Genomic DNA, 57,298 nt, shown 5'->3' with positions numbered 1-57,298 from the left:
GAGATGACGCGCGGATTGGGCGTCAGGCCGTCCAGCTCGCGATCGACCACCGCCTGGGGCACGCCGGCGGCGACCGCGCGCGGCTTGAAGTCGGCCAGCCAGGCGTTGAAGGCGGCGACCTGGCCGCCGGTCTCGACCGCCGTGACGGCGCTCGGCTGGGTCGGGGCGGCGGGCGTGGAAACCTTCGGCGGCGGGGCGACCGGGGTCGACGGCGCCAGCGGCGCGTTGACGGTCGTGTCGGCGCAGCCGGCCAGCAGCAGAACGAGGAATACGCGTTTATCCATGCGGGCAGGCTACCGGGGTTCGTGCGAAAGCTTCAATCACAAGGACGCCAGGACGCGGTGAGTTCCCGCCTTCGCATCGCCAGCGGCGAAGCTTTGTTCTAAGGGCTTGGGCGAATTGGGAGTGCTCGCACGTGCATTTGCTGAAGGGCCGGATCAACCGCGCCACCTACTGGGTCATCGTCGGCGTGGCGATCGCCGCGGCCCTGATCTCGGGCGTCGTGTTCAAGCGGCCGATGCCGGCCGCCCAGGCGGTGCTGCTGATGGCGGCCGTGCCGCGCCTGCACGACCTGGGACGCACCGGCTGGTGGGCCGGCGGCTTCTTCATCGCCGAGATGGCGCTGATCTTCGGCGGCGGCTTCGTCTTGTCGCCCCAGCCCTATCAGAGCGCCCTGGGCGTGGCCGTGCTGCTGCTGGCGGGCCTGCTGATCGCGCTGGGCGCCCTGCCCGGCAAGAACGCCGACAACCGCTTCGGACCGCCCCCGCCCAAGGGCCTGTCCTTCAAACCAGCTCCGGCGGGACCCAAGACGGAGGCCTGAGAGCCACAGCGCGCAAACGCCGCGCGCGAAAGGGCCCAGGTCGATTGACTCTCGCCCAGGTCTTGCCTATACGCACGCCCTCCGAAACATCCGGATGTTCCGGCGAGCCACGTGGCGCGTCCGAACCTCTCCGCTGACAACAGAGACGGTCATGAAGGTTCGCAGCTCGCTGAAGTCGCTGAAGGGTCGCCACCGCGACTGCAAGATGGTGCGCCGCAAGGGCGTCATCTACATCATCAACAAGACCGACCCGCGCTTCAAGGCCAAGCAGGGCTGATGACGGCTGCCGTCCCTCCCAGGGCCATGCTCTGGGACGTCGGCAATGTCATCGTGCGCTGGAACCCGCGCACGCTTTACGCGAAGATCTTCAAGGAACCGGCCGATCTCGACCGGTTCCTTTCGCATGTCGGGACCCTGGACTGGCACAGCGAAACCGACCGGGGCCTGACCTTCGGCGAGAACATCGCCCTGCGCGCCGCCCAGTTCCCCGAGCACGCGCAAGCCCTGGCCGCCTGGTGGGACCGCTGGGACGAGATGTTCTCCGGCGCGATTCCCGAGACCGAATCCCTGATCGAGGACCTGGCCGCCGCCGGCGTGCCCCAGTACGCCCTGACCAACATGTCGAGCGAATCCTGGCCCGGCGTGCAGGCCATGAGCCCGGTCTTCCGCCACTTCCGCGACGCCGTCGTCTCGGCCGAGGAAGGCGCCATCAAGCCCGAGCGCCGGATCTATGAGATCGCGCTGGAGCGCACCGGCCTGTCGCCCACGGATCTGCTTTTCGTCGACGACAGCGCGGCCAATATCGAGGCGGCGCGGGCGATGGGCTTCCACGTCCACCACTTCACCGACCCGGCCGCCCTGCGTCCGGCGATTCAAGCCCACGGCCTGCTCTGAATCGGCTTTCCCTCGGGCGCGTCCCGAACTAGTTTCCGCGCCTCCAGTTTCCAGCCCTTTTCGCGAGAGATCTCCATGGCCGACGACGCCATCCCGCACGCCGACGTTCTGAACTCCACCGCCCAGGGCCAGCTGAAGTCGATCATCGAGCGCGTCGAGCGCCTCGAGGTCGAGAAGGCCGAGATCATGGAGCAGATCAAGGAAGTCTACCTCGAAGCCAAGGGCAACGGCTTCGACGTCAAGGTGCTCAAGAAGGTGGTTCGCCTGCGCAAGACCGACCGCGCCAAGCGCCAGGAAGAGGACGCCATCCTCGACCTCTACCTCTCGGCCATCGGCGAGATCTAAGATCTCCGAGACCTGAGTTTTTAAGGGCCCTCTTCCCTGGAAGGGGGCCTTTTTCACGTCTAGGCTCGCCCCATGCGCGCCAAGCCGCCCGATCCTCGCACCCAGGCCAAGAAGGCGGCGCTGAACGCCCTGAAGAAGGCCAGGCGGATGGCCGACAAGGGCGGGATCGAGCTCTCCGACTGGGAGGGCGAATTCCTGGGCTCGGTCGCCCAGCGCATCGAGACCTACGGCCGGGCCTTCGGCGACCCCGAAAAGGGCGGCGCCGGCCAGGCCCTGTCGGTCAACCAGACCATCAAGCTCAAGGAAATCACCGCCAAGGCCAAGGGCGAGCGCAAGCCGATGCAGCGCGGCAAGGGCTTTGCCCGCCGCGGCCGCCAGCCTGAGCCCGAGACGGCGGAAGAGGCCGAGGACTGAGCGCGGGATGGAAACGCCGATCCACCACTACCCGATCGCGGTCTTCGAGGACCGCTACGGCGGAATCTACAGCCAGGGGCGATGGCTTGCCGTCTCCCAGGCCGACACGCCGGTCGGCCGCATCAACCGCGCCGGCTGGCTGCTCGACAACGGTCCGTTCGGCGGCGACGTCGAAGCCATGGAATTCTGGGACGCCCCGCCCGCCTGGATCGCCGTGGGCGATACGCCCGAGCAGGCGATCGCGCGGCTGCTGGAAAGCTCGAAGCCGGACGCCGACGGCGCCTGACGCCCCGATTGCCGAACGCCGTTCGTCGCAATAGCCTCGCCGCCGGGAACGGGGAGGAACCGTCCAATGACCACCGACAGCCGCGCCGCCGGCGCGCGTCCGCTCGTGCTCGTCGTCGCGGTGGCGATGCTGGTCGCCGGCACGCTCGACATCACCGACGCCTTCACCTTCTGGGCCGTGACCAAGGGCGTGCCGCCCGAGCGGATCCTGCAGTCGATCGCCAGCGGCCTGCTGGGCAAGGCCGCGTTCCAAGGGGGAACGGCGACGGCGGCCCTGGGCCTCGTCCTGCACTATTTCATCATGTCGGTGATGGCGGGGCTCTACGTCGCCGCCGCGCGCTGGCTGCCGGTGCTGGTCCGCCGGCCGCTGCTGATGGGCCTGGCCTACGGGGCGGCGACCTATGTCGTGATGAACTACGTGGTGCTGCCGCTCAGCGCCGTGGCCCCGCCGTCCGCCTTCGTCTGGCCGCGCTTCATCAACAACCTCGGCGCCCACCTGGTGCTGGTGGGCATCCCGATCGCGCTCGTGGTGCGGTGGGGCGCAAAGCCAAACCGCGTGTAGACCTCAATCACCGAAACCGGTTGATGGTGATGTAGCAGTAACCGAGCGTCGACGGCGTTTCGGAGGCGTCGGTCTCGACCCGCCCCTCACACCATGCCTGCACAATGCAATCGGCATGAGGCTCGGGGCTCGGGACTCGCCGAACAATTTAAGCGCGCATAGCGTGCCGGTATGGTGGAGCTTGAAGAGGGAGGGGGCTATGCATGACGCGATCGTGAGGATCGGGGCAGGAATGGCGATGTGCCTGCTCTTGGGCGCGGGTATGGCGCCGGAAACTCAGCAAACGTCGAATGACGCCAAAGCCGTCACGGAAATCGCTGCGGCCGCTCGCGCCTACACCGAAGCTCAGGTCAAGCCACCGGCCGAGCCAGAGACAAGAAAGATCGCTCGCGAGAAGCAAGACCTCGATGCACAACTGCGCATGGCCGACGCTGCCGACAAGATGCTAGCACTGACGAGGCTACAGATTTTTCTCGGGATCGTGGGGACGATAGGTCTGGCTGGCACGCTATTCTTCGCTTGGCGATCGGCGGAGCATGCCAGAACAGCAGCTCAAGCCGCAGTTCGCTCTACGGACATCTCTCTTCGCACCGTCGAGATCAGCGAGAACGCCGCCAAGGTCCAACTCCGCCCCTATCTGTCGATCGAAGAAGTCAGCCTAGTACCGTACACTCCTCGAACAGCTATGCTCTGCAACATCGTAATATTTAATCGAGGAGCAACACCGGCAGTAAACTATAAATGTCGGACTTACTTTTCTCTAACGACCGACCCTGGCTTTCTTCCCTACGAGCCTCATACCTTTTTCGACGAAATGGGGGGCACTACCCTTGGGGTCGGTCAGCCATCCAGGATGAGAAATCCGACTGGTCGCGCCATTACCCCCAGCGAATACAATGATGTCCTACTCGGAACGCGATACTTTCGACTTCAGGTATACATTTATTACGAAGACGCCTTCGGTGACGTTCAAATTCTCCGCGCGAGCTATATCTCGATCAGCAGCGGAACTTTGGTGGAGATGCAGCCTCATGTAGCAGCACCAACTAGCCCAGCCGATCCCGCGCCAACCTGAACTCCTCCACCAACATGACAGGCTGCCGACCTGGTCGGTCTTGAGGGCGTCGCATAGGCGTTTGGAGCGTCGCCCAAAAGACCTTGGCCGTCAGTCGAAAGCCCATCCGCCTGCGGTGTTCTGGCGGCCCGAAGGCCGCCGGCTGTCGCTTACGAGGCTTCCTTCACGTCCACGTCGATGCCCTGCTCGCGGACCTTGCGATAGAGGGTCGAGCGGCCGATGCCGAGGCGGCGGGCCACCTCGCTCATGTGGCCGGCATAGACCTCGATGGCGTGCTGGATGAGGTCGCGCTCGATGTCTTCCAGGGTCCGCAGGTGGCCGTGGCCGTCGAGGATGCGCACAGGCGCCTCGCCGACCGGACCGACCTCGACGCCGTAGGCGGCGGCCTGGATCATCTCCGGTAGGGCCTCGGTGGGCGAGGCCTCCAGCGGCGGGGCCATGACGCCCGAGATGGCCGGGAAGTCGTAAGGCTGCAGGTAGGGCGCGTCGGCCAGGACGATGGCGCGATAGACCGCGTTCTCCAGCTGGCGCACGTTGCCGGGCCAGTCGAAGGCGCAGAGGATCTGCAGGGTCTCGGGCGAGGCCCCGACCACGCGCTTGCCTTCCTCGACGTTGAAGCGGCGCACGAAGGCCTCGACCAGGGCCGGGATGTCCTCGCGGCGCTCGCGCAAGCTGGGCGCCTCCACCGGGAAGACGTTCAGGCGGTAATAGAGGTCCTCGCGGAACAGGCCCTGCTTCACGGCGGCCGACAGGTCGCGGTTGGTGGCCGAGACGATGCGGACATCGACCTTGACCGAGCGCTTGGAGCCGATCGGATCGATCTCGCCTTCCTGCAGCGCGCGCAGCAGCTTGACCTGGACGTCGAGCGGCAGCTCGCCGACCTCGTCGAGGAACAGGGTACCGCCGTCGGCTTCCTTGAACTTGCCCGAGTGCTTGTCGGAGGCGCCGGTGAACGAGCCCTTCTCGTGGCCGAACAGGATCGACTCGACGAGGTTTTCCGGGATGGCGCCGCAGTTGACGGCCACGAACGGCTTGCCGGCGCGATCGGACGAGCCGTGCACGGCGCGGGCGATCAGCTCCTTGCCGACCCCGCTCTCGCCGGTGATCAGCACGGGGATCGAGCTCTTGGCGGCGCGCTCGCCGATGCGCTTGACCATGGTCATGGCCGGCGAGGAACCGATCAGGTCGGCGAAGGTGGTGCGGCCCGAGACGCGCTTGTTGAGGCGGTCGACCTCGCCCTTCAGGTCGCCCATGGAAAGGGCGTTGCGGATCGACACGGTGATCCGCTCAGGGCTGGCCGGCTTGATGAAGAAGTCGGTGGCGCCGGCCTGCATGGCTTTCACCACGGTGTCCACGCCGCCGCTGGCGGTCAGCACGATCACCGGCTGGGCGTAGCCGCGCGCGCGCATCTCCTTCAGCGCCTCCTGGCCAGGCAGGCCGGGCATCACGAGGTCGAGCAGGATCACGTCGGCCGGCGCGCCGGCCGCCAGATGGGCCATGGCCGCGTCGCCGCTTTCGGCGTGGGAGACGGCGAATCCCTCGCGCTCCAGAACCGCCTGGATCAGTCGACGTTGGGTCGGATCGTCGTCGACGACGAGCACCGTCTTGGTCATTGAAGGCCATCCACCAGAACCGGCCGCGCCCGACATGGAGCGAGGCTCTTGTTGGTTCAGAGTGGTACAGCACGGGGGTAAACACCGGCTTTCGGAGAGGTGTCGCAGACCTTAACAGCGAGCCTTAACAACGGTTTACGGTGTTTGGCAAAACCTGCTCCTCCCCCGCCTGCAGGGGAGGGGGACCGCGAAGCGGTGGAGGGGGCGAGACTGGGCTGGGCAGTGGCGGTCGCCCCCTCCGTCACGCTGCGTATCCGCAGCGCGCCACCTCCCCCGTTGCACGCGGAAGGAGTTGGGCGCTTCATCGGTCCATGGTCGACGCCGATACCCTTCGCGCCCTGGCCACGGCCCTGCCCGAGGTCGTGGAAGCCTCCAACGGCGAGCAGGTCGCCTACGAGGTGGCCGGCAAGGGCCTGGCCTGGGGCTATCTCGCCCGGCCCGCGCCCAAGGCCAAGCGGGTGCTCGTGCCCGGCGTTATCGCCGTGCGCTGCCTGATCGAGACCAAGCAGATGCTGATCGAAGCCGCCCCCGAGCGCTTCTTCGACGACGCCCACTATCGCGGCTATCCGGCGGTGCTGGTGCGGCTTGCGGCGATCGACGCGGATGAGCTGGCGGGCCTGCTGCGCACGGCCTGGACGCTGGTGGCGCCGAAGGGGTTGGTGAAGCGGCATTCCTGATCCTTCTCCCCTTGCGGGAGAAGGTGTCGGCGCAAGCCGACGGATGAGGGGTCTTTCAGACCTGAACCATCGCGCCGGCTGACACGTTTCCGCAGCGGCCCCGATCTTCAACCCCTCACCCGACCTCCTTCGGAGGCCACCCCTCTCCCGCAAGGGGAGAGGGGATTTGCGCCCTTCCCGATTGCCTCAGCCCCGCCAGACGCCATATCCCTTCACGCCATGAACGCGCCTTTCAAGCCCGACGCCCTTCCCGAGTGGAACCTCGCCGACCTCTATGCCGGCCGCGAGGATCCGAAGATCGAAACCGACCTGGCCGCCGCCAAGGCCGCCAATGACGAACTGGCCTCGCTGGAGGGCATGTTCCTCGAAGCCCGTGGCGAGCCTGAGCGGCTGGGAAAGCTGCTCGATCGCGGGATCCGGCTCTACGAGGAGGCCGTCAACGGCCTGTGGGGCGTGGGCGCCTATGCGGGTCTGGCCGCCTCGACCGCCCGCGACGACCCGGCCTGGGCCAAGTTCGAGGCCGATCTTCGCGCCCGCTCCTCGCAGATCGCCGCCGACAGCCTGTTCTTCTCGCTGGAGCTGAACCAGCTGGAGGACGCCGAACTGAACGCGGCGCTGGACGCCCACGAGCCGGCCCGCCGCTGGACGCCGTGGCTGCGCCGACTGCGCCTGTCGCGCCCGCACGAGCTGTCGGCCGAGCTGGAGCGCTACATCGTCGATCGCGGCCCGGCCGTGGCCAACTGGGTGCGGCTCTATGACGAGACCCTGGCCAAACTCAGCGCCAAGGTCGGCAAGGAAGAGCTGACACTGCCCGAGGCGCTGAACCGCCTGTCCGACCCCGACGTGCGCCGCCGCAAGGCCGCCGCCGACGGCCTGGCCCACGCCCTGCACGAACGCGCCTCCACCCAGGCCCTGGTGATGAACACCCTGGCCTTCGAAAAGCAGGTCGAGGACCGCTGGCGGCGCTATGACGACCCGGCCCACTCGCGCCACCTGGCCAACGAGGTCGACGCCGACGCGGTGGACGCCCTGGAGGCCGCCGTGGTCGAGGCCTATCCGCGCCTGTCGCACCGCTATTATGCGCTGAAGGCCAAGGCCATGGGCCGCAAGTCGTTGGACTACTGGGACCGCAACGCCCCGCTCGACGCCGCCCAGCCGCGCACCTATCCCTGGGCCGAGGCCAAGGACGTGGTGCTGGAAAGCTTCCAGGCCCTGGCCCCGAAGTTCGCCGACACCGCCGAGACCTTCTTCACCCAGCCCTGGATCGACGCGAGGCCCCGGGCCGGCAAGCAGTCGGGCGCCTATTCGCACCCGGTGACCGCCGACCGCCATCCGTACGTCTTCATGAACTACATGGGCGAGCGGCGCGACGTGCTGACCCTGGCCCACGAGCTGGGCCACGCCGTGCACCAGACCCTGTGCGCGCCGCTGGGCACCCTGCTGGCCGACACGCCCCTGACCCTGGCCGAGACGGCCTCGATCTTCGGCGAGGGCCTGGTGTTCGACCGCCTGCTGGCGGAAGCCACGCCCGCCGACCGCAAGGGCCTGCTGGCCGGCAAGATCGAGGACGGCCTCAACACGGTGGTCCGCCAGATCGCCTTCCACCGCTTCGAGCGCAGGTTCCACGCCGCCCGCCAGGACGGCGAGCTGTCGCCCGACCAGATCGGCGCGCTTTGGATGGAGACGATGGCCGAGAGCCTGGGCCCCGCCGTGACACTGAACGAGGGCTACGAGCACTACTGGGCCTATGTCAGCCACTTCGTGCACGCGCCGTTCTACGTCTACGCCTACGCGTTCGGCGACCTCCTGGTGCGCGGCCTGATGGAGAAGCGCCGCGAGGACCCGGCGACCTTCGCGCCCCTCTACGAGGACCTGCTGGCCGCCGGCGGCACCCGCACCTATGTCGAGGCGCTGAAGCCCTTCGGTCTCAACCCTCGCGACAAGGCGTTCTGGGCGGCGGGCTGCAAGCAGCTGGAGCGGCTGGTGGACGAGTTCGAGGCGTTGGTGTGAGGATCGCCTTCAAGGAACCTCCCCCCATGGGGGAGGCGGCCGAAGGCCGGTGGGGGGCCGTTTTCAGCTTTCTAGGCGGCGGAAAGCTCGCACTCACTCCCCCCACCGATCGCTACGCGATCGCCTCACCCATAGGGGGAGGTTCCTGATGGTCGACGACCCCGAACGCGACCGCCTGTCCGGCCGTTTGGCCCGCTTCGCCAAGGTCGGGGCGGGGCTCTCCGGCGCCGCCGTCAGCTACGGCGCCAACCGCGTCTTCGCCGGCGACGACGCCAGCGCCCGCAACGCCAAGGCCCTGAAGGCCGCCCTGGGGAACCTAAAGGGTCCGCTGATGAAGGCGGCCCAGATGTTCGCCACGGTGCCCGACCTCTTGCCGCCGGAGTTCGCCAAGGAACTGGCCGAGCTGCAGACCAACGCCCCGGCCATGGGCTGGCCGTTCGTGCGCCGGCGCATGGCCGCCGAGCTGGGCGCCGACTGGGCGAGCAAATTCACGAGCTTCGAGCACGAGGCCGCTGCGGCCGCGTCGCTCGGCCAGGTGCATCGCGCCACGGCGCCCGACGGCCGCAAGCTGGCGGTGAAGCTGCAATATCCGGACATGCAGAGCGCCGTCGAAAGCGACCTTGGCCAGTTGCGCGCCCTGATCGCCCTGCTCAAGCGGATGGACGGCTCGATCGACCCGACCGAGATGATCGAGGAGATCGGCGACCGCCTGCGCGAGGAGCTCGACTACGAGCGCGAGGCCAGGATGATGGCCGTCTATGGCGGCTTCTTCGCGGGCCGCGACGACATCCGCACGCCCCTGCCCGTGCCGGAACTTTCGACCAAGCGGCTTCTGTCCATGACCTGGCTCGACGGCCAGGGGCTGATGGCCTTCAAGGCCGCGCCTCAGGAGACCCGCGACCGCATCGCGGCCCTGTTGTTCGAGGCCTGGTGGGGACCGATGACCCACATCGGCGTCATCCACGGCGACCCGCACCTGGGCAACTACACCTTCGGCGGCGGCGAGGATGGCGCGGCGCACCTCAACCTGCTCGACTTCGGCTGCATACGGGTGTTCCCGCCGCGGTTCGTGGCCGGGGTGGTGCGGCTCTACCGCGCCCTCTCCGAAGACGACCGCGCCGGCCAGATGGAGGCCTATCGCAGCTGGGGCTTCGCCAACCTGACCGACGAGCTGGTCGACGTGCTGAACGTCTGGGCCAGGTTCATCTACGGCCCGCTGCTGGACGACCGCGTGCGCACGGTGGCCGACGACGTGCCGCCCGGCGAGTACGGCCGCCGCGAGGCCTTCAAGGTGCGCCAGGCGCTGAAATCGGTAGGCGGCGTCGTCATCCCGCGCGAGTTCGTGTTCATGGACCGCGCCGCCATCGGCCTTGGCGCGGCCTTCCTGCATCTCGGCGCCCGCCACAACTGGCGCGCCCTGTTCGAGGCCTCGCTGGAGGGGTTCTCGGAAGAGGGGCTGGCGGAGCGGCAGAAGGCGGTGCTGGGGGCGGCTGGGATTTCCCCTCCCGCATAACCCCTGCTCGCCTCCCTGGGCCTTGTGCCCAGGGCCCATCGTTCAGCCGCCCAGATCGTCGCGAACCGGCCAAGGTCTGAGCGGTCGCCAGCATGGGTCCTCGCCACGAGGGCGAGGAAGGCGATGAAGAGAAGCACGTGAAGGCGTAAGGAGCTTCCCATGACCCGCACCATCGCCCGCCTGCACGGCGCCTATCGCGACGACATCGGCGACCTGACCACCCGTCGCCCCCTGCCCGGCCCGGCCATCGACCAGCTGGACCCGTTCCTGTTTCTCAACCACCACGGCCCGCAGACCTACCGCCCCGGCAATCGAGGCCTGCCGTTCGGGCCGCATCCGCATCGCGGCTTCGAGACCGTGACCTTCATCCTCGAAGGCCAGCTATCGCACCTGGACAGCGGCGGGCACGAAAGCATCATCGATGCGGGCGGCGTGCAGTGGATGACGGCCGGCAGCGGCCTGGTGCACGCCGAGCTGTCGCCCGAAACCTTCAAGCGCAGCGGCGGGCCGCTGGAGATCCTACAGCTGTGGGTCAACCTGCCCAGCCGCCTGAAGATGACCACGCCGCAGTATGTCGGCCTGCAAGCGCCGGACATCCCGAAGGTCCGCAAGGACGGCGCGACGATCGAGCTGATCTCGGGCGAAATCGACGGCGTGACGGGTCCCATCCAGTCGCTGACCGGCGTGGCGATGAGCGTCGTGCGGCTGGACGCGGGCGCTGACCTGTCGCTGCCGATCCCGGCCGGGCGGGCGGTGTTCCTCTATGTCGTGCGCGGCTCGATCACCGTGAGCGACCGGACGGCGGGCGCGGCGAATCTCGTCGAACTGACCGACGGCGAGGGGCTGGACCTGGCCTCGACCGACGGCGCGGTGCTGCTGCTGGGCCACGCCGACCCGATCCGCGAACCGGTCGTCTCGCACGGGCCTTTCGTGATGACGACGCGCGAAGAGATCATCCAGGCGATCCAGGACTATCAGGCGGGGAAGTTCGGCGAGGTTCGGGCGTAGGGAAGACCCCCTCAGTCGCTCCGCGACAGCTCCCCCAGAGGGAGAGCATCTAGAAGAGCGAGCCCGTCCAACAAGATCCTCCCCCTATGGGGGAGGTGGCCCGAAGGGCCGGAGGGGGGACGTTTTCAACCGCTGAGAAGCTGGCCGATTTCGCACCACTCCCCTCTCCGTCGGCTACGCCGACACCTCTCCCACGGGGAGAGGGCCTTGCGGGCGCATTCAAACGACCGTTAGACTTCTCCCATGTCCGACGACCTGACCGAGGCCCAGAGCGCCGCCATCCCGCCCGGCTACGCCCAGCTGAACTGGACGCGGGGCTTTGGCCGACAGATCGGCCCGCTCTACGAGCGCGCAGACGGTCCGGGCGAGGCCACGCTGGGCTTCCGGGTCGAGGAGCATCACACCAACGGCCTGGGCAATTGCCACGGCGGCATGCTGATGAGCTTCGCCGACATGGCCTGGGGCCGGATCATCTCGCTGCAGAAGTCCTATTCGTGGGTGACGGTGCGGCTGATGACCGACTTTTTGTCAGGTGCCCAGCTGGGCGAGTTCGTGGAGGGCCGGGGCGAGCTGCTGGCCGAGGAGGACCTCGTCTTCACCGTACGCGGCCGCATCTGGACCGGCGAGCGCACCCTGATGACCGGCACGGGGATCTTCAAGGCGCTCTCCCCCCGCAAGCCCCGCCCCGGCGAAGTCGCCTTCCGCGAGGAGGCCTGAGCCATGGCCGACGACCACGCCCCCGCCTCGCTGCTCGCGCCCTTCCACGGCGCGCCGCCGCCCACCCCCGCCTGGTTCGACGCGGCGATCGCCGTCGCGCCCGAGCGCTCGACCATCGACGTCCTGGGAACGCCCATCGAACTGCTGACCTGGGGCGAGATCGGCAAGCCCGGCCTGCTCTTTTTGCACGGCAACGGCGCCCACGCCGACTGGTGGAGCTTCATCGCGCCTTCCTTCGCCAAGGACTGGCGGATCGCAGCGATCTCGTGGGCCGGCATGGGAAGCAGCGGCTGGCGCGAGGCCTACAGCGCCGAGACCTTCGCGGCCGAAGCCTTCGCCGCCGTCGAGGCCGCCCAGCTGGAGGCCGGCGGAGTGAAACCGATCTTCGTCGGCCACTCGTTCGGCGGCTTTCCCACCCTCTATTGCGCCGCCCGCCATCCCGAGCGCCTGCGCGGGGCGATCCTGGTCGACACCAGCATCCAACCGCCGGAAAAGCGCTGGAAGGGTCCGCCGCCGCGCTCGGGCTTCGGGACCAAGGTCTATCCGACCCTGGAGGAAGCCCTGGCCCGCTTCCGCCTGGCCCCGCCCCAGCCCTGCGAGAACCTCTACGTCGCCGACTACATCGCCCGCCGCTCGCTGAAGGAAGTCGAAGGCGGCTGGACCTGGAAGTTCGACCCGGCGATCTGGCAGCGGTTCTCAATGCCGGACCTTGGCCAGCTGCTCACCGAAATCGCCTGCCCGGCGGCGCTGATGTGGGGTGAGCGCTCGGGCCTGATGCACGCCGAGACCCTGGACTACATGATCGCCCAGATGCCGGACGCGGTGCTGCGCCTGCCGGTTCCCGACGCCGACCACCACGTCATGCTCGACCAGCCGCTGGCCTTCGTGGCCGGGCTGCGCGGCCTGCTGGCGGCCTGGGAATAAATTGGCCTGGGAATAATTGGAACGTCGTTCTGCGTCATGGCGCCGCCCCAGCTTGAGCCCCGGGCGGGCTTGATATACTTCGGCTGTGGAAAAAATTCAGGGAGAGGCTCCTCGATGGGCAACCAAGCGTCCGACTACCACCGCGGTGAAATGGACATCCACGAACAGGCCGCCACCTATGCGGCGTTCGGCAAGATGACCAAGTGGGGCTCGCTGGCGATCGCTGTCGCCCTGACCTTCTTTACCCTGCTCTTCTGCACCCCCGCGGGCTTCATCGGCGCGGCCGGAACGGCTGTCGTACTGGCCGTCGTCGGCATCCTGGCCCTCCGCGAGAAAGCCGCTCCGGCTCATTGACACCGGTAGACATCGGCAATTTTTTGCGCCCGACACGCGGGTATTTCTCGACAAGAGGCAAGAACCTCCCCTAAAGAGCGGCTCAATCTGTTTGAGCGAACAACGCTCCCGGGGGAGGTATGCCGATGGCCGTCATCGCCGTCACGAAAGAGACCCGCGCCAATGAGACGCGGGTCGCCGCGACGCCCGAGACCGTCAAGAAACTGACCGCCGCCGGCTTCTCGGTGGTGGTCGAGGCCGGAGCCGGAACGGCCGCCTCCTATCTCGACGCCGACTATGAAGCGGCCGGCGCCAAGCTGGCCAAGACCGCCAAGGACGCGATCAAGGACGCCGACGTCCTGTTCAAGGTCCGCGCGCCCGAGGCCGCCGAGATCGCTGCCCTGAAGAGCGGCGCGATCGTCGCGGCCGCCCTCAATCCCTACCAGGACAAGGACACGCTGAACGCGCTGGCCAAGGCGGGCGCCAGCGCCATCGCCATGGAATTCATCCCGCGCATCACGCGGGCCCAGGTGATGGACATGCTGTCCTCGCAAGCCAACCTCGCCGGCTATCGCGCCGTGATCGAAGGGGCCGAGGCGTACGGCAAGGCCCTGCCGATGATGATGACCGCCGCCGGCACCGTCGCCGCGGCCAAGGTGTTCATCATGGGCGTCGGCGTCGCCGGTCTCCAGGCCATCGCCACCGCCCGCCGCCTGGGCGCCGTGGTCACCGCCACCGACGTGCGTCCCGCCACCAAGGAGCAGGTCGAGTCGCTCGGCGCCAAGTTCCTCGCCGTCGAGGACGAGGAGTTCAAGAACGCCCAGACCGCCGGCGGCTACGCCAAGGAGATGTCGGCCGAGTACCAGGCCAAGCAGGCCGAGCTGGTCTCCAGCCACATCGCCAAGCAGGACATCGTCATCACCACCGCCCTGATCCCGGGCCGTCCGGCGCCGAAGCTGGTCAGCGCCGCCCAGGTGGCGTCGATGAAGGCCGGCTCGATCCTGGTCGACCTGGCCATCGAGCAGGGCGGCAATGTGGAAGGCGCCAAGCTGGACGAGACCGTGGTCACCGCCAACGGCGCCAAGATCCTCGGCCACGCCAACCTGCCCGGCCGCATCGCCGCCGACGCCTCGGCGCTCTATTCGCGCAACCTGTTCGCGCTCTCGTCGCTGTTCCTGACCAAGGAAGGCGCGTTCGAGCCCAACTTCGAGGACGAGATCCTGCAGGCCGCCGTCGTCACCCGCGGCGGCGAGATCGTCCATCCGAACCTGAAGACCGCCTAAGCGCCATCAAGAAAGGGAGGCTCCCATGGAAGCCGTCGACCCCACCGTGTTCCGCCTGGCGATCTTCGTGCTCGCCATCTTCGTCGGCTACTACGTGGTCTGGAGCGTGACGCCCGCTCTGCACACCCCGCTGATGGCCGTGACCAACGCCATCTCGTCGGTGATCATCGTCGGGGCCCTGCTCGCCGCCGCCGCCCACGGCGGCGCGGGCGAGGCCGCCACCGGATCGGTGTGGATCTCCAAGGGGGCCGGCGCGCTCGCCGCGGCCTTCGCGGCGGTCAACATCTTCGGCGGCTTCCTCGTCACCCAGCGCATGCTGGCGATGTACAAGAAGAAGCAGAAGTAAGCGGACCGAGGGGGAGCAAAGACCATGAACGCCAATCTCGCCGCCATCCTCTACATCGTCTCGGGGGTGCTCTTCATCCTGGCGCTGCGCGGGCTGTCCAGCCCGGTGACCAGCCAGACCGGCAACCGCAACGGCATGATCGGCATGGCCATCGCCGTGGCGACCACCCTGGCCACCCTGTGGACGCAAGGCGCGCTCGACATCGTGACCCTGGGGCTGATCCTCGGCGGCGTCGCCGTCGGCGGCGCGGTGGGCGCGATCATCGCCCGCAAGGTCGCGATGACCTCGATGCCGCAGCTTGTCGCCGCCTTCCACTCGCTGGTCGGCATGGCCGCCTGCCTGGTGGCCGTGGCCGCCATCTACACCCCGGCCGCCTACGGCATCGTCGGCGAGGACGGGGCCATCCACCTCAACAGCCTGATCGAGCTCTCTTTGGGCCTGGCCATCGGCGCCATCACCTTCACCGGCTCGGTCATCGCCTTCGCCAAGCTGAACGGCAACATGGGCGGCGCGCCGATCCTGCTGCCGGCCCGCCACCTGCTGAACATCATCATCGCCCTGGCCATCGTCGCCCTGGTGGTGGTGCTGGTGATCAGCGGCGGCCAGGCCAAGTGGGCCTTCTGGGGCATCTTCGCGCTGAGCCTGCTGATCGGCGTCACCCTGATCATCCCGATCGGCGGGGCCGACATGCCGGTCGTGGTGTCGATGCTGAACAGCTATTCGGGTTGGGCCGCGGCGGCGCTGGGCTTCACGCTGGAAAACACCACCCTGATCATCACCGGCGCCCTGGTCGGTTCGTCGGGCGCGATCCTGTCCTACATCATGTGCAAGGGCATGAACCGCTCGTTCGTCTCGGTGATCCTGGGCGGCTTCGGGGCCGACGCCGCGGCCGCCGGCCCCGGCGGCAAGGTCGAGACCCGTCCGGTCAAGCAGGGCTCGGCCGACGACGCGGCCTTCATCATGAAGAACGCCAGCAAGGTGATCATCGTCCCGGGCTACGGCATGGCCGTCTCCCAGGCCCAGCACGCCCTGCGCGAAATGGCCGACAAGCTGAAGGAAGAGGGCGTGGAGGTGAAGTACGCCATCCACCCCGTCGCCGGCCGCATGCCGGGCCACATGAACGTGCTGCTGGCCGAAGCCAACGTCCCCTATGACGAGGTCTTCGAGTTGGAAGACATCAACTCGGAATTCTCGACGGCCGACGTGGCCTTCGTGATCGGCGCCAACGACGTGACCAACCCGGCCGCCAAGACCGATCCGACCAGCGCCATCTTCGGCATGCCGATCCTGGACGTCGAGAAGGCCCGCACCGTCCTCTTCGTGAAGCGCGGCATGTCGTCGGGCTATGCCGGGGTCGAGAACGAGCTGTTCTTCAAGGACAACACGATGATGCTGTTCGCCGACGCCAAGAAGATGGTCGAAGGCATCGTGAAGGGGCTCTGAAGCCTTCTTCTCCCGCCAGAAACGCGAAAGCCCCGGTCGCAGGACCGGGGCTTTTTCGTTTAATCCTCCCCCTCTGGGGGAGGTGGTCCGCAGGACCGGAGGGGGTCCTCCAGCAAAGGCCCCGGTTCTACCGGGGCCTCCGCGGCGGATCGTTCGGCATGCGGGGGCTCAGCGAGCGGCCACCGCCACCGGGGTCGCGCGGGCGGCCGAGGCCAGGGCCTGGCGCTGCTTGTCCGAGAGCTTGTCGTTGATCTCGTCCCGGACGTCGATCTTGCAGGCGCGCTGCGACATCAGGTCGAGACGCTCGTGATTGGCGCGGGCGCGGCAGAAGCGCTTGGTGGCGTCGGCGGCGCGGGTCTCGAACTCGGCGGCGTCGGCCGGGTTGGCCAGGTTCAAGTCGCCGACGCGAACGGTGACCGGCGCGGCGTGGGCCGCCTGGGTCAGGCCGATCAGCGGCACGGCCGCCAGGGTCAGGGTCGCGATCGAGGTGAGGCTGATCATGAACTTGCGCATTGGAATTTTCCCTCTGTTCCCGGGCGCGTCCGCCGCGCCTCCATGGACAAAGGTGTACTGAACGATACTTGAAGAGTCCCGTTAAGTGTCGTTCATGACTCCGTATTCACAGTATTGACTGGATTTAATGTTCTAAAATTCGTGTAATGTTTGACGATTTCGCGACAGCGCCCAGCCAAGCTCTGGCGAACACCACAGCATAGCTGCCGCCTTTCCGCCCGATCAGGCGGGCAAAGAGCCGCGTTCACGATCGCGAAAGGCCAAGCCCTTAGAACCGCCCGGCCCGCGATCCTCGCACATGACCGATCCACGAGGTTCCGTTCTTGGCGCCAGACACCCAGGCCCCGCCCGCCCGCAATCTCGCCCTGCCGCTGACGCTGGGCTTCGCCGTCGTCGTGGCCGCCGCCTCCGTCCCGGCCGCCCGCGCCCTGGCCGACCTGCTGGCGCCCGCCCCTATCACCGCGCCCGTGCTCCAGGCCGCCGCCGAACCCGCGCCGCCGGCCCCGCCGCCGCCCGCCTACGCCTTCGACGCGCCCCTGCCCGGCCGCGAGATCGCCTCGCCCTTCGGCCTGCGCCAGCTGCCCTGGGAAGAAGGCGGCCGCCTGCATGAAGGCGTCGATATCGCCGCCCCCTCCGGCACGGCGGTGAAGGTCGCCGCCGACGGCGTCGTTCTGCGCACCGGCGTCGACGCCGGCTACGGCCGCTTCGTCGAGGTCCGGCACAAGGACGGCTTCACCACGCTCTACGCGCACCTGGGCCGAAACCTCGGCATGAAGAAGGGCGTCTTCGTGCGCCGCGGCACGCCGATCGCCCTGGTCGGCGACAGCGGCCGCTCGACCGGCTCGCACCTGCATTTCGAGATCAGCCGCAAGGGCCGGCCGCTGAACCCGGCCCTGTTCATGGACAAGACCTTCGCCCAGGCCGACGACCTGCCGCTGAAGGCCGCCGCCCGCGTGCCGCGCAAGGTGCGCCTGGCCCAGGTGTCGCGCTGGCCCGAGGGCATGAAGGAAAAGGTCGCCGCCCGCCGCGCGGCCCACGAAACAGCGAGCGGCGTCGCCACGCGTGGCGAGGACGGTCGCGTGCGCGTGCGGATCCAGGTCGCCGACGGCTAGGCCGCCAGGCTCACTCCCGCTCGGCGCCTTCGCCCAGCAGCAGGTGGCCCAGCCAGCTGACCACGCCGATCACGATCGCCCCGAAGATCCCGGCCCAGAAGCCGTGCACGGCCAGTCCCGACAGCAGCATGGCCACCAGGCCGAGCATGGCGGCGTTGACCACCAGCAGGAACAGACCCAGCGTCACCAGGGTGATCGGCAGGGTCAGCAGCACCACGATCGGCCGCACCACCGCGTTGACGATCCCCAGCAGCACCGCGGCGATGGCGATCGTCTGCCAGCCCGTGGCGGTGATGCCCGGCACGATCCGCGAGGCCAGCCAGAGCCCCAGCCCGGCGAACAGCGCACGCAGAAGAAAGCCGGTCATGCGGATGGGTCTCCCGAAAACGAGCGTGACCGTGACGCTCTCGAAAGATGCAGACAAGCCCTGTTCGCGTTGTCGTGGGCCAAATGTCGACAAGACGACGGTCAACCTGTTGAATGCGACGTACTGTCAAGCACCGGCCTAGGCCGTCTGGAGCCGCCGCCGTGACCGTAGCTTTCCCGTCGCACGCCCCCATGCAGGACAGGCTTCGCGCATGACGGCGGCCCCGACGCCCGAGCAGATCCAGGCCTGCGACCGCGAGCCGATCCACATCCCCGGCGCCATCCAGCCGCACGGCGTGCTGCTGGCGCTGGACCGCGACGGCCTGACCGTGCGCGCCGCGGCGGGCGACGTGGCCGGCCTGCTGGGCGTCGAGACCTGGCTGTACCAGGCCGTCGGCGCCGTGGTCGGCGACGACCTTGCATCCCAGGTCGCCGCCATCTCCAATTCCCGCCCGGCTGGCGGCTTCGTCGGCGTGCTGCACCGGAACGGCCGCAACCTCGACCTCAGCGCCACGGTTCAGGGCGAGCTCGTGCTGCTGGAGATCGAGCCCGGCCTCGAGCGGCCGATGGCCGGTTCGCAGATCCTGACCCATCTGGAAGCCGCGGCCGCCGCCTTCGAGCGCTGCCCGGGCCTGAAGACGCTCTATGACCGCGCCGCCCTGGAGTTCCGCCGCCTGACGGGCTTCGATCGGGTGATGATCTATCGCTTCGGGGTCGAGGACGAGGCCGGCGAGGTGGTCGGCGAGGATCGCGCCCAGCACCTGAAGAGCTTCCTCAACCACCGCTTCCCCGGCTCGGACATCCCCAGGCAGGCCCGCGCCCTGTATGTGCGCAACCTCGTGCGGGTGATCCCGGACTCGAGCTACACGCCCGCCCCGCTGGAACCCGCGCCGGAAGGTCAGCTCGACATGAGCGACCTGGCCCTGCGCAGCGTCTCGCCGGTGCACCTGCAGTACCTGCGCAACATGGGCGTGATCGCCTCGGCCTCGGTGTCGATCGTCAAGGACGGCCGCCTGTGGGGCCTGGTGGCCTGCCACCACAACAGCCCGCGCCTGCTGCCCTACGAGATCCGCGCCGCCTGCCGCGCCCTGGCCGGAGGCCTCGCCCGCCAGATCAAGGCCAAGGAAGAGGCCGAGACCTGGCGCGAGAAGCTGCGCCTGCGCGCCCTGGGCGACGACCTGGCCTCGGTCCTGTCGCAGTCCGACATCGGCGACCTGGCGCTCGAGGAGCACGTTCCCGACCTGGTCGCCCTGGGCGAGGCCGACGGCGTGGCCCTGTTCCGCGACGACCGCATCGAGACGGCCGGCAAGACCCCGCCGCACACGGCTCTCGCCATGCTGCGCGACTGGCTGCTGGACGTCGACGCGGGCGGGGTGATCGCCACCGACCGCAGCGCCGCCGTCTTCCCCGGCGCCAGCGCCTTCAAGAGCTGGGCTTCGGGCCTGATGGGCGTGGTCATCGAGCGCTCGCCGCTGCTGGCCGTGCTGTGGACCCGCGCCGAGGAGGTCGAGGTCGTGCGCTGGGCCGGCGATCCCTACCGCACCGCCAAGGCGGCCGGCGGCGACGGGGCGCTCACGCCGCGCGCCTCGTTCGACGCCTGGAGCGAAACGGTGCGGGGCCGCTCGCGCCCGTGGAGCCCGTCGCAGACCGAGGCCGCCCTGCGCCTGCGCCAGGACCTGCTGGACCTGCGCCGCGCCCGCCGCACGGCCGAGTTGAACAGCCAGCTGCGCGCCACGCTGGACGACAAGGACGACCTGCTGCGCCAGAAGGACTTCCTGCTGCGCGAGGTGAACCACCGGGTCCAGAACAGCCTGGCCCTGGCCGCCGGCTTCCTGACCATCCAGATGAAGGCCATCGAGGATCCGGCCGCCCGCGCGCCGCTCGAGGAGGCCAGCCGCCGGCTCACCGCCGTGGGCCTGGTCCACCGCCGGCTCTACCGCGGCGACCAGCTGGAGACGGTGTCGCTCGACCGCTACCTCGTCGAACTGGCCGAGGAACTGGTGGAATCCCTGGGCCAGGAGTGGGCGCGCATGCTGCGCGTAGACGCAGCCCCCGCCACGGTCTCGACCGACAAGGCCGTGACCATCGGCCTGGTGGTCACCGAACTGGTGATCAATGCAGTGAAATACGCCTATGGCGGCCGCCCCGGCCGGATCGACATCGGCCTGGTCGAGCACGGCGGCCGCGTACGCATCTCGGTCGCCGATCAGGGCGGCGGCAAGCAGGGCCCCCGCGTCGGCTTCGGCAGCAAGATGATGGACGCCATGGTCCGTCAGCTGGCCGGAACCCTGGCCTATCACGACAACAGCCCTGGCGTGCGGGCGGAGCTGGACGCACCGGCGGGGTAATAGCCTTACGCCACCCAGCCCCCTTTCTTCCCGTCATTCCCGCCCTTGTGGCGGGAAACCCTGGAGCCGCTCGCAGGTGAAGCGCAAGCGGACTGCTGAGCAGTCCGCCCCATCCACCCTTTGTGGCTGGCAGAGGGCTTCCCGCCACAAGGGCGGGAATGACGGGCTGTTATGGAGCAGGTGCCCCTTCAAACGCCTCTTGCAATTTTGAGAATGATCGTTCATTTTTTTGAGAATGAACGTTCATTCCGCCACCAAAATGTCCAATACCTGAGCCAGGGTGTCGGACATTACAATTGCGTTATCGCCCTTACCTTCGCCGCAACCCGTACCTATCTCACCCATTCGAAAGTGGGCCTCGGGAGCCGCGTTGGCTCCGGGCCCAGGGGATGTTGAACTCATGGCTGTGAATTCCTTGTCGGTGATGTCGCCGGACGGCGGCCTGTCGCGCTACCTCACCGAAATCCGCAAGTTCCCGATGCTGGCGAAGGACGAGGAGTTCATGCTCGCCCAGCGCTGGAAAGAGCATCAGGACAGCGACGCCGCGCACAAGATGGTCACCAGCCACCTGCGCCTCGTGGCCAAGATCGCCATGGGCTATCGCGGCTACGGCCTGCCGATCGGGGAGGTGATCTCCGAAGGCAATGTCGGCCTGATGCAGGCGGTCAAGAAGTTCGAACCCGAGAAGGGCTTCCGCCTGGCCACCTACGCCATGTGGTGGATCCGCGCCTCGATCCAGGAATACATCCTGCGCTCGTGGTCGCTGGTGAAGATGGGCACGACCGCCGCGCAGAAGAAGCTGTTCTTCAACCTGCGCAAGGCCAAGAGCCAGATCGCCGCCTTCCAGGACGGCGACCTGCGCCCCGACCAGGTCAGCTACATCGCCACCAAGCTGGGCGTGCTGGACAGCGAGGTCATCTCGATGAACCGCCGCCTGGGCGGTCCGGACGCCTCGCTGAACGCGCCCCTGCGCGCCGACGGCGAAAGCGAGTGGCAGGACTGGCTGGCCGACGACGATCAGGTCAGCCAAGAGACCGTGGTCGCCGAGAACCAGGAGAAGTCCATGCGGATGAGCCTCTTGGAAGAGGCCATGGTCGAGCTGACCGACCGCGAGCGTCACATCCTGACCGAGCGCCGCCTGAAGGACGACCCGACCACCCTGGAAGACCTGGCCGCCCAGTACGGCGTCAGCCGCGAACGGGTCCGCCAGATCGAGGTCCGGGCCTTCGAGAAGCTGCAGAAGTCCATGCGCGAGGCGGCCCTCGCCAAGAACATGGTCGAGGCGTAACCGCTTCACCTCTGATAAAAGAACGGCCGTCGCGACCCTGTCGCGGCGGCCTTTTCGTATCGACGGCGTCGCCGGACCGTCACAAACGGCCTTTTCCTCGCCGCCGACGCGCTCTAAGAGCCTCGCCTTCGATTTTTCCGGCGCTTTCGGGCGCCAATTCAAAGACTTTCCATGACCCGTCACGAACTGAAGACCTGGCCGCAGTATTTCGCCGCCGTGCGCTCGGGCAAGAAGCGCTTCGAGATCCGCCGCAACGACCGCGAATTCAAGGTCGGCGACGTGCTGGTGCTGCGCGAGTTCGATCCCGACCAGGACGTCTATACCGGCCAGATCGAAGAGCGTCAGATCACCTTCCTGCTGTCGGAAGAAGACTACGGCGTCATTCACGGCTTCGTGGCCATCGGCTTCGGCGACGTGGTGCACCACCCGAGCGCCGCCGAGGATCACCCGCTGACCGCCGGCGAGTTGGCCGAGTGGCACGAGACCGCCGCCGCTAACGCCGCCCTGCGCGGCGAAGAAGCCCGCCGGGTGTCGCAGTCCTACACCACCACCGGCATGAGCGTCGCCGCCGACCGCCACGGCGCGGTGGCCGCCCTGGCCGAAACCGACGCGGCCTTCCACGCCGCCGCCGCGCGGATCGTGCGCAAGGGCTGAGGCCTCTTCTTACTTCCCGTCATTCCCGCCCTTGTGGCGGGAAACCCTCTATCGGCCGCAAGCATGGTTGGGGCGGCGTGCCAAGCACGCCGCTTGCGCTTCACCTGCCAGCGGAACCAGGGGTTCCCGCCACAAGGGCGGGAATGACGGGAGGCTATGGTTACGGTGATCAATCGATCGGCGGCTGCTCCCGCGCGCCAAGATCGATGCCCGGCTCGTCGAAGAAGTCGTTCCAGGACATGTCCACTGGCGTGATGATGCGCCGAGCGCCGTCACGCGCGACGACCACCGACCTAACGCCTTCGGGAAAGGCGACCTCTTCGGGTAACGGGACGACCTGCGCCCCTTCCGACAAAGACAGCGTAACCCTGATCATGGGGCGCTCCAGACTACGCCCAGCATAGCATGGGTCACTTCGCCTACACCCCGCCCTCATCCCCGCGTTCCAGGCCGGCCAGGGTCGCTTCGCCCGGCGTCTCCGCGTCGCTGACCTTGCGCAGCACGGCCTGGCGCAGGGCGTAGGCCAGCATGGCGGCCAGGATCAGGGCGTTGAGCACGAACGGGGCCCAGCGCACGGCCTCGTAGAGCAGCACGAACAGCGGCGCGACCACCACGTTGAGGCCGTTGATGGCGGCGATGGCGCCGGCCGCGCCGGCCTGGTCCTTGGCCTCGACCGACAGCGACGCCCCCGCCGTGAAGCCCGGCCGCGCGAAGCCGTAGCCCAGCGACGAGACCGCATAGCCGATGGCCACCGCCGCGTAGTCCGGCGCGAAGGCCACCACCACGTTTCCCAGGGCCGCCACCCCCACGCCCCAGCGCATCAGCTCGCGCGGGCCCATGGCGAACATCCGGATCAGGCCCCACTGGGCCAGCAGGCCCGCCACCGCGCCCGCCGCCATGGCCAGGGTGATGAAGCCCTGGGCCTTGACCGGCGCGACGCCCAGCTTGTCGATGATCAGAAAGCCCAGGGTCTGGGTCTGGGCCGTCTGGCAGGTGGCCACCAGGAAGCCGAAGATCAGGAATGGCATGAGGCGCGGGTCGCGCCACAGGCTGTCGCCCCGCCGCAGCGACGGAAAGGCCAGGCGCGCGCGGGGCTGGACCTCGCCCGCGCTGGCCGGGCGCCGCGCCTCCTCAAGGCCGTGGTGGACGATCCACATCATCACCGCCGCCAGGCCGGCGAAGGCGAACATCGGCCCGGCCAGGCCCACGACCGGCAGCACGAACAGCGGCGCCAACAGCGGCCCGACCACCGTGCCCAGGCCGAACGCTCCGGCCAGGGTGGCCATGGCCTGGGTGCGCTCTTCCCGCTTGGTGCGCTCGGCCAGATAGGCCTGGGTGGCGGGATTGGCGGCCGAGCCGAACAGGCCGAACAGCGCCCGCGCCAGCAGGAACAGCACGAACACCAGCATCGGCGGGAAAAGGTGGTGCAGGCCCGCGCTGACCACGAAGGCGCACAGGGTCATCGACACGCAGAACCCGCCCAGCCCCAGCAGGATCAGGGGCTTACGCCCCCGCACGTCCGAGCGCTTGGCCCAGAACGGCGACGACAGCGCCCACAGCAGGGCCGACAGCGAGAAGATCGCCGCCACCATGGCGTCGGGAATGCCGATCTGCCGACCGATGGCGGGAAGGACGGACAGCATGCCCGTATTGCCCAGCGCCGTGGCCGCCGACACCCCGAAAAGGATGGCGAAGGCCCGCCGGTTGACCTGTTGATCTTGAGCGGCGGCAGACATCGAACAAACGTTAGAGTGCGTTCGTCGTCAGGGGAAGCCCAAGGGCAGGCGAGACGAGACCGGGACTCTATGTCGCAACCCTGGGGCGGTCCCGATTAAGGGTCCGCTCATGACGCGGGCGCGTAGTGGGGCCATGCTGCGTCACATCTCCGTCCCCCATAAGCTGCTGCTGGCCTTCGCGGCCATGATCACGATCTGCGGCGCCGCCAGCGCCGTGGTCGCCCTGGACCTGTGGTCGCTGCGCAAGGCGACCGAGATGACCGACGACTCCATGGCCCTGACCATGGCCAGCGCCCGCATGCAGGCCGCGGCCCTGGAGCAGCAGAACGCCATACTCGGCTATGTCGCCTCGGGCGCCAGCGAGCACATCCGTCGCTTCGACGCGGCCGAGAAGGCCCTGGAGGCCGACCTCGACGCCCTGCGCAACGCCGACGCCGCCGGCGACTACGCGACCGCCGCCGCCAAGCTCTCCGACGCCCGCAAGCAATACAAGGCCGAGGCCCAGGCCCTGATCGAGATGGCCTCCACGCCCGAGGGCCGGGCCCAGGCCGCGACACGCACCGAGGCCAGCGACCGCCTGGCCGACCTGCGCAAGGTGCTGGCCGAGGTCGAGGCCCAGGAGCATCGCGACGAGGCTGTGCGCTCGGCCAGCCGCGAGCGGGCCTTCGGACGCGCCTTCCTCGGCATCATGGTGGGTGGGATCCTGGGTCTCGCCGCCTCGCTGGCCCTGGCCTGGCTGCTGACCCGCGTGCTGGGCCGGCCGGTGACCGCCCTGACCGGCGTCATGACCCGCCTGGCCGGCGGCGACAACGGCGTCGAGGTGCCCGACGTCGACCGCCGCGACGAGATCGGCGCCATGGCCAAGGCCGTGCTGCGCTTCAAGGACGCCGCCATCGAGAAGATCGCCGTCGAACGCCAGGTCGAGATCGAGCGCCAGGCGGCCGAGACCGCCCGCCAGTCCGCCGAGGCCGAGCGCGAAGCCGCCCGCGTGCAGTTGGAGGCCGTGGTCGACAGCCTGGCCGGCGGCCTGCGCGCCCTGGCCCAGGGCGACCTGACCCGCCGCGTCGACATCGCCTTCCCCGCCGAATACGAGCGCCTGCGCGCCGACTTCAACGCCGCCATCGCCCAGATGGAGGACGCGCTGAAGGTCATCGTCCGCTCTGCCGGCGGCATCGAGGCCGGCAGCGACGAGATCGCCTCGGCGGCCGACGACCTCTCCCGCCGCAGCGAGCGCCAGGCCGCCAGCCTGGAGGAGACCGCCGCGGCCCTCGACGAGATCACCGCCACCGTCCGCCGCAGCTCGGCCGGCGCCAAGAGCGCGGCGATCGTGGTGGGCGCGGCCCGCAGCGACGCCCAGCGCTCGCGCGTGGTGGTCGGCGACGCCGTCGGGGCCATGACCCGCATCGAGGCCTCCTCGCGCGAGATCGGCCGCATCGTCGGGGTGATCGACGAGATCGCCTTCCAGACCAATCTCCTGGCCCTCAACGCCGGGGTCGAGGCCGCCCGGGCCGGCGACAGCGGCAAGGGCTTCGCCGTGGTCGCCATGGAGGTGCGGGCCCTGGCCCAGCGCTCGGCGGAAGCGGCCCGCGAGATCAAGGTGCTGATCGCCACCGCCGCCCGCGAGGTCGAGCAGGGCGTGTCGATGGTCGGTGAGACCGGCCAGGCCCTGCAGGCCATCGCCGACAAGGTGGGCGAGATCGACGGGCTGGTGGGCGAGATCGCCGCCTCGGCCGCCGAGCAGTCGGCCGGCCTGTCGGAGGTCAACGGCGCCATCAACCTGATGGACCAGACCGTCCAGCAGAACGCCGCCATGGTCGAGCAGTCCACCGCCGCCAGCCACAGCCTGAAGACCGAGGCCGCCACCCTGGCCCACCTGATCGGCCGCTTCCGGGTCGGCGGGACGGCCCAGGCCCGCAAGCCTGCGCGCGCGGCGTGACGGGGCGGCCTGCGCTCAGCCGCCGCACGGACCTGCAAACCGCCGATACCTTGGATTAATCATTAACAGCCATGATGCCGGCTGAATTCTTCGGGGCCTCCTGACGTCATGTTCCAGATCATCGGCATCGTGCTGCTCTTCGGCCTCGTGTTCGGCAGCTACCTGATGGGTGGCGGCAAGATGGACGTCATCATCGAGGCGGCCCCTCACGAACTGATGGCCATCCTGGGCGCGGGCATCGCCGCGTTCCTGATCTCCAACTCGATGACCGTGATCAAGGCCACGGCCGGCGGCTTCGGCAAGATCTTCGCCGGCCCCAAGTGGAAGGCCGGCGACTATCGCGACCTTCTGGCCCTGCTGTTCCTGCTGACCAAGACGATGAAGTCCAAGGGCGTCATCGCCCTGGAAAGCCACATCGAAAAGCCGCACGAGAGCTCGATCTTCTCGCGCTACCCGAAGATCTCGAAGGACCACTTCGCCGTCGACTTCATCTGCGACACCCTGCGGATGATGACCATGAACCTGGAGGATCCCCACCAGGTCGAGGACGCGATGGAAAAGCAGCTCGAGAAGCACCACCACGAGGCGCTCGAGCCGGCTCACGCCCTGCAGTCGATGGCCGACGCCCTGCCCGCGCTGGGCATCGTCGCCGCCGTGCTGGGCGTCATCAAGACCATGGGCTCGATCACCGAGCCGCCCGCCGTGCTCGGCGGCATGATCGGCGGCGCCCTGGTCGGCACCTTCCTCGGCGTGTTCATGGCCTACGGCCTGGTCGGCCCGATGGCCGCCCGCCTGCAGGCCGTCGTCAACGAGGACGGCGCCTTCTACAAGATCATCCAGGCGGTGCTCGTCGCCCACCTGCACGGCAACGCCGCCCAGATCAGCGTCGAGATCGGCCGCGGCAACGTGCCCAGCGTCTGCCAGCCCAGCTTCGTCGAGCTGGAAGAGGCCTTGTCGCAGATCCCGGCCGAGGGCTGACGGCGACGACTTGGTCCGCGTACGGCCAGATCACGCGCCCGTGATCTTTGGCTTGCAACGCGGCGTGAAAAGCGGTTCCTTGCCACCATGGCGCCCGGCTCCCACGCCGGGCGTTTCCATTTAGACGTCGCAAGGGATGCCCCGATGACCACCCAAGTCCTCCGCAAGATCCTCATCGCCGGCGCGGCCATGACCGCCCTGTCGCTGGCCGCCTGCGGCAAGAAGGACGAGGCTCCCGCCGCCGACGAAAAGGCCGCCGCGGCCGCCGCCGCCGGCGCCAGCGAAGTGACCGCCGCCGACGCCGGCTCGGCCGAGGACCAGGCCGCCGCCGACGCCAACAAGGCCGCCGCCGACGCCGCCGCCGAACCGGACGCCGTTTCGGCCGCCGAAGGCACGGCCCCGGCCGCCGCTGCTCCTGCCGAAGAAAAGAAGACCGAAGGCCACTGAGCCCTTTCAGGCTTTTTCGAGCTTCGACTATCCGAAGGGCCGTCCGCGAGGGCGGCCCTTCTTCTATGATGGCGCCATGACTTCCGACTCTTCAGACACCGCCCCGGGCTCCCCGCTGATCTGGCGCGAGGACGGCCTGCCGCAGTCGCGGCTCTATGGCGACGTCTACTTCTCCAGCGCCGACGGCCTGGCCGAGACCCGGGCGGTGTTCCTCGACGGCTGCGGCCTGCCCGCCACCTGGGCCGGGCGCGACCGCTTCGTGGTCGGCGAACTGGGCTTCGGCACGGGACTGAACATCGCCGCCCTGCTGGATCTGTGGCGGCGGGAGAAGCCGCCGGGAGCAAAGCTCAACATCTTCTCGATCGAGGCCCACCCGATCACCCGCGACGAGGCCGCCCGCGCCCTGGCCGTCTGGCCGGAACTGGGCGAGGCCGCCCAGGTGTTGCTCGACCATTGGCCCAGCGCCGCGCGCGGCTTCCACCGCATCGACCTGCCCGGCTTCGACGCGGTGCTGGACCTGGCCGTCATGGACGTCGCCGAGGCGCTGGAGGCCTGGAGCGGCGCGGCCGACGCCTGGTTCCTCGACGGCTTCTCGCCGGCCCTCAATCCGGCCATGTGGCGCGAGGAGATCCTCGCCGCCGTCGCCGCCCGCACCGCGCCGGGCGCGAAGGCCGCGACCTTCACCGTGGCCGGGGCCGTACGTCGGGGCCTGGCGGCCGCCGGCTTCTCCTGGGAAAAGCGACCGGGCTTCGGCCGCAAGAAGGAACGGCTGGAGGCGACCTTCCCCGGCGAGCGTCCCGCGCCGCCCAGGCCGAAGAGCCTGGCGATCGTCGGCGGCGGGATCGCGGCGGCCAGCCTGGCCCGCGCCGCCCGGGCCGAGGGCCTGGCCGTGACGGTGATCGACGTCGGCCGCGACCCGGCCTCGGGCAATCCCGCCGCCCTGGTCACCCCGGCGCTGGACGCCGGCGGCGGCCCGCGCGCGGCCTTCCCCGCCCAGGCCCTGGCCCGCGCCGCCGCCCTCTACGAAGCCGTCCCCGGCGCGGTGCTGGCGCGCGGCGTGCTGCGGCTGGCGACCGGCCCCAAGGACCCCGACCGCTTCGCCGCCGTCACCGGCCAGGACCTGTTCGCCGCCGGCGAGATGTCCGTCCTGGACGCCGAGGCCGCGAGCGCCGCCCTGGGCGAGCCGGCGGCCGGAGCGCTGCGGATGGCCCAGGCCCGCGTGGTCGAACCCGCCGCCGTCATCGCCGCCTGGCGCGGCGAGGCGATCACGGCCGAGGTCGCGCGGATCGAGCCCGGCGAGAATGGCTGGCGCCTGCTGGACAAGGCCGGCGAGGTCTTGGCGACCGCCGACGCCGTCGTGCTGGCCGGCGGCGCCGACCTGGCCCGACTCTGGCCCGAGGCGGCCATCCGCCCGGTGCGCGGCCAGACCAGCTGGACCGGCAGCATCGACCAGGCGATCGCCCCCGCCGCCTTCGGCGGCTACGCCGTGCCCACCCGCGAGGGCGGCGTGCTGTTCGGCGCCACCCACGACCGGGGCGACACGGCCACCGAAGCTCGCGAGGCCGATCACGCCCGCAACCGCGCGGCCCTGGCCAAGGGCCGGCCGGACCTCGCCGCCAGCCTCGCCAACGCCACGCTGGACGGCCGGGCCGCCGTGCGCGCCACGACGGCCGACCACCTGCCGCTGGCGGGCGCGGTTCCCAGCGCGCCGGGCGGCCTGTTCGTGCTGGGCGGCCTGGGCGGACGAGGCTTCACCACCGCCCCGCTGCTGGCCGAGCATTTGGTGGCTCTGGCCCTGGGCGCGCCGTCGCCGCTGCCGCGCGGGCTGGCGGCGTTGGTGGAGCCCAATCGCTGATCCCTCTCCCGCCCATGCTCCTCCCTCGCGCAGCGGGGGAGGTGGCGCGCCGCGGATACGCGGCGTGACGGAGGGGGCGATTGACGGAGCGCCGAGCCTGAACTCGCCCCCTCCACCGCTTCGCGGTCCCCCTCCCCCGTTTCGCTTCGCTGCTCGGGGGAGGATAAAAAAGCAAAAGGCCCCGGAGTTTCCTCCGGGGCCTTCGCATTTCTTCGGGAAGCGTGAAGCCTCCGTCCGGGATCCGATCTTAGAAGTTGATCGAGATCGTCGAACGACGGTTCAGCGGTTCCTTCACGCCGTCGCCGGTGGCGACGGCCGGGGCGCTTTCACCCTTCCAGTCGACCGCGAGGGTCGTGGCGGGGACGCCGGCGCCGACCAGACCATCGGCCACGGCCTTCGCACGACGTTCCGACAGGCGGACGTTGTACTTCGGCGAGCCCGAGGTGTCGGTGTGACCCACGACCGTGATCTTGGTCGCATTGCCGCCCTTGGCGTAGTCAGCGGCCTGCTGCACCACGGCCTGGGCTTCCGGCGTCAGCACGTACTGATCGAACGGGAAGTAGACCACGAACTCGCGGGCCTCGTAGGCCGGCGGAGGCGGCGGCGGGGGCGGCGGAGCCGGGGGCTCGGGCGGCGGGGGCGGCGGGGGAGGCGGCGGCGGGGGCGGAGGCGGCGGGGGCGGCGGCGAGCCGAAGGTGTAGCGCACACCCAGGGTGATCGAGCTGTCCTTGTAGTCGCCTTCGAAGTAGCCGAGCGAGGTCGGGGCCGGACCGGCCGCGCCCACGTTCGTCGAGACCGAACCCCAGGTGACGTTCTTGGCGGTCAGGTAGCGGCCCGTCAGGTCGAGCGACCAGTTCGGGGTGATGTCCCAGGCCAGGCCCAGCAGGCCTTGGTAGGCGAAGGCCTGATCGACGTCGTCGATGCTGAGGTTCTGGTAAGGCGCCGCGCCGGTCGGCACGCCGCTCAGTTGGCCGTAGACCTTGTTGTGCACCCAGGCCGTACCGACGCCGACGCCGACGAACGGACGCCAGGCCGAATCCGGCAGGAAGTCATAGATGACGTTGGCCATCAGGGTGGTGGCCTTGATCTCGCCGTTCGGCTCGCCGCAGGTCGGGCTGGCCACGGTGCGGATCGGGCCGGCGGTGCAGAGGCCCAGCGGCTGCGGACGCGTGCCGTCCTCGGAGCGGACACCCTTGATGTCGCTGCCGCGGTAGCCGTATTCGCCTTCGACGCGCCAGTTCGGCGACAGACGGTAACCGAGGCGCGCGAAGCCCGCCCAGTCCTTGTCGGTCGAGAAGGTCCAGTCGTAGGGACGGCCGTCGGAGGCGTCCACCGACGAACTCGTTTCAACGCCCTCGGTCGAGTGGTAACCGACGTCGCCGGCCACGTACCATCCGCTCAACGCGCTTTGGGCGGAGGCGCCCGACGCCGCGCAAAGCGCGACGGCTGCGACGCCAGCCAGCAACCCGAATTTCATGTGAGAACCCTCTTTAAATTAGCCAGGACGCCCCCCGCGGGGCGGCTTCCACGACGACAAACGCGTGACCTCGCAAATCGGCTGTGGCGCCAGCGCCACAGTGAGCGAGTTTCGTCGATATCTCGACAGAACCTGCTCTGAAACGATCGGTCCACGGACGTCGTCATCGCCTCGCGCCGGTCTTCGCGCGAGCCAGGAAATAATCGCCCTGTTCGCAATCAGCGTCCAGATCAACCCAGGCGATTATTGGCATAACGGCGGATGGTGAGCGCTGTTTGATCAGCGGGGAGGCGACCAGCGGCGCAGAATGCGCGTCGCTGGTCGCGGACCAGGCCGCGGATCGCCCCCACGACCCTGCAGCCAGGCCACCCTCTCCTCTTCACCGCTTGGAGGAAGCGGTGAAGCCCTTCGTCGCCCCGGCGCCAACCATCGCGGCCACGGGCGAAATCTCGTCGGGTCCGCCTCGACGCCGCCGAACGCTTGTGGAGTGCGTGACGACGTCGAGCCGCCCCCCCGGCAGCGTTACGGCGGGGATCGAGGGATCGACGGGCCCGGCCAGAACGCAGGAGACGCTCGTCGCTTCCCCCGCCATGCGGTGAAAGCGCTCGGAGGCGACGGCTAGCACCCGCTTCGGGGAATTGTCGCGTTCCAAACCTGGAACATTCCGCAACACGACGCTCCGCGAAGGGCTGGACAGCGCATGCGGTTGCGTTAACTACGACTTCGCGCGGGGGGAAACAGTGCGCCTCCTGGAAAGCTTTCAGAGCCCGATGTCAGAGCGCGTACGACAGGGCCCGGATGAAGGTCCGCTCCTCGAATTTCCGATCGTCCTGCTGCTGGCCGCCGGCCATTTCATGGCGTTCGTCGACCGGGCCGTGCCCAGCGTCTACGCCCCCGCCCTCAAGGCCGGCTTCCAGCTGACCGACACCCAGCTGGGCGCCCTGCAAGGACCCGCCTTCGTGGCGCTCTACACCGTCGCCACCCTGGTCACCGGCCATCGCGGGCACCGCTTGCCGCGCGGACTGCTGCTGGCGGGATCCGCCGCCCTCTGGACCCTGGCCACAATGGCCATGGCCTTCGCCCAGTCCTACGCCGCCCTGTTCGCCTCGCGCCTGGTGCTGGGCCTGGCCCAGGCGGTGTTCGCGCCGACGGCCCTGGCCGTGATCGTGGCCGGCGCGCCCGCTGCTCGACTGTCGCGCTGGGTGTCGGTGTTCACCTCGGGATCGTCGATGGGCCGCAGCGGCGCCCTGCTGGCCGGAGGCCTCGCCCTCGGGGCCTTTTCGGCGGGAGTCTTCCACGCCTTCGGCCACGCCCCATGGCGCGCGGCCATCCTCCTGCTGACCCTGCCTAACCTCGTGCTGGTCGCCCTGCTGGCCTGGCGCGTGCGGGGCCGCGATGAGGCCGTCCCCCCGGGACAGGGACTGGCCCAGGCGCTGGCCCATCTGGTCGCCCGCCCGGCGGGCCTTGGCCTGCATTTCCTGGCGGCCGGCGCGGTGATCCTGCTGGTGCAGGCGGCCGCGGCCTGGGCGCCGTCGATCGTCAACCGCGCCTGCGGCCTGACCCCGGCCGCCAGCGCCCTGCTGGCCGGCCTGGTGGTGCTGGTCGCCGCCCCGGCCGGACATCTGGGCGGCGGCTGGCTGCTGGACCAGCGACGCAAGGCCGGCGGCGGACCGGCCCTGGTCGTGACCGGCGGCGCCCTGCTCGCCGTGCTCGGCGCCCTGCTGCTGAGCCGCGCCGGATCGCCCGCGGCGGCCGCGGCCGCCCTCTTCCTGATCACGGCCGGCGGCGGGGCCGCGGCCCTGGCGGCCCTGGCCGGCCTGCAGCCGCTGAGCCCGCCGCGTCTGCGCCCGGCCATGAACGGCCTCTACCTGGCCTTCGTCACGGTGGCGGGGCTGGGCTTCGGCCCGCTGCTGACCGGCCTGCTGAGCGACCGGCTGTTCTCCGGACCGCACGGCCTGGCCATGGCCCTGGCGGCGGTGATGACGGCGGCGGGATCGCTGGCCGGGCTCGCCGCGTTTCTGGGGGCGGAGCCTTGGCGGCGGCTGGCGCAAGAGACGAGCGGGATGGCGCGCGCCTAGATGTCAGCTTCCGTGACCGACAGCTTCCATTTCTCGAGCGACGAGCACCCGGCCGACGAGGCCTTCGCGCTCTATGCGACCCTCTATTCGCGCGGCTCCGACGTCAGCCGCGGCGAGGGTCCGTTCTTCGCCCAGGTGCGAGCCTGGCGGTTGGACAAGATCCTGCTGTTCGAGCGCCGGCTGTCGGGCGTGGTCCACGCCCGGCGCGAGCGGATCGCCGGCGACGGCTTCGACCATTTCGTCCTGACGCACGTGGTCGAGGGCGAGGTGCGCCTGGACGCGCCGGGGCCGCCCCGAGTGCTGGGACCGGGCGAAGGCGTGCTGCTCGACACCCGCCGGCCGATGCGCACCGACCACCGCGACGCCGTGATCCTGACCGCCAGCATCGCCCGCGACGTGATCGAAGCGGCGCTCGGCCCGGCCGGACGGCTGCACGGCCAGGTCCTCGGCCCGTCGGACAACCTGGTCCTGGCCGACTTTCTCTCGTCCCTGGCCCGGCGCGGAGACGCCGTGGCGCCGACCGCCCTGCCCGCCTTGGGCCGAGCCTTCATCGACATCCTGTCGTCGGTGGGCGGCGACGCGGCCCGCGCCGGCCGCGAGGACCAGCGCCGGGACCTTGCCCGCCGCGAGAGCGTGCGCCGCTTCGTCCTGCCCCGCCTGGCCGACAAGACGCTGTCGGTCGAAGCCATCAGCGCCGGGGCCGGCATCTCGCGCTCGTCGCTCTACCGCCTGTTCGACAAGCAGGGCGGGGTGGCGCGGTTCATCCAGCTGATCCGCCTGGACGCCCTGCGCGCCGTGCTCGACGCGCAGGGTCACGCGGCGCCGGGCGAGGCCGAGCTGGCCGAGCGCCTCGGCTTCGGCGGCGTGGCGCAGATGGAGCGATTGTTCGCCGAGGTCTATGGCGCTGGCCTTACAGCCTATCGCGAGGCCATCGGCGACAAGCCCCGCAACGACCCCGACCTCGCCAAGCGGCGCTGGGAAGGCTGGCTGAACGAGCTGGACTGAGCCCTACGCGCCTCAAGGCGCCTTTGGCGGCCGCCCGACCAGCACGCCGCGACCATGCGGGGCGATGTAGACGACGCCGTACTCCAGCAGGTCGCCGGCCACGCCCTGGATGTCGCCGAACTGGTGGGCGTCGTCGTTGATCCGCGTCCAGGACGCGCCCTCGTCGTCCGAGCGCCACAGGCCGCCGCGCCCGTCGACCTTGCCGTAGAGATAGACCGCCGGGTAGCCGTCCTTCTCCTTGGGCGCGCCGAAGCTGACCGACCAGGCCGCATCGACCTTGCGGGCCGGCTTGAACGGCGCGCCGGCGTCGCGCGAATGCAGCAGGCCCGACGGCAGGGCGATCCACAGGTCGCGCATCCGGGTCGGCACGACGGCCAGCTGGGCGCGGTCCCAGTGCTGGGCCGCCGGCAGGCCCGAGGCGATCGGCGTGAAGGTCAGACCGCCGTCGACGCTGACCAACACGCGGCCGCCGGCCCGGTCGTGCACGTAGAACACCCGCTCGACCACCTTGTCGGCGACCGGAACCAGGGTCTGGTCGCCGGCGGCGGGCCAGCCGGCCGAGGCCGTCCAGGTCTTGCCGCCGTCGAGCGAGGCGTAGCCGACGTCCTTCTCGGGCGCCCACAGCAGGGCCGAGCCCTTGGCCGACACCGCGATGGCGCCCGGCCCACGCCAGGGCTGGCCTTCGCCGGGGACCTTGTAGGGCTGGGCCGGCATCGGCCGCCAGTCGGCGCCGCCGCTGGTCGAGTAGAAGGCGTTGGCCTTGCCGTTGGCGGTGCGGACGATGTAGCCGGGCTTCTGGCCGGCGTAGTCGACGCTCCAGTTGCTTTCGGTGTTGGGGCGGAAAAGACCGTTGGCGGGCGGACGGGTGACGTCGTCCCAGGCCGCCCCGGCGGTGTCGCCCATGGCGGCCAGCAGGGTCGCCCCGCCGGTGGGCGAGACCAGCTGGGTGACCGCGCCCTCTTCCAGGTTGTCGATCCGGGCGTCCAGCGCCACCGGAGCGTCGCCGCCGGCGGCGGTGAGGTTGCGGCTCATCCACAGGCCGCCGCCGTGGCCGTAGATCAGCTCGTCGGCGTTGAACGGATTGACCCGCAGGGCCGAGATCCAGCCGCCCATCTTGCGTTCGGGATTGGTCTCGGCCAGCCACGGATAGGCGCCCGCCGAGAAGCCGGCCTGGCGGCTGAGCGCGCTCCACTTGGCCCCACCGTCGCGCGAGACGAAGACGTCGTCATTGGGCCACCAGCGGTTCAGGGTTGAGACCACCAGCGCACCGTCCGGCCCGAGGTCGACGCCTGAGAACCCGCCCTGGCGGGCCTCGCCCTTCAGCGGGGAGATGTCGCGCCACTTGCCCGAGGCCGGGTCGCGCTTCTGCACGCTGCCGCCCTTGGCGTGGCTGGGATTGACCGCGAAGGCGCTGCCGTCCCCTTCGGCGAAGGCGACGTAGAGCGTTCCGTCGGGAGCGAACACGGCCCGCTGCGGCAACTGGGCCGGCGCGCCCGCCACCGGCTGGAACGAGGCGCCGCGATCATGGCTGACGAACAGCCCGCCCTTGCCGTCGGCCCCGCCGACATAGAGGTCGCCGCTCTTCGGCTCGAAGATCACCAGATTGATCGCCCGCGCCGGCGAGGCGGCGACCTTGGCGAAGCTGACACCGCTGTCTGAACTGCGCCAAAGCCCGTCCTGGTTGGAGCCGAACCAGATCGTCCTGGGATCGGTCGGATCGACCATCAGCCGCTCGCCCGCGCCCCGGCCGTCGGCGTTGCCGCCCACGTGGATCGGCAGTTCGGCCTTCTTCCAGGTGGCGCCGCGATCGTCGGAGCGCAGCACGGCGCCCTTGCGCCCCCAGTCCTGCAGATAGAGACCGCAGACGGCGTAGAGCTTGTTGGGATCGGCCGGATCGACCGCCAGGCTGAGCACGCCCATCAGGTCGGCGTCCTCGCGCGGCAGGTGGTCGAGCAGCGGGATCCAGCGCTTGGCGGCATAGTCGTAGCGATAGGCGCCGCCGACGTCGGTGCGGGCGTAGAGCAGGCCCTTCTCGCGCGGGTGATAGACGAAGCCGTCGACATAGCCGCCCGCGCCATAGGGCACGCTGGTCCAGGCATAGGGCTGGTCGGCCGCGCGGGCCTGGGTCGCCGGACCGCCCACGGCCAGCATCAGGGCCAGGGCCGCACCGCCCAGGGCTGGTCCCAGGACAGGTTTCATCCGATCGAAAAGCATCTTGTTTCCCCCGCTGCGCTCTGGACGATCCTCAGGTCGGAGCCGGGGTCGTCCTTGATATTGTGAGCGCTACCATACCGAAGCCGATTAATCCTACAATACGGGATTTCACGGTTATGGGGGATAAGGGCGTCAGCTTGGATCCCGCCTTGGCGGGGAGGCGCGGAGAGGTGCGAGCCTCAGGCCCGTTCGCGCATGCGCTTGAAGATGTCCGAGAGCCGGTTGTCGCCCGGCTGCGTGCTGGCGGCGGTCGAAACGGGCGCGGGCTTTTCGGCGTAGGCTTGCAGGAAGCCGATGTCGCAGGCGGCGACGTCTTCGTTGGCGGCGGCCGGCGGGCAGCCGAAGAAGCCTTCCAGCGCGCGGACCATGGCTTCGGCCTCGGCCTGCAGCGAGGGGCGGCCCGGCTCGGGCTCGAACTCGGCCTCGGTCTCCGCCGTCTCGAAGATCTGATACGGCAGATTGATCTGGTTGATCATCGAGAAGAGGCGGTTGACGTCGCCGGACATGTCGTGGCTCCACCGCAAGGCGGTTCGGGGTTCAAGGTCGTCTGGCCCGCCTTTCCTTCCCCGCCATTTCGGCGAGCAGGACGAGGGCGGACGAGTAGTACGTGCGATCCGGCGGCGTCCCCCGAAGCCCCTGGATCGACGGGTCGTTCAGCGCCAAGGCGGCGATGTCGACACCCCCGCTAGATAGCGGAAAGTCGGCTTCATGACCGTCGGACATATTGACCCATGCGGGTGGCCGTTTTTGGGCTTGAATGTTGCCGCGCCAGTAGTCGGCGGTCTGCGCGGCCAGCGAATCCTGGCCGCCCCAGGCCAGGTACAGCGGCACGCGGATGGCGTCGAAACCGAACAGCGGCGGCTTTTCCGGGGCCGGCGCCAGGGTCCCGTCCGAGCGCACCAGCAGCCAGTCGGGCGGAACCTTGCGGGGGCCGAACCGGCCGTCGCGCGCCAGGGTCACGCCGTCGGCGATCAGGGTCCGCCACGGCGCCTCGGCTCCGTCGGCGGACGCGAAATCCTGGAAGGCCGGCAGGATGAAATAGGACGGATTGACGGTCACCCCGGCCGGGCCGCGAAAGCCCTCCAGCCCCGGCAGCAGCACCGTGCGCCCGCCGACCTCGACCACCAGCCGCTCGGCGATGGCGTCGCGGAGGGCCTTGGACGCGACCAGATAGCCGTCGTCGCGCCAGCGCCGCCCGGCCCGCAGCAGCGCCCAGGCCGCCAGCACGTCGCCGTCGGCGGCGTTGTTCTGGTCGGCGACCGGCGGCCTCGCGCGGGGATCGTAGCGCCAGGCCAGCAGCGGCGCGTTCTTCTGGGCCAAGTTGGTCCGGGTCCAGTTCCACGCCCGGTCGAAGGTCTCGCGGTCGCCGTGGCCCTCGGCCAGCAGCATCGTGTAGCCCTGGCTCTCGCTGTGGCTGACCCCGCCGTTCTCGGGGTCGACCGTGCGGCCGTCGGGCTGCACATAGGCGGCCTTGAACGCGGCCCAGCCCTCGGCTGGCGGCCGGGCGCAGGCGCCCGAGGCTCCGGTCGCGGCGATCACCACCGCCATCAGCAGCCTAGACCCGGTGCTCGAACACCAGCGGCGAAGCCGAAGGATCGCGGCAGGTGGTGACGCCGCCAGGGCTGCCCTGGGCGGCGAGCCAGGCGCCGTAGGCCCCCGCCAGAATCTCGGCCATGAGCGGCGGCCATGCTCGTCTGTCGTCGTCGTCGAGCGCATTGGGACAGGCCCCATGGGTGATGAGGATATGATCGTCCGCCGCCGCCAGCCGGGTCCAGCCCCAGTCCATCCCGCCCAGCACGGCGTTCAGCTGCGCCTCCAGCTCGTCGAGCGTCTCGACGGTCGGCAGGGCGAAGCGGCGGGCCATGCGCTCGCCGGTGGCCCGCAGGAAGCGCCGGGCGGCGGTGTGGTCGGCGACGGCGGTCAGCTCTCCGGCCAGGGCCGCCAGGAACGGCGACCACTGCGGGCTGACGCGGCGGCGGTTCAGGTAGTCGAGGTCTCTGGCCTGGGCGTCGTCTCCGCTCATCGGCCGCCCTCCCCGCCCAGGGTCTGCTTGACGCCCACGCTGACGGCGGTCTCGTTGTAGACGCCGAAGGTGTTGAAGTTGACGGCCCCGCCGATGCTGGCGCCCGGCCGGAACTGGTAGTCGGCCGACAGCCCGCCCGATATGCCAAAGCCGCTGGCGCTCTCCGCCAGATAGCGCGGGAAGACGTCGCTGTCGGACAGGGCCAGGGTGTTGAGCTCGGTCTGCAAGGCGACGTCCATCGGGAAGTAGGCCGCCCCGGCCTGGTTGTAGGTCTGGTAGCCCGGCGCGATCGCGCCCTTGAACTTCCACGGCCCCTGGCGACCGGTGACGCTGATCGGCGCGGTCAGGCTGGTGAACGACTTGGGGCTGAAATAGCCGCCGTGGCCCAGGCTGAAGAAGTTCTGGTTGTTGTCGAAACCCTGCTGATTGAGGTTGAAGCCGACCTGAACCTCCGTCTCGCCGCGGCGATAGGGGCGGATGTAGCCGCCCAGATTGACCTGGTAGCTGTCGTTGTCGGCCACGTGCTCGCCGTCATAGTGGCCGTAGCTGGCGTCGCCGTAGAGCCCCGAGGCGCCGTCGTCATAGGACAGGCTGGCCCCGCCGCCGGTGCGCATGACGCGGCCCCAGCGCTGGCCGGTGACCGGGTCGCGCGCCCCGGCATAGGCCACGACGCTGTCGGTGACCGGGCGGCGCTCGATCCACAGCTTGGCCTGGCCGTTGGCGCCCAGGCGCGGCGCGAACGCGACCCCGCCGGCGACGTCGATGTCGCCGAAGCCGATCGGGGTCGTGCCGATGTCGGCCGACAGGGGCCCCGCCGCCATGGCCAGGTTGATCGCCGCCCCCGAGGCGCTCTGCGGCGGGGCGGCGGCATAGACCGGCGCGAAGGCGCCGACGATGGCGCGGGCGTTGATGATCTGGTTGGCGCCGTAGCGCTGCTCGGCCGAGCCCGAGGGCGTGCCGCCGTCGATGCTGACCGGCGAGATCGAGGCGGTGAACCGCACCTCGCCCAGCGACGCCGAGGCCGCGGCCCGGGCCGACAGCTCGTGCAGCCGCCCCAGCCCCGCCTCGCCCGAGCGAGCGCGGATCTGGGCCGAGCCGGAGACCTCGGCCGCGGTGCGGGCGGTGATCTCGGCGATCTGGCGGTCGATGTCGCCGACCACCGGGTCGCGCGCGGCCGGGGCCACGAACGGATTGCCCGGCGACGGCGCGACGGTGGTCGTGGGACGCGGCGAGGCGGCCTCGCCCGCGCGGCCGTTGCGGCCGGTGAACGGGAAGGCGACACCGGCGAAGCTGCGTTCGGCGGCTGGCGTCGGCGCGGCCGGGGTCAGCACGCCGGCCAGTTGGTCGCCGCCCGACGCGACGTCGACGCCGGCGAGGGGCGCGGCGGCGGCCGAGGTCATCAGGTCGTAGCGGCCGGCCGCCACCGGCAACACCGCCGCCCGCGCCGGAACGCCGCCGGACGTGAACGGGTTGGGGCCAAGGCCGCCGCCGGGCGTGGCGTTCGAACCGCCCGGCGCCAGCACGGCGTCGAGGCCCGAACCGAAGGTCGGTCGCCGCTCACGCAGGGTGCGGGCCATGCGCAGGGCCTCCAGCGCCGCCTTCTCGTCGCCGGCCTGGCGCTCGACCCGGGCCGAGGCGAGATAGAGGTCGGCGTCGCGCGGACTGGCGGCGATGGCCTGGGCGAGCGTGCGGCGGGCGCTCGCCACGTCGCCCTTGGCGGCCGAGGCGTCGGCCAGGCCGATCAGGGCCTCCTTGTCGCCCGGCTTGGCCCGCAGCAGGGCGGCGAAGGCCTGGGCGGCCTCGTCGTACATCTGGCCGTCCTGGTAGACGCGACCCAGCGGGGCCAGCAGGCGGGTGTTGCGCGGGGCCACCGCGAAAGCGGCCGACAGCACGTCGAAGGCGCTGGCCAGATCGCCGGCCTGGCGCAGGCGGTCGGCCCGCTCGGCCCCGAGGGTGGCGGTCAGGTCGGCGACGGCGCGGGCGCCGTCCGGCGACGCGCCGGAGCGGGAGGCGGCCTGGCGGACGATGGCGGCGGCCTCGGCGTCGCGCCCGGCCTTGGCCAGCACCGCGACCATGCCGTCATAACCGGCCGGCGCCTCGACGACGCCCTCGACCAGGGTGCGCTGGGCCATGGCCAGGGCCGTCTGGCGGTCGCCCAGGTCGTAGAGCGCCGAGGCCAGGCGCCCCTGCGCCGCGACCGGCAGCGCCGGGCGGGCGGCCAGGGCGCGCAAGGAGGCGACGCCGCCGCCTTGTTTGGCCTGGTCGATGGCGGCGTCGATCTCGAGCCGGCCGCGCAGGGCGGTCATCTCCGGCGTCATCTTGCCGACGGGCGCGCGGTCGAGCAGGGCCAGGGCCTCGGATGGGCGGCCCTGCTGGTCGGCGAAGACGGCGGCGGCGTGGATCTGCTCGGGCTGGGTTCCGGCGCCGACCGGGGCCATCAGGCCCTCGGCGGCCTGGGCCTCGCCCTGGCCGGCCAGGAAGCGGGCGAAATCGAGCCGCACCCAGGGATCGGACGGCGCGGCGGCCAGGGCGCTCTCGAAGGCGGCGTTGGCGCCCGACAGGTCGCCATTGGCCCACAGCTGGCTGGCGCGCTCGTGGTCGATGCGGCCGCGCAGCACGTTCTGGCCGCTGGCGTCGGGCTGCAAGGCCGGCGAGGCGGCCGCCAGCGCGTCGGCCTCGGCCGTGCGGCCCTGGTCGAGCAGCACCTGGACGAGACCCTGCTGGGCCTCGGCCTGGTTGGGCGCGGCCGCCAGCACGGCGCGATAGGCGCTCTCGGCCTCGGCCGCCTTGCCCTGGCGGCGCAGCGCCTCGGCCAGCAGGCCCCGCGCCAGCAGGCGGTCGGGATAGGTCTCGGCGGTCAGCGGCCGCAGCGTCTGCTCGGCCTTGATCACCTGGCCCTGGTCGAGCGCGGCCTGGGCGTCCTGCAGGCCGGCGTAGAAGCGGGCGCTGGTCAGGGCCTCCTTCCAGCGGCCGGCGCTGGCGGGGCTGGACCGGCTGGCCCGTCCCAAGAGATCGGCGGCCTCGCCGAAGCGCTGGGCCTGGAGCCGCACGAGACCAAACCCGCCCAGAGCGTCGGCGTCGCCCGCGCGGCGGGCCAGGGCCGCCTGGAAGCGCCGTTCGGCCTCGGCGACATCGCCGCCCTGCAAGGCCTCGAAGCCCTTGGCGCGGTCGCCCGCCGACGGATCGACGGCCGCGGCGGCCGGAGCCTTGGGCGCGGTGCGGGCCGCGGCCAGCTTGCGCGAGATCTCGGCGTCGTTGGGACGGGCGGCCAGGTAATCGCCGAACAGGTCGGCGTTGCGCGGGCTCTCGTCCATCCAGGTCAGGGCCTGGCGCCAGGCGCTGGCGGCCTTGCCGGCGACGGAACCGCCGCCGCCCGCCAGGCGGGCCAGCAAGGCCACGCCCTCGCGGCGGGTGCCCTCGCGATAGGTCAGGGCCTGGCCCAGCGCCAACTGCACGTTCTGGTCGCCCGGCTTGCGGGCCGACAGCGCCCGCAGGCCCGTCTGGGCCTGGGCGACCCCGCCCGGCGCGCCGGCCAGGGTCTGATAGTATTCCAGCGCGACGGCGTCGGGCGGGGTGGAGCCGCCGAACGCCTGGCGGTAGGCCGCCGCGGCCGCCGCGTTCTCGCCTCGCTGGGCCAGGCCCCGGGCCTTGGCCAGGTCGGCGCCGCCGGCGGTCGCTCCACCCGAAGGCGTCTTGGCCCCGCCGCTCGGCGCGTCGAGGGCCGCAAGACCCCGCTTGGCCGCCGCGTTGTTGGGATCGGCCGCCAGGGCGCGCTTGTAGGCGTCGGCCGCCAGGTCCTTGCGACCCTTCTGGCTCCAGAAGTCGCCCTGGCGGACCAGGGCGCCGACCGCCGCGCTTCCCCCCTGGGCCTGGGCGACCTGCGCTGTCCCGCCCGCCAGCAGGATGGCGGCCAGGGCGGCTTCCACGGACATGCGACGCAGGGACTTCACTTGGCGCTACCTTCAAGACGGCGTCGCGCGATGGCCTTCAGCGCGACGATGAGCGGGAACGACAGGGCCAGGCCGACGCCGAAGATCGACAGCGCCAGCAGCAGCGGCCGCTGGCTCAGCCACCACATGCCGTAGACCCACCAGGGCAGGTCGCCGGTGTGGAAGACCTTGCCGACCTGGAAGCTGGAGAAGCCCTCCTCGGTGACGATGGCCAGGTCGCCCTGGATGCGGGCGTTCTGGGCCGGGTCGTCGAGACGGGCGACCACCGCCGGCAGGCGGGTCGGATCGCTGGCCAGCACGGCCACCACCGCCCGGCCCCGGTCGAAGGGCGAGCGGAAGCTGACCAGGCCTTCGAAGCCTTCGCCGGCCACCAGCAGGTCGTCGGCGTGGTCGCGGCCGGCCGAGGCCTCGCCATTGGCCATCAGGAACAGGCGCTCGATCGGCGCGGCCAGTTTCAGGCGCAGGCGGTCGTCCTCGAAGCGCACCGGCGCGCCGGCGAACAGCGCCCCGAACCGGCGGACCATGTCGGGGCGGCCGATCAGCAGCACGTCGCGACCCTTCAGCGCGGCCGCGTCGGCGTCGCGCGCGATCGCCACCCGGGTGACCGGCGCGCCGGTGACGTCGCCGAACCGGCCCATCAGCGCCAGATAGGCCTCGATGTCGGCCGCTCCGGGATTGGCGTCGAGCACGACGGTGGTCTTGTCGAGGTCGGCGTTGCGGGTGAACGGGAAACCGGCGCTGGCGAAGAAGGCCAGGTTCGGCAGGGCCGCGAAGTGACGGCCCCCGCTGAGGTCGATCGTGGTGTCCGGATCGATCCCGCTATGGACGTTGGTCGGTAGCTGGCCCTGGCATGCGCCGGTCTTGTTGCTCTTGATGTCGAAATAGAACTGCAGCTGGCTGGCGCCGAACAGCAGGTAGGGCGGCAGATCGAGGCTGTGCTCGTTGCGGGCGAAGCGGTTGAACAGGCCCTGGACTTCGGCGGTGCGGTCCTGGGCGCTGAGCCGGTAGGAGCGCAGGTACTGGCCGTTCAGCGACACGTCCAGTCGCGACTGCTCGCGATCGAACCACGGCCCCTTCGGATAGCGGTAGCGCACGCGCAGCGGCGCGCCCTGCACCGGCCACAGGAAGAGGTCGGGGGCGACGCGGAACGGCACGGAGACCGGCGCCGGCGACATGCCGGGCGCCTGCAGCAGCTGGGCGTCGACCAGTTCGCCCAGGCGGACGGGACGGTCCATGCGCAGCCAGCGCGGGGCGTCATAGGCCGCGCGCGGGGCGATCAGGGCGGTGTCGACCTGGGCCATGGCGCCGTTCAGCCCGCCTTGCGAGATGCTGAGCGCCAGGGCCGCGCGGCGGATCTCCGAGGTGTCGCGGCCGATCACCAGCAGCAGGCGATGGTCGGGGGCCTGGGGGTTGGCGACCACGGCCAGGGTCGGGCCGTTCACCTGCGGCAGGGTCAGGCCGCCGATCGTCTGGCCCGACTGGCCGAACACCACGCCCTCGCCCTGCGGCAGGGCGCCGATCAGGGTTGGGAAGGCAAAGCCGCGATAGCTGGCCCGCATGCCGAAATAGGACGCCGCCGCCCCCGCCCCGCGCAGCACGGCGTCGGACGGGGTCTCGGCGAACACGAACGGCAGCACCAGCTTGCCGCCGCCCTTGTCGAAGAACGGCCCGGGCAGCATCGACAGGTCCGGGCTCGCCGGCAGGCGCGAAACCGTCAGCTCCAGGCGCGAGCGCTGGTTGCTCACCGTCATCCACAGCGACGAGTGCTGCGGGTCCTCGCAGGCCCGGGTGTAGTGGCCGATGAAGCGGAGGTTCAGGTTGTTGTCGCGCAGGAACAGGGCCGGATCGATCGGGATCGACCACTCGGTTCCGGCCGCCCGGTCGGGGGTCAGCATGACCGCGCCGGCCGGCTCGCCGTTCAGGGTCACGGCCAGCTGCGACAGGTCGCCCAGCAGCGACGGCGAATAGGCGCCCGAGACGACGAGACGAGCGGCGGTCACCACCTCGTCGCGGCGCAGGGTGAAGTCGACGCCGGCCTCGCCCTGTACGCCGCGCAGGCGCAGCGACTGGCCGAAACCCAGGTCCTTGAGGGTCAGCACGCGGGTCGAGCCCGACGGCGCCGCGACGGTGGCGGGGGCGGGATCCTGCGCTCTCGCCTGCCCGCTCCAGCCCAGGCCGCCGGCCAGCAGCAGGCCCGCGACGATCACCGCCGCCCGCCCGCCACCGTCGGATCCGCCGCCCGTGCGCGAACGGGGCGTCAGGGCCGCCGGCTTGGCCGCCCGCCACCAGAACAGGATGCTGGCGCTGGCCCGGACCAGCCCCGCCAGGGCGGACAGGGGACGCACCGGCGCCCAGTGGGCGTTGGGCACCCAGGCGTCGGCGCGGCCGACGACATTGCGCACCAGGTCGCGGCGTTCGGCGAAGCCGAGCGGCAGGAACTGCACTCTCAGGACCCCCTTGTCGAACATGATGGCGCGCGCCTTGAACGGACGGGCGCGCTCGTCCTGCAGGAACTCGACCGTGTCGAGGTGGCGCTCCTCGCCCCAGAAGCCGTCGGGAATGATCGCCGACAGGCCGCCCATCGAGACCTCGCGGGTCTGGACCTCCAGCACCTCGCCGTTGGTCAGCCGTAGGCGAGCGGGCAGGACGGCCTCGATGCGCACGTGCTGGCGCACCTGCCGGGTCTCGCGGCCGACGGCGATGGCGGTGAGCAGCACCAGCAGGCTGAACAGCGTCCAGAAGGCGTTGAGCACCAGGGTGCCGACCAGCACGAAGTCGGCCTCGGCGGTCAGCAGCCGCCACATGGCGAAGCAGAGGCCGGCGATCAACAGGCCCGCGACCACGATGTGCGGCCACATCAGCGACCAGTCGAAATAGCCCTTCTCCAGCCGGCCGCCCTTGTCGGTGACGTTGAACTTGCCGTGCTTGGGCGCGAACAGGGTGACGATCGTCGGACCCAGCAGGTGGAAGGCCAGCAGGGTCTCGTAGATCTCGCCCCAGAACGCCATGCGTTCCTCGCCCTGCATGCGGTTGTTGGTGACGATCGAGTGCACCAGGTGCGGCAGGGCGTAGGCCAGGATCATCGGGGCCGAGGCGCTGATGATGTTGAACCCCAGCAGCAGGAAGACCAGCGGCGAGGTCAGGAACACGATGCGCGGCAGCGGAAACTGGAAGTGCAGCATCGCATTCAGGTAACAGAGCCGTTGGGCCAGGCTCAGCCCCTTGCCGAACAAGGGATTGTCGATCCGGAAGATCTGGGTCATGCCGCGCGCCCAGCGGATGCGCTGGCCGATGTGCAGGGCCAGGCGCTCGGTCGCCAGGCCCGCCGACAGCCGGATTTCCAGGAAGGCCGTGTTCCAGCCCCGGCGTTGCAGCTTCAGCGCGGTGTGGGCGTCCTCGGTGACGGTCTCGTGCGCGAAGCCGTGGGTCTCTTCCAGGGCCGAGCGGCGGATGATGGCGCAGGAGCCGCAGAAGAAGGCGGCGTTCCACAGGTCGTTGCCCGGCTGGACGACGCCGTAGAAGAGGTCGCCCTCGCCCGGGATGTCCTTCACCGTCTGGATGTTCCGCTGCACCGGATCGGGCGAATAGAAGTGGTGCGGCGTCTGCAACAGGGCCAGGCGCGCGTCCTCCTGGAACCAGCCGACGGTCATCTGCAGGAAGGCGCGCGTGGGGATGTGGTCGCAGTCGAAGATGCAGACCAGCTCGGCCTCGGTCTGACCCAGGGCGTGGTTGAGGTTGCCGGCCTTGGCCCCGAAGTTGTCGGGCCGGGTCATGTAGATGGCGCCGGCCTTCTCGGCGAAGGCCTTGAACTCGGGCCGGCGGCCGTCGTCCAGCAGGTACACCTTGAAGCGGTCGCGCGGGTAATCCATGCCCAGCGCCGCCAGCACCGTGTCCTGCACGATCTCCAGGCTCTCGTTGTAGGTCGGGATGTAGACGTCGACCTTGGGCCAGGTCGCCGGCGCCCCGGTGATCGGACGCACCGGTCGCTGCAGGGGCCAGGCGGTCTGCAGGTAGCCCAGCAGCAGGATCAGCCAGGCGTAGATCTCGGCCAGGTAAAGGCCCGTGCCGAAGAAGGCCTCGCCCGGATTGCGGAAATGCAGGGTCTCGGTCGTGCGCCACCACAGATAGCGGGTGCTGACGATCACCGAGACGACGCACAAGGCAATGGTCAAGTGCTTGGACTGCGACAGGCGATTGGCCGCGATCACCCCGACGATGGTCGCCAGCGCGAACAGCGCCTGGTCCTTGAAGCTGAGCGGGATGACGATCGCGACGAGCGCCACCGCCAGGACGGCGGCGACCAGCAGCGCGACGCCCACGCGCGAGGCCAGACGCGCCAGAAGCGATCCCGAAGCGGGGCCAAAAACAGGGGACGTCACCGCGCCCATCGGCCCAGCCCTCCGGTCGATGGCCCAGGCCGCGCTGCGGTCATCGTCGCTGAACCTCTCGTCCGAACAGTCAAGCTTTCACCAAGTCTTCGCCGCCGATGCTAGCGGCCGGCGCTTGCGACCTACAAGCGTGGCTGTATGACTATTCTCGCCGCCGTTCCAGGCGCGCCGCCGCGACCAAAAGCCGCATTACTTCATCAAAGCCGCCCCTCACGATTCAAAAACCATCATTTTGCAGACGCCAAGACGGCGTTACTGAATGGAAGCTTGAACGCCGCGCATTGAAATACATTACACGGCCTGATCGAATTTCTTGACGCCGCCGCGACGCGGTTCGAACCCCGGTCGCCGAGACCGGCCTGGACTCGGCGGCCGAGCGCTCGTCCACCCCCCAAATGTTCCAATGTTGGAACACGACGGTCACCGAGCGCGGTGCTAGCGCTCATGCTTGCAACAATGGCGCGCCAACGCGCCAGACGGGGCCGTGATGCCGGATCGCGGTCCTTCGGGGGACTGAAGCCACATGAAGAAGACCAACGACCGCCTGTCGCGGACGATGATGACGAGCGCCTCGATCGCGGCGCTGTGCGCGCTCGCGCCCAGCCTCGCCGGCGCCCAGGCCGTGCTGAACGGCGCCCCGGGTCAGGCCCTGACCGCCGGGACGATCACCACGACCACCAGCGGCGGCATATTCGACGGCGGCGCGGGCAGCGGCGTTTCGGTCACTACGGGGGTCAACGGCCAGGTCGGCGTCACCGACGCGGTGATCGCCGTCACCGCCAACACCTGGAGCGGCGTCAGCGTTTCGTCGCTCGACACCACGGCCGGCCAGATCCTGGTCACGCTCGACGGCGTCAACAGCATCCAGGGCGGCTCGGCCGCCGTCTCGGTCTACACCGACACCCAGGACATCCTGCTCGACGCCAGCGGCGGGCTCGGAACCTATGTCGGCGCGGTCTCCAACGGGACGGGCCTCAGCGCCAGCTCGCTGAACGGCTCGGTCGCCATCCTCAACGGCGCCAACACCGTCAGCGGCGGCGCTGTCGGCGTGCTCGGCGCGGCCTACCGCACCGGCGACGTCTCCATCGACTCCAAGGGCGGAACGATCGTCAGCGCCGTGGGCGTACGCGCGCTCTCCTACGGCGGCGAAGTGACGGTCGGCGCCGACGGCGGCGTGACCACTGCGATCACCGCCACGTCGGCCGGCTCGGCCATCAACGCCACGACGTCGGGCGCGGGGGACATCGCCGTCACCACCGCCGCCGGCGGCAAGCTGGAAGGCGGCGCCAACACCGTCTTCGCCGTGACCGACGGAACCGGCGACGTCCAGGTCACGCTCGGCGACACGGTCGGCGCGACGACGCGCAGCGCCTATGCGGCGATCTACGCCCAATCGACCGGCGGCGACGTCGGCGTCGACGCGACCGCGGCCATCCGCGGCGGCGCGGGCGGGATCTCGACCAACACCTCGGGCGCGGGCGACATCACCCTTTCGACGGTGGGCGTGGACAGCACCTCCAGCAACGCCGTGTTCGGTCGCACCACCGGCTCGGGCGACATTTCCTACACCCTGAACGGCCCCAACACCGTCACCGGCGCCACCGGCGTCTACCTGACCACCTCGGGCGCGGGCGCGCTCAGCGTCACGGCGACCGACGCCGGCTCGTCGTTCGTCGGCACGACCGGCAACGGCGTCGACCTGCGCGGCGCGGGCGGCCAGATCGACGTCGACGTGGCCGGCTCGATCCGGGGCGACGGCGTCGGCGTCTATGTCGCCACCGGCGGCGCGGGCGCCATCACCGTCCACGCCGGCTCGGTCAGCGCCCGCACGGGCAACGCCGTCTCGGCCAACAACTCGACCGTCGGCGGCGCGGGCACGGTCAGCGTCGGCACGGCCGAGCGCCGGCTGGGCTCGGCGACCAGCACCAACGCCACGGCGATCTTCGCCTCCAGCCAGGGCGACGTGAACGTCTACGCCACCGACGTGACCGCCGGCACGCGCGGCATCGTGGCCGCCAGCCAGGGCACGGCGCCTAACGGCGACGTCGTGGTCGACGTCAGCGGCGAGATCAACGCCGGCTCCTACGGGATCATCGGCGTCAACTACGGCGAGGCCGTCGGCAACGACCTGACGATCCGCGCCGCCGGCGCGATCACCGCCGGGACCAGCACCGCCATCAGCGCCGAAGCCGTCAACGGCGACATCTCGATCACCGCCGACGGCGCCTTGAAGTCGACCGGCAGCAACGGCGTCTGGGCCAAGACTTACGAGAACGGAAACATCGGCGTCGTCACCAACGGTACGGTCGAAGGCGTCTGGGCGATCTACGCCAACGCCACGGCGGCCACGACCGGCGGCGCGATCGACATCACCGCCACCCAGACCGTCACCGGCAAGTACGAAGGCGTCGGCGCCGAATCCACCGGCGACGGCAAGATCACCCTCGACCTGGCCGACGTGATCGCCACCGAAGGCCACGGCGTCTTCGCCAACGGCAAGCGCGACATCTCGATCTCGACCGGCGCGGTCAGCGCCGCCGTCGGTGGCGCGATCACCCTCGACGCCGTCAACGACGCGACCGGCGTCACCGGCGCGGCGGGCTACGCGATCAACGCCACCTCCTCGCTCGGCGCGGTGGACGTGACCTCGACCGGAACCCTGACCGGCGGCGCGGCCGGCGGCCTCTATGTCCGCTCGGCGGCCGGCGACGGCGCGGGCGGCGTCACCCTCGACCTCGCCGACGTCACGGCCGGCGCGGGGCGCGCGATCGAGGTCAACTCGGCCAGCGGCCCGGTGACCGTCACGGCCGGCGCCATCACCGCCGCCACGGACGGCGTGCGGGTGCGCGGCTGGGGCGACGGTTCGACGGCCGGCGCCATCACCGTCGGCACGGCGAGCGACCGCATCGGCACGGTCAACGCCGCCGGCGGCACGGGCCTGTTCGCCACCGGCTCGGGCGACGTCAGCATCTACGCCACCGACGTCACCGCCGCCACGCGCGGCGTCCTGGCCTCCAGCCAAGGCTCCAACCCCGACGGCAAGGTGGTGATCGACGTCAACGGCACGGTCGTCGCGGGCGGCAGCTACGGCGTGCTGGGCCTCAACAACGGCGTGCTGGCGGCCAACACCGTGAGCATCACCACCGGCGCGGTCACCTCGACCGGCGGTTCGGCGATCAGCGCCCAGGCCAACGCCGGCGACATCACCGTCGTCGCCAACGGCGCGATCCAGGCCAACGCTTCGCAGGCCACCGGCACGTGGGACGGCGTCTATGCCGAGGGCTACGACGACAACAACATCTCGATCACCACCCACGGCACGGTCACCGGCTCGTACAACGGGATCGAGGCCTTCCTGCGCAGCGCCGTCGATCACGGCGCGATCGACATCGCCGCCGACGCCGCGATCCGGGGCCAGGCCGGCGTCGTCGCCATCTCGACCGGCAAGGGCGGCATCGACCTCGACCTGGCGGCGGTGACCGGTACGAACGGTCCGGGCGTCTTCGCCAGCGGCGCGGGCGCGGTGTCGGTCTCGACCGGCGCGGTCACCGCGACCAATGGCGGCGGCGTCTCTCAGAACAGCCTCAACGACGTCACCGGCGTCAACCAGACCAGCGGCTACGGCGTCACCGCCCTGTCCAGCGGCGGCGCGATCGACGTCTCGGCCACCGGCCTTGTCACCGGCGGCGCGGCCGGCGGCATCTTCGCCCAGACCACCGGCGGAACCGGCGCGATCACCGTGGCCACGGCCGGCGTGACCGCCGCCAGCGGCCGCGCGGTCGAGATCCAGAGCGCCGGCGGCGCGGTCAGCGTCACCACCGGCGCGATCACCGCCCAGACCGACGGCGTGCGGGTGCGCGGCGGCGCGGCCGCCGTGTCGTTGGGCTCTGCGACCCAGCGCATCGGGGCGGTCAACGCCGCCGCCGGCACCGGCCTATTCGCCACCGGCTCGGGCGACGTCAACGTCTACGCCAGCACGGTCTCGGCCGGCACGCGCGGCATCGTGGCCTCCAGCCAGGGGACCGGCGCCGACGGCAAGGTGCTGATCGACGTCTCGGGCGATGTGAACGCCGCCTCCACCTTCGGCCTGGTCGGCGTCAACTTCGGCGTCCGCAACGACAACAGCCTGACCATCCGCTCGGCCGGGACCGTCACCTCCACCGGCGGCTCGGCCATCAGCGCCCAGACCGTCGGCGGCGACATCGTCATCGAGGCCAATTCGGCGATCGCCAACAACGGGACGGGCGGCTCGACCTGGGACGGCGTCTACGCCGAAAGCGACCAGGCGGCCCTGATCTCGATCCTGACCCGCGGCGCGGTGTCGGGCGGCTACAACGGCGTCGAGGCGATCTCGGGCGTTGGCGGGGCCAATGGCGGCGTGATCGTCGAGACCCGGGGCGACGTGACGGGCGCCCAGGCGGCCATCCGCGCCCAGGTGCGCGGCGTCGGCAACGCCAGCGTCACGACCGCCGCCGGAACCACGCTGAAGGGCGCGGTCGGCGTCTCGGCCGCGACGGTCGGGGCCGGCGACATCACCGTCGCCAACAACGCCGCCATCGTCACGACGGGCACGGGGATCCTGGCCACGACGGAGGCCGGCGACATCGCCGTGACCACCGGCGCGACCGGGACCATCTCGCCCGGCGCGGCCGTCGGCATCAACGCCAGCACCGCCACCGGCTCGATCACCATCAACCAGGCCGGTTCGATCGGCGTGGCTGGTGAAAACGGCTGGGTCGGCACGGGCATCCGCGCCGAGATCCTCGGCGGCTCACAGGACCTGGTCATCAACTCCAGCGGCGGCATCTATGTCGCCCCCGGCTCGGGCCAGCAGAGCGCGGGCATCTACGCCGTGAACCACGGCACGGGCGCGGTCGTCGTCACGACCAGCGGCATCATCGACCCCGGCGCCTATGGCGTGGTCGTGGAGGGCGCGGGCGACGTCACCTACACCGCCGCCGGCGGCGTGGCCGAGGGCGACATCGGCGCCTCGGTGGTCTCGACCGGCTCGGGGACGGTGACCGTCGCCACCGCCGCCGGGGCCATCGTGCGCGGCTTCGACGGCGCGGGCTTCGTCGTCTCCTCGGCCGGCGGCGACGTCAGCGTCGTCAACGCCGGCTCGATCAGCGGCTCGACCCAGGGCCTGGTCGTCTCGACCAGCGGCGCGGGCTCGACCAGCCTGACCACCACCGGGACGGTGAGCGGCGCCTCGGGCGTCGGCATCGCGGCGACCTCGGGCACCGGCGGGCTGGAGCTGAACATCGGCGGCAACGTGATCTCGGCCAGCGGCCCGGCCATCCAGGCCGTCTCCACCGGCGGCGGCGTGATCAACATCGCCTCGGGCGCGGTGATCGCCGGCAAGATCGACAGCGCCAATTCGGCGGTCATCACCCTCGACACCGCCAAGGGCGAGCACTCGACCCTCAACGTGGCGTCGGGCGCGACGATCCAGTCGGTCAGCGGCTCGGTCTACGACGTGGCCCTGCGCGCCACCGGCGGCTCGGTCGTGGTCAACAACAGCGGCACGATCGCCGGCCGGGTCGACTTCTCGGCCCTGACCGGCGCCGACAGCGGCCAGTTGGTCAGCGCCGCCGGCACCAACTTCGAGACCGGCGGCGAGTCGATCTTCGCGGCCGGCGACGACGCCTTCGGCAACTCCGGCAAGCTGATCACCCTGGGCGCCCTGACCACCTTCGACTTCCGCGGCGGGACCAACGTCCTGACCAACAGCGGCACGGTCTATGTGGGCTTCAACCCCGTGGCCGTCGGCGGCTCGAGCTTCGTCCTCAAGAGCCTGACGCGGTTCGCCAACAGCGGCGTGCTGGAGATGGCCAACGGCGTCGTCGGCGACAGCATCGTGGCGACCGGGTCCAGCTATGTCGGCTCGGGCGCGGCCCTGCTGTCGATCGACGCCGCCCTCAACGCCGGCGGCAAGGCCGACACCCTGACCGTCGGCCAGAGCTCGGGCGTCACCAAGGTGCGGGTCGCCGACCGGGCCAGCGGCTTCGGCGCGCTGAACCTGACCGGGACCGCCGTCGTCGTCGGGACCACCCACGCCGGCGACTTCGTGCTCGACAGCGGCTCGTCCTGGTACAACGCCGCCATCTTCGGCGGGGCGATCGACAAGCCGGGCCTGTTCTTCAGCCAGCTGGCCAACGCCTCGACCGGAACCGTGCTGGTCAGCGCCCCCAAGACCCAGGCCTACCAGTTCGCCACCCTGGCGGCCCAGGCCCAGGGCCTGTGGCACGGCGCGGCCGACCGTACCGCCCGCAACGCCGAGCTGCGCAACGCGCTGGACCCGGCGGCCAAGGCCGACGCGCCGTCCACCAAGACCGGCTTCTGGTTCAAGGCCGACGCCGCCCGCGCCGAACGCCAGACCAGCCAGTCGCTGACCGTGCTGTCGAACACCTACGCCTACGACGCCTCCTACAAGCAGGACTCCACCAACGCGACGATCGGCTTCGACGCCGTCAACGCCGCGTCGGACGGCGGCCTGGCCTGGGGCGCGGCGCTGGGCTACGCCCAGGCCAAGGCCCGCTTCGACCAGTACGACACCCTGACCAAGCTGCAGGGCCCGGTGCTGAGCGGCTACGCCAGCTGGCTGTCGGGCGGGACCTTCGTCTCGGCCACGGTCGCGGCCAGCCAGCTGAACGCCAAGCTGGCCGCCTCGCAGCTGGCCGGCTGGACCCAGCAGAAGGCCGACGTGACCTCGCTCGGCGGCGCGGTCGAGGCCGGCCTGCGCAGGCCGTTCTTCGGCGGCGCGGTGATCGAGCCGAGCCTCGGCGTGACCTATGTCGACACCAGCATCGACGACGTCTCGACCGCGGGTACGACCTTCCGCTTCGAGGACGCCAAGAGCGTGCGCGCCAGCCTCGGCGCCCGCGTCACCGGCGTCCTGGCCCCCAGCGAGGCCTGGACGACCCGCTACGCCGTCTCGGTGCGGGTCGTCGACGAACTGAAGGGCAAGAACGACGTGACCCTGCTCAGCGCCGGCGCGCCGTTCAAGATCACCGACAAGGCCTTCGACGGCGCCTATGGCGAGTTCGGCTTCAACCTGTCGAGCCGCAGCAAGAGCGGCTGGACCGGCTTCGTGGACGCCAAGCTGCGCGCCAACGACGCCTACAGCGAAGCCGGCGCCTCCCTGGGCTTGCGCCTGCGCTACTGACGACGGAAGCGACGCGGCGTGCAAACGCCGCGTCGCGGCTTGCGGAGAATAGCATGCCTATTCTCCGCATATTTTGCGGAGATACCGCTTGAGCCTGCGGAGATAATGAACCACATTCTCCGCAAGGAGTGCGGAGAATGGTGCGATATATCCACGAGCGGCCAAACTGGCCGAACTTTGGCTGGAGCCGCCATGCCCTAGCCGACCAACTCGCGGCCGTCCGCCACCATCAGGGTCGGCTGATCGGGCGAATGGAAGCCCTCGGCTTTGAACTCCGCGAAGAAGCCATTCTTCACACGCTCACCGAAGACGTTCTGAAATCGAGCGAGATCGAGGGTGAAATCCTCGACAAGCAGCAGGTCCGCTCTTCCATCGCCCGTCGCCTCGGCCTGGACGCCGGCGCCGTCACGCCGACCGACCGCAACGTCGAGGGCGTCGTCACGATGATGCTCGATGCGACCCAGAATTACGACGCCCCCCTCACCGCCGAGCGCTTGTTCGGCTGGCACGCGGCTCTTATTCCCACTGGATGGAGCGGCATCGAAAAGATCACGGTCGGCGCCTGGCGACCGCCATCGTCCGATCCCATGCAAGTCGTCTCAGGCTATCGTGGACAAAGGGTGCACTACGAGGCGCCGGTCGCGGCGCGCCTCGACAACGAGATGCACGCCTTTCTCGCCTGGCTCGACACGGACGCCACCGAGGACCCCGTCATCAAGGCCGGACTGGCCCATCTATGGTTCGTCACCATCCATCCCTTCGAGGACGGCAACGGCCGTGTCGCTCGCGCGATCGCCGACATGGCCCTGGCCCGCTCGGAACGGAGCCCCCAACGCTTCTACAGCATGTCCGCCCAAATCCGCCTGGAACGCGCCGCATACTATGACCAGCTGGAAGCGACCCAGAAAGGCGAACTCGACGTCACGGCCTGGCTGGCGTGGTTCCTGGCCTGCCTCGATCGCGCGCTCGACGGCGCAGAAACCATCTTGGCCGCGGTCCTGAACAAGGCTCGCTTCTGGGAACAGAGCGGCCTCGTCGGCGTCAATGACAGACAACGCCTCATGCTGAACCGACTGCTCGACGGCTTCGAGGGCAAACTGACCTCGTCGAAATGGGCGACCATCGCCAAGTGCTCACAGGACACGGCCGGTCGCGACATCGACGATCTCGTGCGGCGAGGCGTTCTCGCCAAGGACCCCGGCGGCGGCCGCAGCACGAGCTATTCGCTCGTCCGCGACGAAGACTGAGCCGCCAAGCTCGCGGAAACCCCGCGTCAGCGCGCTCGGCGCAAGTCTCTGATTTTAAAGAGAGGGGATGGTGGACGCGACAGGGATTGAACCTGTGACCCCTACGATGTCAACGTAGTGCTCTCCCGCTGAGCTACGCGTCCGCCGAAGCGATCCGAAGCGCCTCGAGGAGGCGTCCCGGCCGGGAAGGTGTGGGGGTATAGCGGCGGCTTGGCCGGGGCGCAAGCCGCCGAGGAAACTTTTTCGGAGAAGTTTCGCGGAAGGCTGTGGAGGCTTATGCGGCCATCATCTTTTCGACTTCGGAGACGAGGTCGCGCAGGTGGACGGGCTTGGACAGAACCTTGGCGCCGGCGGGGGCGCGGTCCTGGGCCGAGAGGGCCACGGCGGCGAAGCCGGTGATGAACATAATGCGCAGGTCCGGGTCGCGGGCGGCCGCCTGGCGCGCCACCTCGATGCCGTCCATGCCGGGCATGACGATGTCGGTCAGCAGCAGGTCCCACGGGTGGTCGAGGTGGCCGACCGCCTCTTCGCCGTCGGCGCAGGCGGTGACTTCGAAGCCGGCGCGTTCGAGCGCCCGGGCGAGGAAGCCGCGCAGCGAGTCGTCGTCTTCGGCGAGGAGGATGCGGGCCATGTCGGTCAGTGTCCGTTGGATCTCGTCTCTGGAAAGCCGAATCTAGGCCCGGGACGGTAAATCGCCGGTGAACCGGCGCGGACCGTCCACAGATACGACAGGGCGCGAGGACATTTGACCGCAAGCCCGGGGTTCTCGACTATGTGACGCATGAACGCATGGGACCCGATCACCCCGGACACCGCTTCGCCCCAGGCCGGCGCGACCGCCGCCACGGGGCGCGAGCCGGCGTACGAGGCCGTGCGGGCCACGCCCGAGGGCCAGAGCGCCCCGACGCCCCTGGTGTTCGCCTCGCCCCATTCGGGGGCCCTGTACCCGCCGGAGATGATGGCGGCGGCCCGCCTGCCCGAGAACGTGCTGCGCGGCTCGGAGGACGCCTTCGTCGACCGACTGATCGCCAGGGCGCCGACCCAGGGCGTCTCGACCATCCGGGCGCGGCTGGCGCGGGCCTATATCGATCTCAACCGCGACCCGTGGGAGATGGACCCGGCGATGTTCGACGGCGACCTGCCGGAGTTCGCGCGCGGCCGCACCGCCCGGGTCGCCGCGGGCCTGGGGGCCATCGCCCGGGTGGCGGACGGCCGGCCCATCTACGCCCGCAAGCTGACCTTCGACGAGGCCAAGGCCCGGGTCGAGCGAGCCCACCGTCCCTATCACGACATGCTGACCCGCCTGTTGGCCCAGGCGCGGGCCGCCCATGGCCTGGCGGTGCTGATCGACTGGCATTCGATGCCGGCGGCCGCGGCGCGCGGCTCGCGGGCCCGCGGCGGCGGCCCGTGCGACATCGTGCTGGGCGACCGCTTCGGCGCGGCCTGCGCGCCCGAACTGACCAAGCTGGTCGAGCAGGCGCTGGAGGAGATGGGGTACAGGGTGGCCCGCAACGCCCCCTATGCCGGCGGCTACACCACCGAACACTACGGTCGCCCCGCCCGGCGCACCCACGCCCTGCAGATCGAGATCAACCGCTCGCTCTATATGAACGAGACGACGCGCGAGCCGACCGAGGGGCTGGCGACGCTCAAGGTCCATGTCGAGAAACTGACGGCCCTGCTGGCCAGGGCCGACTGGTCGGGGCTGAAATAGCGCCCACGCGGCCGGCGAAAACGGCCAATCACGGGTCAAACGCCCGCAAACCGCCGCAAAGGCTTGCAAAATCGCGCCTCGCCGGCTTCGGGCCAAAAAAAAGCCCGGCGGTAAGGCCGGGCTAGTTCATTAGGGAGGAAACGCCCAGGAAGGGCAGAAGCGGCAGCGCCGCCTCACACCTTCCTTATAGGGTGCGCTGCGAAATCGAGCAAGCGGAAAGTTGGACAACGTTGTCGAATTTTCTGCGACATCCGGTAGCAACCCTTTGCACAGCAAGGATCGGAGAACGTCGATCTTCAGGCTTGACTATAAAATAGGCATTGCTGCGCTGCACAATTAGTTGCCCAAGAAACGACAACCGCCAGAAACCACCCCAAACCCGGTAGGAATAAGGGTTTGCGGCGTGACACCGGTAACCGCGACATAAGGCGCCGTTTGGGCGGGGTGGATAAACGCAGCGCAGTCGCGTAAAAGCCGCGCGCCTGACGCGCGCAGCGTCTCATCCGATTTTTCTCCGAAAGCCCGCCGTCCTCCCATGTCCA

46 protein-coding genes, 1 tRNA gene and 1 pseudogene (2 of these 48 cut by a window edge) are annotated in these 57,298 nt (G+C 70.1%); 32 read left to right on the top strand and 16 right to left on the bottom strand.

Features of this window, described 5'->3' with window-relative positions:
* Positions 1–284 carry the start of a lytic murein transglycosylase gene (locus AC07NS_RS08235; RefSeq protein ID WP_492855831.1) on the bottom strand. 1,015 nt of this gene lie to the left of the window's left edge, so only the first 284 of its 1,299 coding nucleotides appear in the window; the start codon lies at positions 282–284; the stop codon falls past the left edge of the window.
* Between the two features lie 131 nt (positions 285–415).
* Here AC07NS_RS08235 and AC07NS_RS08230 point away from each other — a divergent pair, with 131 nt between their 5' ends.
* The 8 genes from AC07NS_RS08230 (at position 416) to AC07NS_RS08195 (ending at position 4,395) form a co-directional block, all read left to right on the top strand.
* Positions 416–820, top strand: coding sequence for a DUF805 domain-containing protein (locus AC07NS_RS08230; RefSeq protein ID WP_494602666.1), 405 nt, complete (start codon positions 416–418; stop codon positions 818–820).
* 151 nt (positions 821–971) lie between these two features.
* On the top strand, positions 972–1,097 hold the full coding sequence (gene ykgO, locus AC07NS_RS08225; RefSeq protein ID WP_004616427.1) for a type B 50S ribosomal protein L36: 126 nt from the start codon (positions 972–974) through the stop codon (positions 1,095–1,097).
* On the top strand, positions 1,097–1,714 hold the full coding sequence (locus AC07NS_RS08220; protein ID WP_494602665.1) for an HAD family hydrolase: 618 nt from the start codon (positions 1,097–1,099) through the stop codon (positions 1,712–1,714). The genes ykgO and AC07NS_RS08220 overlap by 1 nt, the downstream gene beginning before the upstream one ends.
* Before the next feature lie 75 nt (positions 1,715–1,789).
* Positions 1,790–2,059, top strand: coding sequence for a nucleoid-associated protein GapR (gapR, locus tag AC07NS_RS08215; protein ID WP_058348015.1), 270 nt, complete (start codon positions 1,790–1,792; stop codon positions 2,057–2,059).
* Between the two features lie 72 nt (positions 2,060–2,131).
* Positions 2,132–2,473 (top strand): hypothetical protein, encoded by a 342-nt coding sequence (locus AC07NS_RS08210; protein ID WP_494602664.1) that lies wholly within the window; start codon positions 2,132–2,134, stop codon positions 2,471–2,473.
* Positions 2,474–2,480: 7 nt separating this feature from the next.
* Positions 2,481–2,759, top strand: a complete 279-nt coding sequence (locus AC07NS_RS08205; RefSeq protein ID WP_494602663.1) for a hypothetical protein — start codon at positions 2,481–2,483, stop codon at positions 2,757–2,759.
* 66 nt (positions 2,760–2,825) lie between these two features.
* Positions 2,826–3,320: a hypothetical protein gene (locus AC07NS_RS08200; protein WP_494602662.1), complete on the top strand. Its 495-nt coding sequence runs from the start codon at positions 2,826–2,828 to the stop codon at positions 3,318–3,320.
* 199 nt (positions 3,321–3,519) lie between these two features.
* The gene (locus tag AC07NS_RS08195) at positions 3,520–4,395 is read left to right on the top strand and encodes a hypothetical protein (RefSeq protein ID WP_494602661.1); all 876 of its coding nucleotides are present in this window, start codon (positions 3,520–3,522) and stop codon (positions 4,393–4,395) included.
* Positions 4,396–4,544: 149 nt separating this feature from the next.
* On the opposite strand, the gene AC07NS_RS08190 is transcribed toward AC07NS_RS08195, so the two are convergent.
* Complete coding sequence (locus AC07NS_RS08190) at positions 4,545–6,008, bottom strand: sigma-54-dependent transcriptional regulator (RefSeq protein ID WP_494602660.1); 1,464 nt, start codon at positions 6,006–6,008, stop codon at positions 4,545–4,547.
* A 311-nt stretch (positions 6,009–6,319) separates the two neighbouring features.
* Here AC07NS_RS08190 and AC07NS_RS08185 point away from each other — a divergent pair, with 311 nt between their 5' ends.
* The 10 genes from AC07NS_RS08185 (at position 6,320) to AC07NS_RS08140 (ending at position 16,262) form a co-directional block, all read left to right on the top strand.
* The gene (locus tag AC07NS_RS08185; RefSeq protein WP_494602659.1) at positions 6,320–6,685 is read left to right on the top strand and encodes an MmcQ/YjbR family DNA-binding protein; all 366 of its coding nucleotides are present in this window, start codon (positions 6,320–6,322) and stop codon (positions 6,683–6,685) included.
* 219 nt (positions 6,686–6,904) lie between these two features.
* Entirely contained in the window at positions 6,905–8,695 is a 1,791-nt protein-coding gene (locus tag AC07NS_RS08180; RefSeq protein ID WP_494602658.1) for a M3 family oligoendopeptidase, read from the top strand.
* A gap of 148 nt (positions 8,696–8,843) precedes the next feature.
* On the top strand, positions 8,844–10,208 hold the full coding sequence (locus AC07NS_RS08175; RefSeq protein WP_494602657.1) for an ABC1 kinase family protein: 1,365 nt from the start codon (positions 8,844–8,846) through the stop codon (positions 10,206–10,208).
* Between the two features lie 159 nt (positions 10,209–10,367).
* On the top strand, positions 10,368–11,216 hold the full coding sequence (locus tag AC07NS_RS08170; RefSeq protein WP_494602656.1) for a pirin family protein: 849 nt from the start codon (positions 10,368–10,370) through the stop codon (positions 11,214–11,216).
* 243 nt (positions 11,217–11,459) lie between these two features.
* A complete protein-coding gene (locus AC07NS_RS08165; RefSeq protein ID WP_494602655.1) occupies positions 11,460–11,933 on the top strand; it encodes a PaaI family thioesterase in 474 nt (157 codons plus the stop codon).
* Positions 11,934–11,936: 3 nt separating this feature from the next.
* Positions 11,937–12,857 (top strand): alpha/beta fold hydrolase, encoded by a 921-nt coding sequence (locus tag AC07NS_RS08160; protein ID WP_494602654.1) that lies wholly within the window; start codon positions 11,937–11,939, stop codon positions 12,855–12,857.
* Positions 12,858–12,971: 114 nt separating this feature from the next.
* The gene (locus tag AC07NS_RS08155; RefSeq protein ID WP_487292030.1) at positions 12,972–13,211 is read left to right on the top strand and encodes an aa3-type cytochrome c oxidase subunit IV; all 240 of its coding nucleotides are present in this window, start codon (positions 12,972–12,974) and stop codon (positions 13,209–13,211) included.
* Between the two features lie 119 nt (positions 13,212–13,330).
* Positions 13,331–14,473: a Re/Si-specific NAD(P)(+) transhydrogenase subunit alpha gene (locus AC07NS_RS08150; RefSeq protein ID WP_494602653.1), complete on the top strand. Its 1,143-nt coding sequence runs from the start codon at positions 13,331–13,333 to the stop codon at positions 14,471–14,473.
* Between the two features lie 25 nt (positions 14,474–14,498).
* Positions 14,499–14,819, top strand: a complete 321-nt coding sequence (locus AC07NS_RS08145) for a proton-translocating transhydrogenase family protein (RefSeq protein ID WP_494602652.1) — start codon at positions 14,499–14,501, stop codon at positions 14,817–14,819.
* A 24-nt stretch (positions 14,820–14,843) separates the two neighbouring features.
* On the top strand, positions 14,844–16,262 hold the full coding sequence (locus tag AC07NS_RS08140; RefSeq protein WP_494602651.1) for an NAD(P)(+) transhydrogenase (Re/Si-specific) subunit beta: 1,419 nt from the start codon (positions 14,844–14,846) through the stop codon (positions 16,260–16,262).
* A 168-nt stretch (positions 16,263–16,430) separates the two neighbouring features.
* Here AC07NS_RS08140 and AC07NS_RS08135 read toward each other — a convergent pair whose 3' ends face one another.
* Positions 16,431–16,775 (bottom strand): UrcA family protein, encoded by a 345-nt coding sequence (locus tag AC07NS_RS08135; RefSeq protein WP_494602650.1) that lies wholly within the window; start codon positions 16,773–16,775, stop codon positions 16,431–16,433.
* 323 nt (positions 16,776–17,098) lie between these two features.
* Here AC07NS_RS08135 and AC07NS_RS08130 point away from each other — a divergent pair, with 323 nt between their 5' ends.
* On the top strand, positions 17,099–17,887 hold the full coding sequence (locus AC07NS_RS08130) for a M23 family metallopeptidase (RefSeq protein WP_494602649.1): 789 nt from the start codon (positions 17,099–17,101) through the stop codon (positions 17,885–17,887).
* A gap of 10 nt (positions 17,888–17,897) precedes the next feature.
* On the opposite strand, the gene AC07NS_RS08125 is transcribed toward AC07NS_RS08130, so the two are convergent.
* Positions 17,898–18,254 carry a phage holin family protein gene (locus AC07NS_RS08125; RefSeq protein ID WP_494602648.1) on the bottom strand — a complete coding sequence of 119 codons (357 nt, stop codon included), beginning with the start codon at positions 18,252–18,254 and terminating at the stop codon, positions 17,898–17,900.
* A 211-nt stretch (positions 18,255–18,465) separates the two neighbouring features.
* Here AC07NS_RS08125 and AC07NS_RS08120 point away from each other — a divergent pair, with 211 nt between their 5' ends.
* The 3 genes from AC07NS_RS08120 (at position 18,466) to AC07NS_RS08110 (ending at position 22,543) form a co-directional block, all read left to right on the top strand.
* Complete coding sequence (locus AC07NS_RS08120; RefSeq protein WP_494602647.1) at positions 18,466–20,601, top strand: histidine kinase dimerization/phosphoacceptor domain -containing protein; 2,136 nt, start codon at positions 18,466–18,468, stop codon at positions 20,599–20,601.
* 400 nt (positions 20,602–21,001) lie between these two features.
* Positions 21,002–21,889, top strand: a complete 888-nt coding sequence (rpoH, locus tag AC07NS_RS08115) for an RNA polymerase sigma factor RpoH (protein WP_487292019.1) — start codon at positions 21,002–21,004, stop codon at positions 21,887–21,889.
* A 171-nt stretch (positions 21,890–22,060) separates the two neighbouring features.
* Positions 22,061–22,543: an ASCH/PUA domain-containing protein gene (locus AC07NS_RS08110; RefSeq protein WP_494602646.1), complete on the top strand. Its 483-nt coding sequence runs from the start codon at positions 22,061–22,063 to the stop codon at positions 22,541–22,543.
* Between the two features lie 169 nt (positions 22,544–22,712).
* Here AC07NS_RS08110 and AC07NS_RS08105 read toward each other — a convergent pair whose 3' ends face one another.
* Together AC07NS_RS08105 and AC07NS_RS08100 are read right to left on the bottom strand one after the other, a co-directional pair.
* The gene (locus tag AC07NS_RS08105) at positions 22,713–22,919 is read right to left on the bottom strand and encodes an AbrB/MazE/SpoVT family DNA-binding domain-containing protein (protein WP_494602645.1); all 207 of its coding nucleotides are present in this window, start codon (positions 22,917–22,919) and stop codon (positions 22,713–22,715) included.
* Positions 22,920–22,962: 43 nt separating this feature from the next.
* Positions 22,963–24,279 (bottom strand): MFS transporter, encoded by a 1,317-nt coding sequence (locus tag AC07NS_RS08100; RefSeq protein WP_494602644.1) that lies wholly within the window; start codon positions 24,277–24,279, stop codon positions 22,963–22,965.
* Between the two features lie 133 nt (positions 24,280–24,412).
* On the opposite strand from AC07NS_RS08100, the gene AC07NS_RS08095 reads away from it, so the two are divergent.
* From AC07NS_RS08095 to mnmC2, 4 genes are all read left to right on the top strand, one after another.
* Positions 24,413–26,215, top strand: coding sequence for a methyl-accepting chemotaxis protein (locus AC07NS_RS08095; RefSeq protein ID WP_494602643.1), 1,803 nt, complete (start codon positions 24,413–24,415; stop codon positions 26,213–26,215).
* 108 nt (positions 26,216–26,323) lie between these two features.
* Positions 26,324–27,193 carry a flagellar motor stator protein MotA gene (gene motA, locus AC07NS_RS08090; RefSeq protein WP_494602642.1) on the top strand — a complete coding sequence of 290 codons (870 nt, stop codon included), beginning with the start codon at positions 26,324–26,326 and terminating at the stop codon, positions 27,191–27,193.
* Positions 27,194–27,337: 144 nt separating this feature from the next.
* On the top strand, positions 27,338–27,640 hold the full coding sequence (locus AC07NS_RS08085; protein WP_494602641.1) for a hypothetical protein: 303 nt from the start codon (positions 27,338–27,340) through the stop codon (positions 27,638–27,640).
* A 76-nt stretch (positions 27,641–27,716) separates the two neighbouring features.
* Positions 27,717–29,495 (top strand): tRNA (5-methylaminomethyl-2-thiouridine)(34)-methyltransferase MnmC2, encoded by a 1,779-nt coding sequence (mnmC2, locus tag AC07NS_RS08080; RefSeq protein WP_494602640.1) that lies wholly within the window; start codon positions 27,717–27,719, stop codon positions 29,493–29,495.
* An 8-nt stretch (positions 29,496–29,503) separates the two neighbouring features.
* Here the strand turns inward: mnmC2 and AC07NS_RS08075 are convergent.
* A pseudogene (locus tag AC07NS_RS08075) lies at positions 29,504–29,638 on the bottom strand (hypothetical protein); the annotation flags it as partial.
* A 104-nt stretch (positions 29,639–29,742) separates the two neighbouring features.
* Positions 29,743–30,972 (bottom strand): OmpA family protein, encoded by a 1,230-nt coding sequence (locus AC07NS_RS08070; protein WP_494602639.1) that lies wholly within the window; start codon positions 30,970–30,972, stop codon positions 29,743–29,745.
* A gap of 770 nt (positions 30,973–31,742) precedes the next feature.
* Here AC07NS_RS08070 and AC07NS_RS08065 point away from each other — a divergent pair.
* Both AC07NS_RS08065 and AC07NS_RS08060 read left to right on the top strand, forming a co-directional pair.
* Positions 31,743–33,050 (top strand): MFS transporter, encoded by a 1,308-nt coding sequence (locus AC07NS_RS08065; protein ID WP_494602638.1) that lies wholly within the window; start codon positions 31,743–31,745, stop codon positions 33,048–33,050.
* Positions 33,051–34,055, top strand: a complete 1,005-nt coding sequence (locus AC07NS_RS08060; protein WP_494602637.1) for an AraC-like ligand-binding domain-containing protein — start codon at positions 33,051–33,053, stop codon at positions 34,053–34,055.
* Positions 34,056–34,067: 12 nt separating this feature from the next.
* Here the strand turns inward: AC07NS_RS08060 and AC07NS_RS08055 are convergent, their stop codons facing one another.
* The 6 genes from AC07NS_RS08055 to bcsA all read right to left on the bottom strand — a co-directional run bounded on the left by AC07NS_RS08055 (position 34,068) and on the right by bcsA (position 46,561).
* Entirely contained in the window at positions 34,068–36,269 is a 2,202-nt protein-coding gene (locus AC07NS_RS08055; RefSeq protein WP_494602636.1) for a WD40/YVTN/BNR-like repeat-containing protein, read from the bottom strand.
* A 179-nt stretch (positions 36,270–36,448) separates the two neighbouring features.
* Entirely contained in the window at positions 36,449–36,775 is a 327-nt protein-coding gene (locus AC07NS_RS08050; protein WP_494602635.1) for a hypothetical protein, read from the bottom strand.
* A 31-nt stretch (positions 36,776–36,806) separates the two neighbouring features.
* A complete protein-coding gene (locus AC07NS_RS08045; protein ID WP_494602634.1) occupies positions 36,807–37,817 on the bottom strand; it encodes a family 8 glycosyl hydrolase in 1,011 nt (336 codons plus the stop codon).
* Between the two features lie 7 nt (positions 37,818–37,824).
* Entirely contained in the window at positions 37,825–38,292 is a 468-nt protein-coding gene (gene bcsD, locus AC07NS_RS08040; protein ID WP_494602633.1) for a cellulose biosynthesis protein BcsD, read from the bottom strand.
* A complete protein-coding gene (locus AC07NS_RS08035) occupies positions 38,289–42,224 on the bottom strand; it encodes a cellulose synthase subunit BcsC-related outer membrane protein (protein WP_494602632.1) in 3,936 nt (1,311 codons plus the stop codon). Before AC07NS_RS08035 ends, bcsD begins: the two co-directional genes overlap by 4 nt.
* Positions 42,225–42,238: 14 nt before the next feature.
* Positions 42,239–46,561 (bottom strand): UDP-forming cellulose synthase catalytic subunit, encoded by a 4,323-nt coding sequence (gene bcsA / locus AC07NS_RS08030; protein ID WP_494602631.1) that lies wholly within the window; start codon positions 46,559–46,561, stop codon positions 42,239–42,241.
* Between the two features lie 592 nt (positions 46,562–47,153).
* On the opposite strand from bcsA, the gene AC07NS_RS08025 reads away from it, so the two are divergent.
* Positions 47,154–53,795, top strand: coding sequence for a hypothetical protein (locus AC07NS_RS08025; RefSeq protein WP_494602630.1), 6,642 nt, complete (start codon positions 47,154–47,156; stop codon positions 53,793–53,795).
* Between the two features lie 137 nt (positions 53,796–53,932).
* Positions 53,933–55,042 carry a Fic family protein gene (locus AC07NS_RS08020; RefSeq protein WP_494602629.1) on the top strand — a complete coding sequence of 370 codons (1,110 nt, stop codon included), beginning with the start codon at positions 53,933–53,935 and terminating at the stop codon, positions 55,040–55,042.
* A 68-nt stretch (positions 55,043–55,110) separates the two neighbouring features.
* Here the strand turns inward: AC07NS_RS08020 and AC07NS_RS08015 are convergent.
* Both AC07NS_RS08015 and cpdR read right to left on the bottom strand, forming a co-directional pair.
* A tRNA-Val gene (locus AC07NS_RS08015) sits at positions 55,111–55,185 on the bottom strand.
* 131 nt (positions 55,186–55,316) lie between these two features.
* Positions 55,317–55,673: a cell cycle two-component system response regulator CpdR gene (gene cpdR, locus AC07NS_RS08010; protein ID WP_110119269.1), complete on the bottom strand. Its 357-nt coding sequence runs from the start codon at positions 55,671–55,673 to the stop codon at positions 55,317–55,319.
* 150 nt (positions 55,674–55,823) lie between these two features.
* Here cpdR and AC07NS_RS08005 point away from each other — a divergent pair, with 150 nt between their 5' ends.
* Positions 55,824–56,756, top strand: a complete 933-nt coding sequence (locus tag AC07NS_RS08005; RefSeq protein ID WP_494602628.1) for an N-formylglutamate amidohydrolase — start codon at positions 55,824–55,826, stop codon at positions 56,754–56,756.
* Positions 56,757–57,291: 535 nt separating this feature from the next.
* Positions 57,292–57,298, top strand: partial view of a translational GTPase TypA gene (gene typA / locus AC07NS_RS08000; RefSeq protein ID WP_494602627.1) — the 5' portion only. 1,829 nt of this gene lie beyond the right edge of the window; the window shows 7 of its 1,836 coding nt (coding positions 1–7); its start codon is at positions 57,292–57,294; the stop codon falls past the right edge of the window.

The organism is Caulobacter sp. GW821-FHT10A10, assembly GCF_059415745.1.
This window is presented reverse-complemented; position numbering and strand designations above follow the sequence as displayed.

Excerpts from the sequence above, each read along its gene's own strand:
- ykgO (WP_004616427.1), top strand. The coding sequence starts at position 972 with ATGAAGGTTCGCAGCTCGCTGAAGTCGCTGAAGGGTCGCCACCGCGAC.
- AC07NS_RS08220 (WP_494602665.1), top strand. The coding sequence starts at position 1,097 with ATGACGGCTGCCGTCCCTCCCAGGGCCATGCTCTGGGACGTCGGCAAT.
- gapR (WP_058348015.1), top strand. The coding sequence starts at position 1,790 with ATGGCCGACGACGCCATCCCGCACGCCGACGTTCTGAACTCCACCGCC.
- AC07NS_RS08210 (WP_494602664.1), top strand. The coding sequence starts at position 2,132 with ATGCGCGCCAAGCCGCCCGATCCTCGCACCCAGGCCAAGAAGGCGGCG.
- AC07NS_RS08205 (WP_494602663.1), top strand. The coding sequence starts at position 2,481 with ATGGAAACGCCGATCCACCACTACCCGATCGCGGTCTTCGAGGACCGC.
- AC07NS_RS08200 (WP_494602662.1), top strand. The coding sequence starts at position 2,826 with ATGACCACCGACAGCCGCGCCGCCGGCGCGCGTCCGCTCGTGCTCGTC.
- AC07NS_RS08195 (WP_494602661.1), top strand. The coding sequence starts at position 3,520 with ATGCATGACGCGATCGTGAGGATCGGGGCAGGAATGGCGATGTGCCTG.
- AC07NS_RS08190 (WP_494602660.1), bottom strand. The coding sequence starts at position 6,008 with ATGACCAAGACGGTGCTCGTCGTCGACGACGATCCGACCCAACGTCGA.
- AC07NS_RS08185 (WP_494602659.1), top strand. The coding sequence starts at position 6,320 with ATGGTCGACGCCGATACCCTTCGCGCCCTGGCCACGGCCCTGCCCGAG.
- AC07NS_RS08180 (WP_494602658.1), top strand. The coding sequence starts at position 6,905 with ATGAACGCGCCTTTCAAGCCCGACGCCCTTCCCGAGTGGAACCTCGCC.
- AC07NS_RS08175 (WP_494602657.1), top strand. The coding sequence starts at position 8,844 with ATGGTCGACGACCCCGAACGCGACCGCCTGTCCGGCCGTTTGGCCCGC.
- AC07NS_RS08170 (WP_494602656.1), top strand. The coding sequence starts at position 10,368 with ATGACCCGCACCATCGCCCGCCTGCACGGCGCCTATCGCGACGACATC.
- AC07NS_RS08165 (WP_494602655.1), top strand. The coding sequence starts at position 11,460 with ATGTCCGACGACCTGACCGAGGCCCAGAGCGCCGCCATCCCGCCCGGC.
- AC07NS_RS08160 (WP_494602654.1), top strand. The coding sequence starts at position 11,937 with ATGGCCGACGACCACGCCCCCGCCTCGCTGCTCGCGCCCTTCCACGGC.
- AC07NS_RS08155 (WP_487292030.1), top strand. The coding sequence starts at position 12,972 with ATGGGCAACCAAGCGTCCGACTACCACCGCGGTGAAATGGACATCCAC.
- AC07NS_RS08150 (WP_494602653.1), top strand. The coding sequence starts at position 13,331 with ATGCCGATGGCCGTCATCGCCGTCACGAAAGAGACCCGCGCCAATGAG.
- AC07NS_RS08145 (WP_494602652.1), top strand. The coding sequence starts at position 14,499 with ATGGAAGCCGTCGACCCCACCGTGTTCCGCCTGGCGATCTTCGTGCTC.
- AC07NS_RS08140 (WP_494602651.1), top strand. The coding sequence starts at position 14,844 with ATGAACGCCAATCTCGCCGCCATCCTCTACATCGTCTCGGGGGTGCTC.
- AC07NS_RS08135 (WP_494602650.1), bottom strand. The coding sequence starts at position 16,775 with ATGCGCAAGTTCATGATCAGCCTCACCTCGATCGCGACCCTGACCCTG.
- AC07NS_RS08125 (WP_494602648.1), bottom strand. The coding sequence starts at position 18,254 with ATGACCGGCTTTCTTCTGCGTGCGCTGTTCGCCGGGCTGGGGCTCTGG.
- AC07NS_RS08120 (WP_494602647.1), top strand. The coding sequence starts at position 18,466 with ATGACGGCGGCCCCGACGCCCGAGCAGATCCAGGCCTGCGACCGCGAG.
- rpoH (WP_487292019.1), top strand. The coding sequence starts at position 21,002 with ATGGCTGTGAATTCCTTGTCGGTGATGTCGCCGGACGGCGGCCTGTCG.
- AC07NS_RS08110 (WP_494602646.1), top strand. The coding sequence starts at position 22,061 with ATGACCCGTCACGAACTGAAGACCTGGCCGCAGTATTTCGCCGCCGTG.
- AC07NS_RS08105 (WP_494602645.1), bottom strand. The coding sequence starts at position 22,919 with ATGATCAGGGTTACGCTGTCTTTGTCGGAAGGGGCGCAGGTCGTCCCG.
- AC07NS_RS08100 (WP_494602644.1), bottom strand. The coding sequence starts at position 24,279 with ATGTCTGCCGCCGCTCAAGATCAACAGGTCAACCGGCGGGCCTTCGCC.
- AC07NS_RS08095 (WP_494602643.1), top strand. The coding sequence starts at position 24,413 with ATGCTGCGTCACATCTCCGTCCCCCATAAGCTGCTGCTGGCCTTCGCG.
- motA (WP_494602642.1), top strand. The coding sequence starts at position 26,324 with ATGTTCCAGATCATCGGCATCGTGCTGCTCTTCGGCCTCGTGTTCGGC.
- AC07NS_RS08085 (WP_494602641.1), top strand. The coding sequence starts at position 27,338 with ATGACCACCCAAGTCCTCCGCAAGATCCTCATCGCCGGCGCGGCCATG.
- mnmC2 (WP_494602640.1), top strand. The coding sequence starts at position 27,717 with ATGACTTCCGACTCTTCAGACACCGCCCCGGGCTCCCCGCTGATCTGG.
- AC07NS_RS08070 (WP_494602639.1), bottom strand. The coding sequence starts at position 30,972 with ATGAAATTCGGGTTGCTGGCTGGCGTCGCAGCCGTCGCGCTTTGCGCG.
- AC07NS_RS08065 (WP_494602638.1), top strand. The coding sequence starts at position 31,743 with ATGTCAGAGCGCGTACGACAGGGCCCGGATGAAGGTCCGCTCCTCGAA.
- AC07NS_RS08060 (WP_494602637.1), top strand. The coding sequence starts at position 33,051 with ATGTCAGCTTCCGTGACCGACAGCTTCCATTTCTCGAGCGACGAGCAC.
- AC07NS_RS08055 (WP_494602636.1), bottom strand. The coding sequence starts at position 36,269 with ATGCTTTTCGATCGGATGAAACCTGTCCTGGGACCAGCCCTGGGCGGT.
- AC07NS_RS08050 (WP_494602635.1), bottom strand. The coding sequence starts at position 36,775 with ATGTCCGGCGACGTCAACCGCCTCTTCTCGATGATCAACCAGATCAAT.
- AC07NS_RS08045 (WP_494602634.1), bottom strand. The coding sequence starts at position 37,817 with ATGGCGGTGGTGATCGCCGCGACCGGAGCCTCGGGCGCCTGCGCCCGG.
- bcsD (WP_494602633.1), bottom strand. The coding sequence starts at position 38,292 with ATGAGCGGAGACGACGCCCAGGCCAGAGACCTCGACTACCTGAACCGC.
- AC07NS_RS08035 (WP_494602632.1), bottom strand. The coding sequence starts at position 42,224 with ATGTCCGTGGAAGCCGCCCTGGCCGCCATCCTGCTGGCGGGCGGGACA.
- AC07NS_RS08025 (WP_494602630.1), top strand. The coding sequence starts at position 47,154 with ATGAAGAAGACCAACGACCGCCTGTCGCGGACGATGATGACGAGCGCC.
- AC07NS_RS08020 (WP_494602629.1), top strand. The coding sequence starts at position 53,933 with ATGGTGCGATATATCCACGAGCGGCCAAACTGGCCGAACTTTGGCTGG.
- cpdR (WP_110119269.1), bottom strand. The coding sequence starts at position 55,673 with ATGGCCCGCATCCTCCTCGCCGAAGACGACGACTCGCTGCGCGGCTTC.
- AC07NS_RS08005 (WP_494602628.1), top strand. The coding sequence starts at position 55,824 with ATGAACGCATGGGACCCGATCACCCCGGACACCGCTTCGCCCCAGGCC.